General features: G+C 45.9%; 47 protein-coding genes, 8 tRNA genes, 1 rRNA gene, 1 riboswitch and 1 other annotated feature. Of the genes, 46 read left to right on the plus strand and 10 right to left on the minus strand.

Going from position 1 to position 50,626, the window contains the following annotated elements; all coding sequences use genetic code 11:
• Nucleotides 1–6 precede the first annotated feature (6 nt).
• The 9 genes from rrf (at nucleotide 7) to ACOMA8_RS13160 (ending at nucleotide 842) form a co-directional block, all read left to right on the plus strand.
• Nucleotides 7–122: ribosomal RNA gene (gene rrf, locus ACOMA8_RS13120) — 5S ribosomal RNA — on the plus strand.
• A gap of 18 nt (nucleotides 123–140) precedes the next feature.
• Nucleotides 141–213, plus strand: a tRNA-Val gene (locus ACOMA8_RS13125).
• Nucleotides 214–216: 3 nt separating this feature from the next.
• Nucleotides 217–289, plus strand: a tRNA-Lys gene (locus tag ACOMA8_RS13130).
• Nucleotides 290–299: 10 nt separating this feature from the next.
• A tRNA-Leu gene (locus ACOMA8_RS13135) sits at nucleotides 300–383 on the plus strand.
• A 1-nt stretch (nucleotide 384) separates the two neighbouring features.
• Nucleotides 385–457: transfer RNA gene (locus tag ACOMA8_RS13140), tRNA-Thr, on the plus strand.
• A gap of 10 nt (nucleotides 458–467) precedes the next feature.
• Nucleotides 468–539, plus strand: a tRNA-Gly gene (locus ACOMA8_RS13145).
• Nucleotides 540–566: 27 nt separating this feature from the next.
• Nucleotides 567–652 (plus strand) — tRNA-Leu (locus tag ACOMA8_RS13150).
• 14 nt (nucleotides 653–666) lie between these two features.
• A tRNA-Arg gene (locus ACOMA8_RS13155) sits at nucleotides 667–740 on the plus strand.
• Between the two features lie 28 nt (nucleotides 741–768).
• Nucleotides 769–842, plus strand: a tRNA-Pro gene (locus ACOMA8_RS13160).
• A 207-nt stretch (nucleotides 843–1,049) separates the two neighbouring features.
• Here the strand turns inward: ACOMA8_RS13160 and ACOMA8_RS13165 are convergent.
• On the minus strand, nucleotides 1,050–1,415 hold the full coding sequence (locus tag ACOMA8_RS13165; protein WP_421371295.1) for a YccF domain-containing protein: 366 nt from the start codon (nucleotides 1,413–1,415) through the stop codon (nucleotides 1,050–1,052).
• A gap of 683 nt (nucleotides 1,416–2,098) precedes the next feature.
• A riboswitch (TPP riboswitch) is annotated at nucleotides 2,099–2,188 on the plus strand.
• Between the two features lie 341 nt (nucleotides 2,189–2,529).
• Between ACOMA8_RS13165 and tenA the strand changes: the two genes are divergently transcribed.
• The 13 genes from tenA (at nucleotide 2,530) to ACOMA8_RS13230 (ending at nucleotide 14,309) form a co-directional block, all read left to right on the plus strand.
• Nucleotides 2,530–3,222 carry a thiaminase II gene (tenA, locus tag ACOMA8_RS13170; protein WP_421371358.1) on the plus strand — a complete coding sequence of 231 codons (693 nt, stop codon included), beginning with the start codon at nucleotides 2,530–2,532 and terminating at the stop codon, nucleotides 3,220–3,222.
• A gap of 69 nt (nucleotides 3,223–3,291) precedes the next feature.
• Entirely contained in the window at nucleotides 3,292–3,822 is a 531-nt protein-coding gene (gene thiW / locus ACOMA8_RS13175; protein WP_161900439.1) for an energy coupling factor transporter S component ThiW, read from the plus strand.
• Nucleotides 3,809–4,654 (plus strand): hydroxyethylthiazole kinase, encoded by an 846-nt coding sequence (gene thiM, locus ACOMA8_RS13180; protein WP_421371297.1) that lies wholly within the window; start codon nucleotides 3,809–3,811, stop codon nucleotides 4,652–4,654. Before thiW ends, thiM begins: the two co-directional genes overlap by 14 nt.
• Nucleotides 4,651–5,286 (plus strand): thiamine phosphate synthase, encoded by a 636-nt coding sequence (gene thiE / locus ACOMA8_RS13185; protein ID WP_161900441.1) that lies wholly within the window; start codon nucleotides 4,651–4,653, stop codon nucleotides 5,284–5,286. The genes thiM and thiE overlap by 4 nt, the downstream gene beginning before the upstream one ends.
• Nucleotides 5,287–5,478: 192 nt before the next feature.
• Nucleotides 5,479–5,714 (plus strand) — a binding site (T-box leader).
• 380 nt (nucleotides 5,715–6,094) lie between these two features.
• A complete protein-coding gene (gene hisG, locus ACOMA8_RS13190) occupies nucleotides 6,095–7,657 on the plus strand; it encodes an ATP phosphoribosyltransferase (RefSeq protein WP_421371299.1) in 1,563 nt (520 codons plus the stop codon).
• The gene (gene hisD / locus ACOMA8_RS13195) at nucleotides 7,657–8,928 is read left to right on the plus strand and encodes a histidinol dehydrogenase (protein WP_421371360.1); all 1,272 of its coding nucleotides are present in this window, start codon (nucleotides 7,657–7,659) and stop codon (nucleotides 8,926–8,928) included. The genes hisG and hisD overlap by 1 nt, the downstream gene beginning before the upstream one ends.
• 4 nt (nucleotides 8,929–8,932) lie before the next feature.
• Nucleotides 8,933–9,982, plus strand: a complete 1,050-nt coding sequence (locus ACOMA8_RS13200) for a pyridoxal phosphate-dependent aminotransferase (RefSeq protein ID WP_421371301.1) — start codon at nucleotides 8,933–8,935, stop codon at nucleotides 9,980–9,982.
• Nucleotides 9,983–10,056: 74 nt separating this feature from the next.
• Nucleotides 10,057–10,647 carry an imidazoleglycerol-phosphate dehydratase HisB gene (gene hisB / locus ACOMA8_RS13205; protein WP_421371303.1) on the plus strand — a complete coding sequence of 197 codons (591 nt, stop codon included), beginning with the start codon at nucleotides 10,057–10,059 and terminating at the stop codon, nucleotides 10,645–10,647.
• A 51-nt stretch (nucleotides 10,648–10,698) separates the two neighbouring features.
• Complete coding sequence (gene hisH / locus ACOMA8_RS13210) at nucleotides 10,699–11,322, plus strand: imidazole glycerol phosphate synthase subunit HisH (protein WP_161898780.1); 624 nt, start codon at nucleotides 10,699–10,701, stop codon at nucleotides 11,320–11,322.
• Nucleotides 11,319–12,041 (plus strand): 1-(5-phosphoribosyl)-5-[(5-phosphoribosylamino)methylideneamino]imidazole-4-carboxamide isomerase, encoded by a 723-nt coding sequence (hisA, locus tag ACOMA8_RS13215; RefSeq protein WP_421371306.1) that lies wholly within the window; start codon nucleotides 11,319–11,321, stop codon nucleotides 12,039–12,041. Before hisH ends, hisA begins: the two co-directional genes overlap by 4 nt.
• The gene (gene hisF, locus ACOMA8_RS13220) at nucleotides 12,038–12,793 is read left to right on the plus strand and encodes an imidazole glycerol phosphate synthase subunit HisF (protein ID WP_161898778.1); all 756 of its coding nucleotides are present in this window, start codon (nucleotides 12,038–12,040) and stop codon (nucleotides 12,791–12,793) included. The genes hisA and hisF overlap by 4 nt, the downstream gene beginning before the upstream one ends.
• A 34-nt stretch (nucleotides 12,794–12,827) precedes the next feature.
• A complete protein-coding gene (hisIE, locus tag ACOMA8_RS13225) occupies nucleotides 12,828–13,472 on the plus strand; it encodes a bifunctional phosphoribosyl-AMP cyclohydrolase/phosphoribosyl-ATP diphosphatase HisIE (protein ID WP_161898777.1) in 645 nt (214 codons plus the stop codon).
• 9 nt (nucleotides 13,473–13,481) lie between these two features.
• On the plus strand, nucleotides 13,482–14,309 hold the full coding sequence (locus ACOMA8_RS13230) for a histidinol-phosphatase HisJ family protein (RefSeq protein ID WP_421371309.1): 828 nt from the start codon (nucleotides 13,482–13,484) through the stop codon (nucleotides 14,307–14,309).
• A gap of 175 nt (nucleotides 14,310–14,484) precedes the next feature.
• Here ACOMA8_RS13230 and ACOMA8_RS13235 read toward each other — a convergent pair whose 3' ends face one another.
• Entirely contained in the window at nucleotides 14,485–14,895 is a 411-nt protein-coding gene (locus ACOMA8_RS13235; protein WP_161898775.1) for an Ohr family peroxiredoxin, read from the minus strand.
• Nucleotides 14,896–15,171: 276 nt separating this feature from the next.
• Between ACOMA8_RS13235 and ACOMA8_RS13240 the strand changes: the two genes are divergently transcribed.
• Together ACOMA8_RS13240 and ACOMA8_RS13245 are read left to right on the plus strand one after the other, a co-directional pair.
• Entirely contained in the window at nucleotides 15,172–15,396 is a 225-nt protein-coding gene (locus ACOMA8_RS13240; RefSeq protein ID WP_161898774.1) for a DUF1858 domain-containing protein, read from the plus strand.
• 45 nt (nucleotides 15,397–15,441) lie between these two features.
• Nucleotides 15,442–16,791, plus strand: a complete 1,350-nt coding sequence (locus ACOMA8_RS13245) for a DUF438 domain-containing protein (RefSeq protein ID WP_421371312.1) — start codon at nucleotides 15,442–15,444, stop codon at nucleotides 16,789–16,791.
• Nucleotides 16,792–16,902: 111 nt separating this feature from the next.
• Here the strand turns inward: ACOMA8_RS13245 and ACOMA8_RS13250 are convergent, their stop codons facing one another.
• On the minus strand, nucleotides 16,903–19,575 hold the full coding sequence (locus ACOMA8_RS13250) for an HAD-IC family P-type ATPase (protein ID WP_421371314.1): 2,673 nt from the start codon (nucleotides 19,573–19,575) through the stop codon (nucleotides 16,903–16,905).
• A 761-nt stretch (nucleotides 19,576–20,336) separates the two neighbouring features.
• On the opposite strand from ACOMA8_RS13250, the gene ACOMA8_RS13255 reads away from it, so the two are divergent.
• Genes ACOMA8_RS13255 through ACOMA8_RS13280 form a run of 5 tightly spaced genes read left to right on the plus strand, consistent with a single transcriptional unit; the run spans nucleotide 20,337 to nucleotide 25,716 of the window.
• The gene (locus ACOMA8_RS13255; protein WP_161898771.1) at nucleotides 20,337–21,410 is read left to right on the plus strand and encodes an ABC transporter ATP-binding protein; all 1,074 of its coding nucleotides are present in this window, start codon (nucleotides 20,337–20,339) and stop codon (nucleotides 21,408–21,410) included.
• Entirely contained in the window at nucleotides 21,410–22,294 is an 885-nt protein-coding gene (locus tag ACOMA8_RS13260) for a carbohydrate ABC transporter permease (RefSeq protein WP_161898770.1), read from the plus strand. Before ACOMA8_RS13255 ends, ACOMA8_RS13260 begins: the two co-directional genes overlap by 1 nt.
• Nucleotides 22,295–22,297: 3 nt before the next feature.
• A complete protein-coding gene (locus tag ACOMA8_RS13265) occupies nucleotides 22,298–23,116 on the plus strand; it encodes a carbohydrate ABC transporter permease (RefSeq protein ID WP_161898769.1) in 819 nt (272 codons plus the stop codon).
• Nucleotides 23,100–24,392 carry an MBL fold metallo-hydrolase gene (locus tag ACOMA8_RS13275; RefSeq protein ID WP_477181486.1) on the plus strand — a complete coding sequence of 431 codons (1,293 nt, stop codon included), beginning with the start codon at nucleotides 23,100–23,102 and terminating at the stop codon, nucleotides 24,390–24,392. Before ACOMA8_RS13265 ends, ACOMA8_RS13275 begins: the two co-directional genes overlap by 17 nt.
• 25 nt (nucleotides 24,393–24,417) lie before the next feature.
• Nucleotides 24,418–25,716: an extracellular solute-binding protein gene (locus ACOMA8_RS13280; RefSeq protein ID WP_161898767.1), complete on the plus strand. Its 1,299-nt coding sequence runs from the start codon at nucleotides 24,418–24,420 to the stop codon at nucleotides 25,714–25,716.
• A 74-nt stretch (nucleotides 25,717–25,790) separates the two neighbouring features.
• Here the strand turns inward: ACOMA8_RS13280 and ACOMA8_RS13285 are convergent, their stop codons facing one another.
• Nucleotides 25,791–26,111 carry a DMT family transporter gene (locus tag ACOMA8_RS13285; RefSeq protein WP_421371363.1) on the minus strand — a complete coding sequence of 107 codons (321 nt, stop codon included), beginning with the start codon at nucleotides 26,109–26,111 and terminating at the stop codon, nucleotides 25,791–25,793.
• A 418-nt stretch (nucleotides 26,112–26,529) separates the two neighbouring features.
• Here ACOMA8_RS13285 and ACOMA8_RS13290 point away from each other — a divergent pair, with 418 nt between their 5' ends.
• Nucleotides 26,530–28,098 carry a bifunctional metallophosphatase/5'-nucleotidase gene (locus ACOMA8_RS13290; protein ID WP_421371323.1) on the plus strand — a complete coding sequence of 523 codons (1,569 nt, stop codon included), beginning with the start codon at nucleotides 26,530–26,532 and terminating at the stop codon, nucleotides 28,096–28,098.
• A 628-nt stretch (nucleotides 28,099–28,726) separates the two neighbouring features.
• Nucleotides 28,727–28,957: a hypothetical protein gene (locus tag ACOMA8_RS13295; RefSeq protein WP_161898764.1), complete on the plus strand. Its 231-nt coding sequence runs from the start codon at nucleotides 28,727–28,729 to the stop codon at nucleotides 28,955–28,957.
• An 84-nt stretch (nucleotides 28,958–29,041) separates the two neighbouring features.
• On the opposite strand, the gene ACOMA8_RS13300 is transcribed toward ACOMA8_RS13295, so the two are convergent.
• From ACOMA8_RS13300 to ACOMA8_RS13310, 3 genes are all read right to left on the minus strand, one after another.
• Nucleotides 29,042–29,194 carry a hypothetical protein gene (locus ACOMA8_RS13300; RefSeq protein ID WP_161898763.1) on the minus strand — a complete coding sequence of 51 codons (153 nt, stop codon included), beginning with the start codon at nucleotides 29,192–29,194 and terminating at the stop codon, nucleotides 29,042–29,044.
• Between the two features lie 94 nt (nucleotides 29,195–29,288).
• Nucleotides 29,289–29,687: a DUF6075 family protein gene (locus ACOMA8_RS13305; protein WP_421371326.1), complete on the minus strand. Its 399-nt coding sequence runs from the start codon at nucleotides 29,685–29,687 to the stop codon at nucleotides 29,289–29,291.
• A gap of 99 nt (nucleotides 29,688–29,786) precedes the next feature.
• Nucleotides 29,787–31,670, minus strand: coding sequence for an ABC transporter ATP-binding protein (locus tag ACOMA8_RS13310; RefSeq protein WP_421371328.1), 1,884 nt, complete (start codon nucleotides 31,668–31,670; stop codon nucleotides 29,787–29,789).
• Between the two features lie 341 nt (nucleotides 31,671–32,011).
• On the opposite strand from ACOMA8_RS13310, the gene ACOMA8_RS13315 reads away from it, so the two are divergent.
• The 7 genes from ACOMA8_RS13315 (at nucleotide 32,012) to ACOMA8_RS13345 (ending at nucleotide 36,114) form a co-directional block, all read left to right on the plus strand.
• On the plus strand, nucleotides 32,012–32,479 hold the full coding sequence (locus tag ACOMA8_RS13315; RefSeq protein WP_421371330.1) for a MarR family winged helix-turn-helix transcriptional regulator: 468 nt from the start codon (nucleotides 32,012–32,014) through the stop codon (nucleotides 32,477–32,479).
• A gap of 180 nt (nucleotides 32,480–32,659) precedes the next feature.
• A complete protein-coding gene (locus ACOMA8_RS13320) occupies nucleotides 32,660–33,445 on the plus strand; it encodes a sulfite exporter TauE/SafE family protein (protein ID WP_421371332.1) in 786 nt (261 codons plus the stop codon).
• Nucleotides 33,446–33,495: 50 nt separating this feature from the next.
• Nucleotides 33,496–34,206: a PepSY domain-containing protein gene (locus tag ACOMA8_RS13325; RefSeq protein ID WP_421371334.1), complete on the plus strand. Its 711-nt coding sequence runs from the start codon at nucleotides 33,496–33,498 to the stop codon at nucleotides 34,204–34,206.
• Nucleotides 34,207–34,365: 159 nt separating this feature from the next.
• Nucleotides 34,366–34,587, plus strand: a complete 222-nt coding sequence (locus ACOMA8_RS13330; protein WP_161898757.1) for a hypothetical protein — start codon at nucleotides 34,366–34,368, stop codon at nucleotides 34,585–34,587.
• A gap of 1 nt (nucleotide 34,588) precedes the next feature.
• A complete protein-coding gene (locus tag ACOMA8_RS13335) occupies nucleotides 34,589–35,098 on the plus strand; it encodes a GNAT family N-acetyltransferase (RefSeq protein ID WP_161898756.1) in 510 nt (169 codons plus the stop codon).
• 84 nt (nucleotides 35,099–35,182) lie between these two features.
• On the plus strand, nucleotides 35,183–35,773 hold the full coding sequence (locus tag ACOMA8_RS13340) for a TMEM175 family protein (protein ID WP_161898755.1): 591 nt from the start codon (nucleotides 35,183–35,185) through the stop codon (nucleotides 35,771–35,773).
• A gap of 17 nt (nucleotides 35,774–35,790) precedes the next feature.
• A complete protein-coding gene (locus ACOMA8_RS13345; protein ID WP_161898754.1) occupies nucleotides 35,791–36,114 on the plus strand; it encodes a hypothetical protein in 324 nt (107 codons plus the stop codon).
• 256 nt (nucleotides 36,115–36,370) lie between these two features.
• On the opposite strand, the gene ACOMA8_RS13350 is transcribed toward ACOMA8_RS13345, so the two are convergent.
• Together ACOMA8_RS13350 and ACOMA8_RS13355 are read right to left on the minus strand one after the other, a co-directional pair.
• Nucleotides 36,371–36,871: a GNAT family N-acetyltransferase gene (locus ACOMA8_RS13350; protein ID WP_421371337.1), complete on the minus strand. Its 501-nt coding sequence runs from the start codon at nucleotides 36,869–36,871 to the stop codon at nucleotides 36,371–36,373.
• Between the two features lie 132 nt (nucleotides 36,872–37,003).
• A complete protein-coding gene (locus ACOMA8_RS13355) occupies nucleotides 37,004–38,620 on the minus strand; it encodes an FAD-dependent oxidoreductase (protein WP_421371339.1) in 1,617 nt (538 codons plus the stop codon).
• A gap of 342 nt (nucleotides 38,621–38,962) precedes the next feature.
• Between ACOMA8_RS13355 and ACOMA8_RS13360 the strand changes: the two genes are divergently transcribed.
• The 5 genes from ACOMA8_RS13360 to ACOMA8_RS13380 all read left to right on the plus strand — a co-directional run bounded on the left by ACOMA8_RS13360 (nucleotide 38,963) and on the right by ACOMA8_RS13380 (nucleotide 44,049).
• A complete protein-coding gene (locus ACOMA8_RS13360) occupies nucleotides 38,963–39,262 on the plus strand; it encodes a nitrous oxide-stimulated promoter family protein (RefSeq protein ID WP_421371341.1) in 300 nt (99 codons plus the stop codon).
• Complete coding sequence (locus tag ACOMA8_RS13365; RefSeq protein WP_421371343.1) at nucleotides 39,259–39,657, plus strand: YbaN family protein; 399 nt, start codon at nucleotides 39,259–39,261, stop codon at nucleotides 39,655–39,657. Before ACOMA8_RS13360 ends, ACOMA8_RS13365 begins: the two co-directional genes overlap by 4 nt.
• Nucleotides 39,654–41,417, plus strand: a complete 1,764-nt coding sequence (locus tag ACOMA8_RS13370; protein WP_421371345.1) for an ABC transporter ATP-binding protein/permease — start codon at nucleotides 39,654–39,656, stop codon at nucleotides 41,415–41,417. Before ACOMA8_RS13365 ends, ACOMA8_RS13370 begins: the two co-directional genes overlap by 4 nt.
• Complete coding sequence (locus ACOMA8_RS13375; RefSeq protein WP_421371347.1) at nucleotides 41,407–43,062, plus strand: amino acid ABC transporter ATP-binding/permease protein; 1,656 nt, start codon at nucleotides 41,407–41,409, stop codon at nucleotides 43,060–43,062. Before ACOMA8_RS13370 ends, ACOMA8_RS13375 begins: the two co-directional genes overlap by 11 nt.
• Nucleotides 43,063–43,476: 414 nt before the next feature.
• The gene (locus ACOMA8_RS13380; protein ID WP_421371350.1) at nucleotides 43,477–44,049 is read left to right on the plus strand and encodes a TetR/AcrR family transcriptional regulator; all 573 of its coding nucleotides are present in this window, start codon (nucleotides 43,477–43,479) and stop codon (nucleotides 44,047–44,049) included.
• 234 nt (nucleotides 44,050–44,283) lie between these two features.
• Here the strand turns inward: ACOMA8_RS13380 and ACOMA8_RS13385 are convergent, their stop codons facing one another.
• The gene (locus tag ACOMA8_RS13385; RefSeq protein WP_161898747.1) at nucleotides 44,284–45,123 is read right to left on the minus strand and encodes an HAD family hydrolase; all 840 of its coding nucleotides are present in this window, start codon (nucleotides 45,121–45,123) and stop codon (nucleotides 44,284–44,286) included.
• A gap of 376 nt (nucleotides 45,124–45,499) precedes the next feature.
• Here ACOMA8_RS13385 and ACOMA8_RS13390 point away from each other — a divergent pair, with 376 nt between their 5' ends.
• Genes ACOMA8_RS13390 through ACOMA8_RS13400 form a run of 3 tightly spaced genes read left to right on the plus strand, consistent with a single transcriptional unit; the run spans nucleotide 45,500 to nucleotide 50,446 of the window.
• A complete protein-coding gene (locus tag ACOMA8_RS13390; RefSeq protein ID WP_421371352.1) occupies nucleotides 45,500–46,198 on the plus strand; it encodes a TetR/AcrR family transcriptional regulator in 699 nt (232 codons plus the stop codon).
• Nucleotides 46,195–48,585, plus strand: a complete 2,391-nt coding sequence (locus tag ACOMA8_RS13395; RefSeq protein WP_421371354.1) for an ABC transporter ATP-binding protein — start codon at nucleotides 46,195–46,197, stop codon at nucleotides 48,583–48,585. The genes ACOMA8_RS13390 and ACOMA8_RS13395 overlap by 4 nt, the downstream gene beginning before the upstream one ends.
• Nucleotides 48,586–48,598: 13 nt before the next feature.
• Nucleotides 48,599–50,446 carry an ABC transporter ATP-binding protein gene (locus ACOMA8_RS13400; RefSeq protein ID WP_161898744.1) on the plus strand — a complete coding sequence of 616 codons (1,848 nt, stop codon included), beginning with the start codon at nucleotides 48,599–48,601 and terminating at the stop codon, nucleotides 50,444–50,446.
• The last annotated feature ends 180 nt before the right edge of the window (nucleotides 50,447–50,626 follow it).

Here is a 50,626-nt window from a genome sequence, read left to right on the forward strand (position 1 = left end):
GAATAGTGTGGTGGCGATAGCGGGAAGGATACACCTGTACCCATGTCGAACACAGAAGTTAAGCTTCTTAGCGCCGATTGTAGTGCCGGGTTGCCCGGTGTGAGAGTAGGACGTCGCCACGCTGTTTTTTATATCGATATGGGGGTTTAGCTCAGCTGGGAGAGCATCTGCCTTACAAGCAGAGGGTCAGCGGTTCGATCCCGTTAACCCCCATACGAGCCGTTAGCTCAGTTGGTAGAGCATCTGACTTTTAATCAGAGGGTCACAGGTTCGAGCCCTGTACGGCTCATTACAGCGTTGCGGGTGTGGCGGAATTGGCAGACGCACTAGATTTAGGATCTAGCGCCTACGGCGTGGGGGTTCAAGTCCCTTCACCCGCACCAAGCCGGCTTAGCTCAGTTGGTAGAGCATCTGATTTGTAATCAGAGGGTCGAGGGTTCAAATCCTTTAGCCGGCATTGCGTTGATGCGGAAATAGCTCAGTGGTAGAGCACCACCTTGCCAAGGTGGGGGTCGCGGGTTCGAACCCCGTTTTCCGCTTTTTTTAATGCCTAATGCCTCGTTAACGCCGGGGTGGCGGAACTGGCAGACGCACAGGACTTAAAATCCTGCGGTGAGTGATCACCGTACCGGTTCGATTCCGGTCCTCGGCATTAGATTTTATTATGCGCCCATAGCTCAACTGGATAGAGTGTTTGACTACGGATCAAAAGGTTAGGGGTTCGACTCCTCTTGGGCGCGTAGTTTTTTTATTATTTTAATTTAATACCGGGAAGTAGCTCAGCTTGGTAGAGCACTTGGTTTGGGACCAAGGGGTCGCAGGTTCGAATCCTGTCTTCCCGATCAAAGAAGACTGTTATAGTCTTCTTTTTTTGCCAATTTAAGCAGAGTAGTGAATTACGCTGACTTAGTTTGATGAAATCAAGGTTAGTTAGTATTTGAAATTTTTTTATCAATGACAAGCCGACGATCTTCCAATGATTTTTAAGGGAAGGTAGTCGGCTTTTAGGGTCTCATGATGATTCAATATTGTCACAGTTCCCTCATAGGTCAACGTGTTATGATTTGGGCACCAAAGGGCATTAAAGCCAACTTGGCCATTTTCAGAGATTGTTTGGCAAAGGGAATGCCGATAATCGTGAGGGTCAGTAGCAACGCACTAATCAGATGAGAAATTGCCAGCGGGATACCAGAAACAATCAGCCAAATGATATTCAATAACAAACTTGCACCATTTCCTCCATAGACGACTTCCTTACCAAAGGGAGCAAGGCCCAGACCTGCAAATTTGAAGCATTGCATTCCAATAGGGATTCCGATGATTGTTATGCTCCATAGACAGCCAGCTAAAAACCAACTGACAGCATTGATCAATCCGCCGAAAAGCATCCAAATTAGGTTTCCAAGACAACTCATAGATTTTTCCTTTCTTGTCGCAAGATACTTTTAGTATAACAGCTTTTTCAGATTGGCAGCAAAAGAACTGGGATGAATTTTGAATAAAAAAGGATCAGCTAATAACTAAAAACTACTTTTTTAATTGAGAATAGTTCTCAGCGGCTAATTTTTGTGTTATACTAAATCTAACGAGCGGTTCATTACTCCCCAAGTATAAACCTCGTGTGATTGATCTGTCTTTTTTTTGAATATTGGTTGAGAATAATTCTCAATCTGTATCAGTGCTGTCGATTCCCCTCGACAGCACTGTTTTTATAAGTTCAACTGGGCGTACTCTGCCCAAGTTGAACTATACTAGCCGACCTAAGGGAGGGTAGTTTCGAATTTAGAAGCTGGGCGTACTCTGCCCAAGTTGGACTATACTAGCTGACCCAAGGGAGGGTAGTTTCGAATTTAGAAACTAGGCGGATTCTGCCTAAGTTGAACTATACCAGCTGACTACAGGATGTCAGAAGTAATAAACGCTAGCTGAATTGGCTGATTACTATGCTTCTGTTATGCAGCTGACGCAGTCCTGCAAGGAGAATTTAGAAGTGAAGTTCTGCTCCCTAACGGCATTTCAAAAAAATACATATGGTAAAAATCTGGAAAAGGCATGGCCGCGTTTTGAAATATGTGCTACACTGTGGTCACATTCGAATAAGAAACATTTGGGGTGCTATAGAGCTGAGATTATACCCATTGAACCTGAAGCAGTTAGCACTGACGCAGGGAAATGTGCGGATCACAAAATTTTTGCCGTTTTCAGCACCCCATCGGAATTTTTCTGATGGGGTGCTTTGCTGTTTTTTAGCAAACGGTAAAAGTGTAAACACGTGTTGTCTTTTGAAAACGCGTGTTGTTCATCTGGCTGATTCTTGATTATAATTGGTGTTTTCCAGTCTGGCTATTGCCATTTTTTAAGGTAGGATCTGCTTCTTTTCCTAGGCCCCCTTCTTTGTTTCTTGATTTGAAACGCAGTCGGGGGCTTTTTGCTGTTCTTTTGGAGATAAGGCAGGGCAGTTTCCCGACTGCATAGAAGTAGCAGAGTATGACGGTGAATACGGATAACAAGGAGCGTGAAGTTAAAATGATGACATTTACACAAAAAGCACGGGCATATGCTGATCCTTATTGGGAGGGAAGCTTTGAGCATCCTTTTATTTTGGAATTAGCCAAAGGGACACTGGCACCGGAAATTTTCCGCTATTATCTTTTGCAGGATCGGTATTATTTGGAGCATTTCAGTAAGCTTTACCGATTGATTGGGGAAGCGGCTGAAGATAGCGAAGTGAGAGAATTGATGCTCGTAAACAGCCAGCATTTGGCTGAAGGGGAAATGGCAATTCGGGAAGCGTTTTTCAAGGAGCTGGGGATCACTGAAGAAGAAGTCGCTGCGACACCCGTAGCACCTGCTGCCTATAACTATGTCTCTCATATGTATCGACAACTGGCAGCAGGAACGCCGAATACCGCTTTTGCAGGGATGTTGCCTTGTCCATGGTTGTATCAAGAAATCGGTGAGCGCCTGATTGTGATGGGGTCGCCAAATCCGTTGTATCAGCGTTGGATTGCAACCTATGCCGGGGAGGAGGGGCGGGCAGCAGTAGCCAACGAACGGCGGATCTTGGACCGTTTATACGCAGCGGCACCCTCTGACGAACAGGAACAGATGTTGACAGCTTTCTATATTTCCAGCCAGATGGAATATCTGTTTTGGGAGATGGCGATGACTCTTGAAAGCTGGCCTCAGGGAGCAGCAATCGGTGCCATTGAACTGGCGTGAATGCTGTCAGTCAAGCCAAGCAAATTGATTGAGCTTATTATCAGAGAGCTGATGGAAAAGGAGTAGAAAATGACACAAGCAAATAAGATTCAAAAAATCACACTTTTGGCGCTGATGATTGCATTGGATGTGGTCTTGTCGCCAATTATGCGTATCGAAGGGATGGCACCTATGTCCAGTGTAATCAATATCATTGCTGGGGTGCTGCTAGGGCCTTTTTATGCTACGGTAATGGCAGCAATCTGTGGAGTTATCCGCATGACGATGTTGGGGATTCCACCATTGGCATTGACTGGTGCTGTCTTTGGCGCGTTTTTCGCCGGCTGGGGCTATCGGCTGACTGGTGGCCGGATCTGGGGTTCGATGATTGGCGAGGTTATCGGTACCGGTATCATCGGTTCGATTCTCTCTTACCCAGTCATGGTTTGGTTTACCGGCAGTGACCAGGGACTTTATTGGTTTATTTATACTCCTCGCTTTATTGGAGCAACCATCATCGGTTCAGCAATCGCCTTCTTCGTCTTATTTAAACTTAAAGAGACCCGCGTCTTTAAAAGAGTGCAAGCCCTTTTTTTGGTGAGTAATCATGAGTGGGCTTGAAAAAGCGCTGTTGCGGGATGTCGCAGCAGCTTGGCCAATAAAAAATTCGCCTCTCATCCAATGCATTACCAATGAAATCACCTGTGAATCAATGGCAAATGCTTTGTTGTATGTGGATGCCAAACCGGTGATGGCAGATGATATTCGGGAATTTGACGAGTTTTTTGCGCAAAACGATGGACTGTTGCTGAATTTGGGGCATATCACGGATGGCAAAGAACAAGCCTTACAGGCAGCGGCTCGTTATGGGAAAGCCACCGAAACACCAATCGTTGTCGATTTAGTTGGTGTGGCAGCTACACAACTACGGTATGATTTGGCGTGGCAGTTGTGGGAATCTGAGCCGCAAGTTATTAAAGGTAATTTGTCGGAAATGCGCCGTTTTTGTGGCTTGGCTAGTCGGGCCCGAGGTGTTGACGGTAGTATCGAGGATCAGGAAGTAGCGGCGTTACGGGAATTGGCGGCTGCTATGCAAAAAGTCTGTCAGCGTCGTCCATTGATATTGTTGGCCACTGGACCGGTAGATTTGGTTGTGACTGAAAAACGCCGATTGCAGCTGACTAATGGGGTAGTCCAGTTGGACCGCTTCACAGGGACTGGTGATATTGTCGGCAGCTTGATTGCGGCTTTATTGGGGGCAGGAAATGCACCGTTAGTCGCAACTGTTGCAGCAGTTAGTTATTTCAATTTATGCGGAGAAGCAGCGGCCCAAGTGACAGTAGCAAAGGGGTTAGGATTGGCTGCTTTTCGCCAAGAAACGCTAGATCGCTTGTCGTTGCTCATGTCAGATGAGCAATGGTGGCACGACATTCGCGGAGAGGAGCTTACATGATGGATTATCGCTTATATCTGGTAACAGGACGTTATGATTATTCCGACGAAAAATTTTTGAACATAATTAAAGAGGCCTGTCTAAATGGGGTGACTGTTGTTCAACTGCGGGAAAAAGAAGTTAGCACGCGGCGGTTTTACCAGTTGGCACTGGCGGTTAAAACCATCTGTGATCGTTACGAGGTCCCTTTGATTATCAATGATCGGCTGGATGTCTGTTTAGCAGTGGATGCGGCGGGACTTCATATCGGTGATGACGAATTACCGGTGGCCCTTTGCCGGCAATTGCTGGGGCCAGGAAAAATTTTGGGTGTTTCTGCCAAGACAGTAGACCGGGCACAAGAAGCCCAAAAAGAAGGCGCCGATTATTTGGGGGTGGGTGCGATTTATCCGACGACCACGAAAGTCGTAACCAAGCCGACATCTATGGAAGACCTACAGGACATCCTGCAAAAAACTACCCTCCCAGTAGTCGCTATTGGTGGTATCAACGAAGAACGGATCGCCGACTTTACTCAGGTGCCGATTAGCGGAATCTGTATGGTCTCCGAAATCATGCAAGCTGTGGATGTCCCAAGCAAAGTTCGCTGCCTTCGAGAGAAGATAGACCAGCTGACTGCATTGAGAAAATGAGGATTTTTGGTAAAGGTTTTCATGATTGTTTTCATCCTGTATACTTAGAAGTAACCAAATGGATGAAAAATAATGAAGCGAGATGAATTACGGCGGCTTAACGAATATTTATACAAAATAGCGAAAATTTTGAGAGATAGTTATTGACTTTTCAGACAATTCGCCGTAAACTTTACAACAACATCGATTATTAATCAGACTACGACAAGAAGAGTAGCGGCTGATGGGATTCAAAGAGAGCCTTTGGGTGGTGGAAAAAGGCAGTCCGGCAGCAGTGAAACACATCTTGGAGTCGATCTTCTGAAGTGTTCAGTAGGAAGATCCGGGTTGGCCCGATATCGCCGCGGTCATTGTTTGATGACTTGCTGAGACACGTTTTGTGAAAAGCGTGTGAAAAAAGGTGGAACCACGTTACCGACGTCCTTTGGTGAATTACCAAAGGGCGTTTTTTGCTATTTTCATGGAGATTAAGGTAACTTTTTGGATTGTCTGTTTTCGGGAAAGCACCGAAAACGCAGAGTTTTGGTTAAGGAGCAGGTGAAGTAGTAGACCCATTGCCATGAAAATATATTTTCAAGGAGATTAAGGCTACTTTTTGGATTGTCTGTTTTCGGGAAAGCGCCGAAAACTCAGAGTTTTGGTTAAGGAGCAGGTGAAGTAGTAGACCCATTGCCATGAAAATATATTTTCAAAAGGAGATCAGTACTGTTTTTTGGGGATTGTCTGTTTTCGGGAAAGCGCCGAAAACTAGGCAAAGAAAATCGGGAATGAACAAGAGGTCAGCATAGATTGTTGAGGAGGCTGTGAGATGGAATTAAAAGAAAATATCCTGCGAAAAGAAGAGAAGATTGCGCTGCGGCTGCGGGAATTGTTTGAGGAAAAAGGATATGGCTTTTTCCGATTGGCGAGTTTTGAAGAATACCATTTCTATTTGGAGCAAAAGAATTTTCTCTCTGGGGATGATGTCATCAAGTTTACCGGCAATGATGGGCGTTTGTTGGCCTTGAATCCAGATGTGACGCTTTCCATCGTGAAAAATACACCTTCGGGAGCCGCTCGTAAAGTGTATTACAACGAAAATGTCTATCGTCACAGCCGCAAAGATGACGAATACCGTCAGATCAATCAAGTTGGCATCGAGGTCATTGGAAAAGTGGTGCGAAAAACCGAGATTGAAGTGATTCTGTTAGCCTTGGAATCATTGGCTGAGATTGGGCAGGGGAAATTGGAACTGTCACATAGTGGTCTTATTGCGGCAATTTTGGATCTGTTTTCCGATCATCGCCGAGGGGCTGTCTTCAACCGTATCAAAAATAAAAACTTTCCGGAATTGGCGCAGTTGGCCGATGCTGATGGTGTACCTGAAGACCGGCGGGAACAGCTGATGGCATTGATGAAGCTTTCTGGTGATCTGTTTACCGAGTTGCCAAAAGCTGTGGCGGCGGCTAAAGGTTGGCCACAAGCCAGCAGTGCATTGCAGGAATTGGTGGCTGTGGCAGATGCTTTGGAAGAGGCATCCCGACCGGAAACTGTGCAGCTGCTGTTTGATCTTTCAACGGTTAACGACACCAATTATTATAGTGGCCTGATTTTCCAAGGCTTTATCGAAAATATTCCTCAAGCCTTGTTGTTTGGCGGACGCTACGATGGGTTGTTTGCAGCACTGGGCAAGACTCAGCAAGCGATTGGGTTTGGCATTCATCTGGACATGCTGGATCAAAATCGCGCCGATCAGGTGGGGATGCAGACGACTATGTTGAATGTGGCCTTGCCGAAGGGACGAATGGGGCAGTCGGTATATGAAATGTTCCGGGATGCTGGTTTGGTCACGGCCAATCTTTTGGATGATAGCCGCAAATTGGTCTTTGAAGATTGTGAAAACAATATTCGTTTCTTTTTGGTGAAACCTTCTGATGTGGCAAGCTATGTGGAGCATGGGGCAGCCGATATCGGGATTGTCGGTCGCGATATTTTATTGGAAACGGAAGCAGACGTTATCGACTTGCTGCGGTTTGGCTTGGGAATCTGCCGCATTGCCGTCGCTGGGCCCAAAGACTTTGTGATTGATCCTACGCGACCGTTAAAAGTGGCAACCAAGTATACCAACATTACTCGTAAATACTTTGGCGAACGTAGCCAACCGATTGAAACCATTTATCTAAACGGCTCCATTGAACTGGCGCCAATCGTTGGCTTGTCAGATGTCATTGTGGATATCGTGGAGACCGGCACGACACTGAAAGAAAATGATCTGGCGGTGCTGGAAGAAATTGATGAATCCAGTGCCCACCTGATTGTCAACCGTTCCTCTTGGCGCTTTAAAAAAGACGCTATCATCGACATTGTAAAGAAAGTGAGTGACGAAGCATGATCGAAATTTTTTCTATCAAAGACCAAACAATTGCTGAACTGACCCAAACGGACGCCGCTGAAACGGGCGATTACGCAGCGGTAGTACAAGAAATCATCGACACTGTTCGTCGTGACGGGGATGAGGCGTTGATTGACTACTCCGCAAAATTCGATGGGGCAACAGTTACGGCTCTGAAGGTTTCCGAAGCCGAGATTGCCGCTGCTTTGGAGCAAGTGGCACCTGATTTTTTGCGCGTCTTGGAGACGGCGAAAGCAAACATTGCCGAATTTCACGAAAAGCAGGTCACTCAAGGCTTTATGATGACCCGTAACGGCGCAGTGATGGGGCAGCGAGTAATTCCCTTAGCAAAGGTAGGAATCTACGTGCCAGGGGGAACTGCCGCTTATCCATCGACGGTGTTAATGAACGCGATTCCGGCAAAAATCGCCGGCGTGAAAAAAATCGTGCTGGTGACACCGCCTTTGAAAGACGGGTCTGTAAATCCGGCAATTTTGGCCGCTGCCAAAGTGGCAGGTGTTGATGAAATCTATCGCGTCGGTGGTGCCCAAGCCGTGGCAGCCCTCGCCTATGGGACAGAATCGGTGCCGAAAGTCGACAAGATTGTCGGTCCCGGCAACATTTACGTAGCAGCCGCCAAACGTTTGGTTTACGGCAAAGTGGATATTGATATGATTGCTGGGCCTAGTGATGTACTGATTGTGGCAGATAGCAGCGCCAATCCAGTAACTCTGGCAGCAGATATGCTCGCTCAAGCAGAACACGATGTGAACGCCCAAGCCATTTTGGTAACTACCGATGCGGCGATTGCCGAAAAAACCGCGGCGGAAGTTCAACGACAGACGGAGTTGTTGCCCCGTAAAGAAATCATCCGCCAGTCTTTGGATAACAACGGCAAGATTATTTTGGTAGATACGTTAGAACAGGCGTTAGCAGCAGCCAATGAAATTGCACCGGAGCATTTGGAACTCTGTGTGGCAGAACCGTTTGCTTGGTTGGACAAAGTGGAAAATGCAGGATCGGTCTTTTTGGGACACAACACTCCGGAAGTTCTGGGAGATTATCTGGCGGGACCCAATCATACGTTGCCAACCGAAGGAACTGCTCGTTTTTATTCACCTTTGTCTGTCGACGATTTTGTAAAACATTCCCAGTATTTGTATTACGGTAAAGCGGCGATGCAAGCAGCCGCTGACGATGTGATCTTGTTTGCGGAGACGGAAGGACTGGGAGGCCACGCCAACTCTATCCGCTTACGAAAGGGGGAGTGAGCGGATGAAATTTCTTGACCCTCGGATCACCCAGTTGGCCCCTTATGTTCCCGGTGAACAACCGCAAACCAACGATTTTATCAAACTAAATACCAATGAAAGTGCCTACCCGCCAGCACCAGGAGTAGTGGAAGCAGTCGAGGCTGCTGCCGGCAGACTGCAGTTGTATTCAGATCCTACCTGCCGCGACTTGTTAAGAGAGTTGGCAGATTATCTGGCTGTGCCGGCAACGAATTTGTTTGTTGGCAATGGCAGCGATGAAGTATTGGCCTTTTGTTTTCAAGGACTGATGGGTCAAGGTGTTGCGTATCCTGACATCACCTATGGCTTTTATCCAGTGTTCGCTCAGCTCTATGGATTGAAGGCACAAGTGATACCGCTGAGGGAAGATTTAAGTATTGAGTTGGCAGATTATGCTGACTTTAAAGGGACAATTGTTTTTGCCAATCCCAATGCGCCCACGAGTTTAGGACTGCCTGCTGCGGCCATCTTGGTACTGGTAGAAGCTGATCCAGAGCGGTTGGTGATTGTCGATGAAGCCTATGTGGAATTTGGCGGCCAAAGCATGATGCCTTATGTTAAGGAACATGCCAATCTCTTGGTAGTGGGCACTTTTTCAAAATCTTGGCAGTTAGCCGGTGCCAGACTAGGTTATGCAGTGGGGCAACCCGCATTAATTAACGAGCTAAATCGGATCAAGTTCAGTTTTAATCCTTATAGTGTCAATGCTATGACGCTGGCTGGCGGAATTGCTGCTTTGAAAGCTCGGGAGTATCACCAAGAGTGCTTGGCAAAAACCATTGCTACCCGAGAATGGACGGCGCAAGCTCTTGAAAATTTAGGCTTTACAGTATTGCCCTCTGAAACGAATTTTCTTTTTGTTAAGCACCCTATAGTTTCCGGAAAAGTGCTTTATCCGGCGCTAAAAGAACGCAATATTCTTGTACGCTGGTTCGATAAACCCCGTATCCAAGACTACCTGCGGATTACCATCGGCACACCGGAACAGATGGCGCAACTGCTAGCAACTTTGCAAGAGCTCGTAAACGAATAGGCTCAGAAAGTCGTGGTAGACACTGAAATCAGACCAACGACACATTAAAAGCCCCGATTTGAAAGGAGAGCATCATGAGAACAGCAACGATTACGCGAGATACATCGGAAACAAAAATCACTTGTACATTGAATATCGACGGTACCGGTCAACAAAAGATCAAAACCAAAATTGGTTTTTTGGATCACATGCTGGAATTATTTGCCCGTCATGGCCGTTTTGATTTGGAATTGGAATCTGACGGGGATGTTTGGGTGGATGGGCACCATACTGCCGAAGACATCGCCATCGTTTTGGGACGAGCTTTTTCTGAAGCGCTGGGAGATCGCCGCGGCATCCTTCGTTACGGCAGTATGATTTTACCGATGGACGAAACGCTGGTGATTGCCGCATTGGACATCAGTGGTCGTGGGATTGCCTGCTTGAACTTAGACATCCCTGCACAACGAATCGGGGATTTTGATACCGAGTTGGTTGAAGAGTTTTTCGTGGCTTTTGCGCGGGAGTTAGGAGCAGCGATCCATCTCCAACAACTGGCGGGAAAAAACAGTCACCATATTGTTGAAGCCTGTTTTAAAGGATTTGGGCGGGCGTTAGCCGATGCGACAGCCATCAATTTGGCCGCACCAGATGAAATTCCATCTACGAAGGGCACGATTTTATAAAAAACAGCTACCGTTTATAAGATGCGGAAGCTTTGACGAGGGGGAGCACAAATGATTGCTATCGTAGACTATGGTGTCGGGAATCTTTTCAGCCTGGCTAGTTCTTTGAAGATGTTAGGAATTCCAAGTGAAGTCACCGGGGATCCGGAAAAGTTAAAGGCTGCCGATGGGGTAATCCTGCCGGGAGTGGGGGCTTTTGGCGATGCTATCACTAAATTGAAAGAAAGCGGCTTGGATCAGACAGTCAAAGAACTAGCCGCCGAGGGTAAACCTCTTTTAGGGATTTGTCTGGGGATGCAGCTGTTGTTTGATTCCAGTGAAGAGTTTGGACACCATGAAGGTCTGGGACTCGTTTCCGGTCGCGTGGTTTCGATGGCGGAAGCCTTTGACAAAAAAGGAATTGATCTGAAGGTTCCACACATTGGCTGGAACCCAATCACGATTAAAAAAGATAGTCCTTTGTTGCGGTATATCAAGGAGCAAGATCAGTTTTATTATGTGCACAGTTTTTATGCGACGGATTGTGATGCCCATCTGGTTGCAGAAAGTGACTATGGAATTGCAGTGACGGGCATCGTGCAAAACGGCAATGTCTACGGTACCCAGTTTCACCCGGAAAAAAGCGGCCAGCGGGGGTTGGCACTACTCAAAGCATTTGCGGAGGTGACAGCATGATTATTTTACCGGCTATCGACTTATTGGATCGCAAAGTAGTCCGGCTTTATCAAGGAGATTATGAACAACAGCAAGTGTTCGGGGACGACCCGGTAGTATTTGCCGAAGAATTCCAGAAAAAGGGTGCGACTCATCTGCATTTGGTGGATTTGAATGGCGCCAAGGAAGGAACCAAAGTCCAGTTTGACATCGTGCGAAAAATCGTAGCGAAAACCGATCTGTTTGTGGAACTGGGGGGCGGTATCCGCAGTGAGCAGGACATTATTGATGTGCTGGATGCCGGGGTCAAGCGGGCGATTTTAGGAACGATTGCGCAAAAAGACCCGGCTTTTACCCGAGAAATGCTGAAGAAATACGGAGAGCAGATTGCCGTGGGGGTAGATGCCCGTGATGGTATGGTGGCAGTTGCCGGCTGGTTGGAAACTACGACGACGCGGGCCGATGAGTTTTGCCGACAATTAGGCGAATGGGGGTGCAAAACGATCATCTTCACCGATATCTCAAAAGACGGTACCGGAAAAGGGATTGATGTCGATTTGTACAAACAACTGAACAGTCTGGGCTTGAATATTGTTGCTTCCGGCGGAGTTTCGACGTTGGCAAATATCAAGGATCTGGCACAGGCTGATACGTATGGCGCGATTGTTGGAAAAGCGTTATATAGCGGCACGCTGAAATTGGAAGATTGCCTGGAAGCAGCAAAGGGGGCCAATGTATGATTTCAAAACGAATCATCCCTTGTCTGGATGTACGGGACGGTCGCGTGGTTAAGGGGGTCAACTTTGCAGGTGTCAAAGATGTGGCCGATCCAGTGGCAATGGCGAAAAAATACAACGAAGCTGGAGCAGACGAGCTAGTATTTTACGACATCACGGCCTCTCATGAAGCTCGAGGGATTTTTACTGATATTTTGCAAGATGTCGCTTCTCAAGTGTTCATTCCGCTAACTGTTGGTGGCGGGATTAATACGGTGGCAGACTTTGACCGGGTATTGAAATGCGGGGCCGACAAAGTCAGCGTCAATTCCGGTGCGGTGCGAGATCCGCAATTAATCAAAGCCGGCGCCGAACGCTACGGCTCTCAGTGTGTGGTCCTGTCAGTGGATATCAAAAAAGTTGGTGCAAGCTGGCATGTGTTTACCAAAGGTGGTCGGGAAGATACGGGTATGGATGCCTTGGAGTGGATCAAAAAAGGCGAAGCGCTAGGTGCCGGAGAATTGGTCATCAACAGTATGGATACCGATGGCGTTAAAAACGGGTTTGATCTGCCGCTCTTGAATGCTGTGTCAGCCATCACTGAACTGCCGATTGTGGCTTCTGGTGGTGCCGGCAAACTGGCGGATTTCAAGGAACTTTTTGAGAATCCGAAAATTGATGCGGGACTGGCGGCTTCCATCTTTCACTATGATGAAATCCCAATTCCAGAATTGAAGGCTTACATGCAAGCACAAGGTATTCCCACCCGGATCTGAAATCTGTGAGAAAGCAATGAAAGGAGCACCATTTATGAATATCGAAGAACTGAAATTCGACAGCCAGGGATTGATTCCTTGTGTGGTACAGGATTTTTATACAAACGAGGTCCTGACGGTGGCTTATATGAACAAAGAGAGTCTAAGTGCTACCTTGAAAGACCGCCAAATGACCTTTTACTCTCGTAGTCGCCAAGAACTTTGGCGTAAAGGAGCAACTAGCGGCAATACTCAGGAGCTGGTGGAACTTAAAGCGGATTGCGACAAGGACGCGTTGGTGGCCAAGGTCATAAAAGCTGGTCCTGCTTGCCACACTGGCGCAGAGTCCTGCTTTTTCAATGAGGTCTTTAAAGCGACAGACAAACAGGAATTTTCTGTACAAGACCTCTACGAACTAATCTTGGGTCGTAAATTGAATCCGCAGGAAAAAAGTTATACCAGTTACCTGTTTTCAAAAGGCAACGAGAAGATTCTGAAGAAAATTGGGGAAGAATCTACGGAAGTCGTCATCGGTGCAATGAAAGAAAGCAAAGAAGAAACTACTTACGAGATTGCTGATTTGATCTATCACCTGTTGGTTTTGATGGCCAACAACGAAATTTTGCCGGCAGAAGTCATGGCGGAATTATCCAAACGCCAAGTCGTCGACAAAAAAGTCAAACAAGAAACCATGAAGTGAGGTGACAGGATGTTTTATTCCAATGTCCATACCCATTCCACTTGGTGTGACGGGAAAAATACGTTGGCAGAGATGGCGCAGGCGGCTTTGGCAGCCAAGATGACAGACTTGGGTTTTACCTCTCATTCTTATGCGCCTTTTGACCCCGGGTGTATTGGTGTGACGGATGAAGCCGGTTATCAGCAGGCTGTCCGCCAGTTAGCAGAAGAACTCTCAGGAAAGCTCACCATAGCATGCGGATTGGAATGGGACTATTTCAGTCCGGCACCTGCAGGCGGTTACGACTATTTCATTGGCTCTGTTCATTATTTTACTCCTAGAGCAGGGGTCTATCGCAGTGTCGATGAAAGTCCGGAAACATTTCAGTGGACACTGGATAACTGGTTTGGCGGTGACTTTTTGAAAATGGCGGAAGATTATTATCAAGTGGTCCTCCGACATGTTACTGAGAATCGACCACTGATTGTGGGGCATTTTGATTTGATTACGAAGTTCGATGACACGCTGCATTACCTGACGCCGGAAAATCGCCGGCAATACCAGGAACTGTCTTTACAGGCGCTAGCTGAAATCACCAAGCAACTGGCGGTTTGGGAGGGGATGGTGGAAGTCAACACCGGCGGCATGAGTCGTGGCTGGCTTAAGCGGCCCTATCCAGACACCTATTTGCTGAAGGATTTGCAACAACGGCACACACCGGTAATCATCACCAGTGACAGTCACCAGACCGAGACCATTGCCTATCATTTCAAAGAAACTGCCGCACTCCTGCAAGAAGTTGGTTTTACGTCAGCAATGCAGCTAAAAGAGGGCCGCTTTCAAGACATCCCTTTGTGAGGTATGGACTGCGACCGGGAAAGCAAAAACGATAAAAAGACGAGTCACTTCCACTGTTTTTAATGGAAGCGGCCCGTCTTTTTATTGTGGCTCATGTTTAATCTTGTTTGCTTTAGCAGCTGGTGACAGAAAGATTGTCACCAGCTCATTGTTTAAATTTTAGTTGTCACTGGGATTATTCTGCGTCAAAGGTGATTTCGACATTGCCTTTGATTGCTTTAGTGTAAGGGCAAATACCTTCAGTTTCTTCCATGTATTTTTTGGTTTCTTCTTTTGAAAGCCCGTCAATATGACCGATGAGTTGGACAGCCAAGTGCAAGGTCGTGAAGTCGGGTAAATCTCCCAAAAGACTAACTTCTGCCCGGACGGTACGCTCTTTGTCTCCCAAACCGTCACGTTCCAATGGGAAGCTCATGGCACCGTTGAAACAAGCAGCTAAACCAGATGCAAAAAGCTCTTCAGGATTGGTATAGCCTTCTTTTTTTGTGCCACTGGTTTTGACATTCAAGTAGCCGGTAACAGATTCGCTTTCACCTTCGCGACCGCCGCGGTTGACAACAGTTGACAGAGACATTTTCTTTGACATAGATGATCCATCCTTTCGTTTTGCGGCAGAAGGCGAAAAAACGCCGTTTGCCGGTTCTGCTTATTCACTACATATCCACAGTATCACGAAGTTGGGTTTTACCCCAACCAACTTGCTTACAAAAAGATCGCTTTAAATATAGGGAATCCCCTAGTGAAGTTTTGCGCAAAAAAGCGCTACAATAAAATGAATGAGAATTATTCTCACAGATTGGCATAAGTGCGCATCGTAGTCAGAGTAAACTGCGCAGGAACGTTGCCGTTGGGAGGAATTGTGATGAAACGATTGGAACTGTCCCGCTCCCTGTATGATTTGGTAAAGGAATTTCCAGAGGTAAAGGAAATCATGGCAGGATTGGGCTTTGCTGATATCGGAAAACCGGGAATGCTGCAAACGGCGGGACGTTACATGACCATCCCAAAAGGTGCCCGTTTGAAAAAAATCCCTATGACTGAAATAACGGCCGCTTTTGAAGCCGCCGGGTTTGAATTGATCGAGTAATTGTGTGCCAGCTGCGGCTAAAGTAAAAGAAAAGGCGGGATGGGAATGGAACGTACGAAACAACAGCGACAAGAGCGGATCGTGGAGATCTTGTCTTTATTGCATGAAGGCGGTAATTTTGAAGAAGCCAAGCGTCTGTTTACCGAAGAATTCGACGGAGTGGATGTAACCGAGATCACTTCGGCGGAAAAAGCACTGATTCAAAGTGGCTTGCCGGCATCAGAAATTCAGCGGTTATGCAACATCCACGCGGCTGTTTTCAAAGGTGCTATTAATGAAATTCACCGCTCGAACTATGAACACGAGCAGCCAGGTCATCCAGTCCACACCTTGAAGTTGGAAAATCAAGTGCTACAATCGCTTTTGACAGATGAAATCGACGGCTTGATGGCTAAGATCCAAAAAGGTGATTGGTCGGTTAAAGAGCGATTGATGGCGGCATTGACGGACTTGGGGCAATTGGATAAACACTATGCCCGTAAGGAGACGTTGATCTTTTCTTACATGGAAAAATACGGCATTACGGCACCTCCTCAAGTCATGTGGGGGGTGGATGACGATATTCGCGACCAGCTGAAGGCGCTGAAAAGCTATTTGGAAAATGTGCGAGCGGCTTACAATCCTTTGTCTGAAAAATGGGCGGCTTTAAAAGAAGAAATTGAAGAGATGATCTTTAAAGAAGAAGAGATCATGGTTCCTATGACATTGGACGTTTTTAGTCTAAAGGATTGGGAAAAAATCGCAGAAGACAGCTTGGATATTGGCTTTGCATTTATTCCTGAACCATTGAAATGGAAAGCTTCTGATGACGCATTGGCCAAAGAAGCTGAACGGGAACCGGCACGATTGGCAGCAATCCAACAAGCCCGAGAGACCACAGATGGCATTGCTGCCGGCTTGACAGAAGGTGGAGTCTCAGAAGCAGTCTACGCCGAGGAGCACTACGACTGGCAGGAACAAACCTCTGCTGATACGGTGGTTTTCCCTACTGGTATCTTGAAATTGGAACAACTGCTGGCGATTTTCCAAACATTACCTGTGGATTTAACCTTTGTCGACAAAGATGAGCGCGTTCGTTTCTTCTCAGAAGGGAAAAAGCGGGTCTTTCCTCGCACGAAGTCTATTATTGGTCGAGAAGTCGTCAACTGCCATCCTCCGAAAAGTATGCACATCGTACAGAAAATCTTGGATGATTTCCGGAGCGGTGCCCGAGAAACCGCTGATTTTTGGATCGACATCATGGATCGCAAAATCTATATTCGCTATTTTGCGTTGCAAGATGAGGCCGGAGAATACATGGGCTGCTTAGAAGTTACGCAAGACATCACTGAGATTCAAAATATTCAAGGCCAGAACCGGTTGTTGGATCAGGAAAAAGGCGAACCAACTAACTAATAGCTGAATTTTAAGAACCCCGGACCATACTTACAGGTCTCGGGGTTCTTTTATTCCTATGAAACAGCTAAACAGATAACCAAAAAGGTGTTTGTTTAGGCTGTTTTGGTTTTATCTGGACAGTTCGACGGCACCCTTTATCCGGCTGCGAACCAACTTATCCAACTCAGTAACCGCTAATGTCAATAGTCCTGCCAGCAGAGCAATGCCCCATTCCAACAGGCTCATGTCGGTGGTATGAAAAGCTTGTTGCATCAAGGGCAGATAAGTCAGTAAAAGCTGCAACAGCAACATGATTCCGATGATGACGAAGGCCATTTTGTTGCTGAAGAAGGCTTTTGAGAAGGCAAAATCCTTGGTGCGGATGTTGAACAGGTAACAGATCTTACTCATGACGATGATATTTACCAGCATCGTACTGGCAGTCGTAGTATCTACCCCGCGACCCAATAGCCATTCATACGCCGTCAAACCGATTACCGCCAGCAAGACTGAGACATACGCCATTTGGATGATGTCGTGGCGATCCATCAAGGCAGTCCCGGTCTTTTTCGGTGGGCGATTCATGATACCTGCTTCTGCCGGTTCGAAGATGAAGGCAAATTGAATCGTGATGGCGGATACCATGTTGATCCAAAGCAGCTGAGTAGCAGCTAGTGGCATCTCTTTTTGCATCAGAATGGTGAAAGCAATGATTAATCCTTCCGCAAAAGATGTTGGCAGCAAGAATAAAATACTCTTCTTGATATTGTCGTAGATTCGTCGTCCTTCTCTGATTGCTGCGGCCATCGTAGCAAAGTTGTCATCGGCTAGAATCATATCTGCTGAGTCCTTGGCTACGTCGGTTCCTTTAATCCCCATAGCCACACCGATATCCGCCCGTTTCAGAGCGGGGGCATCGTTGACCCCGTCGCCGGTCATGGCAGTCACTTTAGCATCTGCTTGCAAGGCTTCAATGATCTCCAACTTGTTTTTTGGTGTGGTGCGGGCAAACACTTGGTGGGTTGCGGCGGCGCTGACTTTTTCCTGTTTTCCCAAAGTGTCCCATTGCGGGCCGGTGATGACTTGAATTCGCGGAGCCAACCCCAATTTTTCAGCGATGGTCTGAGCGGTCAGAGGGTGATCACCGGTAATCATTTTAACGGCCACGCCTGCTCGCCGCATTTCTTTAAGGGCACTGACGACTTCTTCTCGAGGTGGGTCGATAATCCCGGCAACGCCGAGAAAATTGATTCCTTGGCGTAGAAGTTCCGGCGTGATGGCAGTTATTTCTGTGGGGAGGTCTCGATAGCCGACTGCCACCACGCGTTTGCCTTGGGTGCTGAGTTGGGTGATTCTTTGTTCCCACGCTGCGGTGGCAAAATCAGGGTTAGAAGCTGTCGCCAGCGGCAGCAGTTTATCCGGTGAGCCTTTCATGAACAAACGTGTCTGCCCTTCAGTCGTGCGAACCAATTTAGCCATAAAACGGTATTCTGAATCGAAGGGCAGAAAATCCAATTCCTGGTTTTTCGGTCGTTGGGGGAAAGGAATCAGTTTGTAATACAATGTCAGAAATGAACCGTCTGTTGGTTCACCGTTGATTTGCCAAACACCGTTTTCGTAGGAAAGTTCAGTATCATTGGCTTCGTAAGCGGCTTCGACAAATAATGCCAGTTGGGCATCATGATGGGGAGTGTCGTCAGTCTTTTCCCTGCGCAATTCTCCTTCAGGGGCATAGCCGTTGCCCGTGACTTGGTAGCAGGTTTCGGCTAAATAAACATCGGTAACGGTCATTTCATTTTTGGTCAATGTACCGGTTTTATCGGTAGCAATCACGTCTACTGAGCCCAGCGTTTCGACAGCTGGCAGACTTTTGACGATGGTGTGCTTGGTTTTGGCCATGTCGCTGACCCCCATTGCCAAAATGACCGAAGTCGTGGCTGGCAAACCCTCAGGTATCGAACCGACAATCATGGTGACGACTGCCAGTGAAAGAGCCGAGACAGCATAGGTTCCGCCCAGCAATCCCAAGATAAAAAGCAGAATCGCCGCAGCTAATACAACATAAGACACCCCTTTGCCCAGATTATCAATCTGCTGCATCAGTGGAGAGCGCCGCTGAGTAACATTGGCGACTTCGGTGGAGATTTTCCCGATTTCAGTGTTTGCGGCGGTGGCGCTGACCACCCCCAGCCCCGACCCGTTGGTCACAGATGTGGAGGCAAAAGCCAGATTGGTGCGCTCCGCCAAGGGAGGATCACCAAAAAGTGGAGCCGTACTTTTTTCAACGGAGTCTGCTTCACCAGTCAGGGAAGCTTCTTCAATCCGCAGATTATCGACCGCCACGAGTCTTAAATCTGCGGGAACTTGATCTCCCGCCTCCAAAAAGACGACGTCGCCGGTAACTAAGTCCTCAGCGGGAATGTCGCACCGGGTGCCATCGCGGTAGACGGTGGCAATCGGTGTCAGCAGATTTTTGATCTGTTCTAAAGCGTCCGAGGCATTGGCTTCTTGGTAGTAACCGATAAAGGCATTGATGATGATCACCAAGGCAATGATCGCCGCATCTCCATAGTGGCCCATCAATAAGGTCAGAAAGGCAGCAATCATCAGAATATAGATAATCATATTGTGAAATTGGCGCAGGAACAGTTGCCATTTTGGTATTCGTTTGCTTTCCAAACGATTGGGACCCTCCTGCGCCAAGCGCCTGGCAGCTTCTTCGCTACTCAGGCCCTCCTCGAAATCCTCGTGACCGAATGTCTCTTGCAGTTCCTGTAAATTTTGCTGAATCAAATTTTTCATGTCATTTCCTCTTTCTTTCAAATTTAGCGAGTCTTAAGTAAAACACTGCCCGTCATGAAAAGCGTGGCTAGGCACCTTTTTCGGTATGCGAAAAAAGCACCTCACTTCACCGGCAACCGGGGCTGTGACGCACTGAAAGAAAGCTATTCCTTTTGGAAATAAGCAAGTTTATAGAAAAATTTTTTTGGCGACGTCTCCTCGGCGTCTTCGTCCATAAGGTCTTTCCACCTCCATATGATCAAAATCTGCAACATTGAGAGCAACAACTCGTAAAAAACAATCGTCATTTCTCCGTGACTCTAAAATAGCACAGAAAAACTTAAATCGTCAAATTGTTTTATTTAAATTGCTTTTTATGAAATAATAGCGAGTGAGAATACCTGGTTAGAAAGGTAAAAATAACTTAAACGAAAGGATGGGTTCTTTTTTCGGGGCTATTTTTCTGAGATAAAAGAAAGCAAAAATATTTTTCCTTGGGGCAAGCAAAAAGGGCAGTAATCATTCGATTTTACTTCGTTTTTTGCTTTTTTTTGACGGATAAAGCAGTCTGTGTTAACTGTTTCACTATCATAACGAATGATTTATAATCGCTGGGGGCATACGAAGCCTGCTCTGTTGGGAACTGTCATTTTTTTGGAAAGTATTCCTTGCAAAATGATGAGAGTTATAGGAAATGCCTCTCATTAAACTTTATAAATTATAACAAGATAAAAATGATAAAATAGGCTCGTATGCTAAAAAATGGTAATGGAGGATTTCTAATGATTGAAGTTATCAATCTGAAAAAAGTGTTCGATAACGGGTTCGAGGCACTGAAGTCGGTGAACTTCACCATCGAAAAAGGCGACCTCGTCTGTCTGCTTGGCCCTTCCGGTTGTGGGAAGTCCACGATCTTGAATATGATCGCTGGTTTGTTGACACCGACATCTGGAGACATCAAATTTTCTGGTAATTCTGTGGTCAAGACAGAACCAAAAGACCGTAATATCGGTTTTGTGTTCCAAAACTATGCGCTGTATCCTCATATGACGACGTTTGAAAATGTCATGTTTCCTCTGACTGTTGGTAAAAATAAAAAGACCAAAGAAGAAGCACAAGCAATCGCCGAAAAATATATGAAGCTTACCAACATTGAAGAATTGCGAGACAAAAAGCCCGGGACGCTTTCTGGTGGGCAACAACAGCGTGTCGCGATCACTCGTGCGCTGGTACAAAATCCAGAAGTATTGCTTTTGGATGAACCACTGAGTAACTTGGATGCTCGTCTGCGGCTGAAGATTCGTGAAGAAATCCGTCGTCTGGTAAAAGAGGTCGGAATCACGACCATCTTTGTTACCCACGACCAAGAAGAAGCACTTTCCATCAGTGACAAAATCATCTTGATGAATGAAGGGGTTGTCCAACAAGACGACGATCCGCAAAACTTGTACTTGGAACCAGCTAACCTGTTTGTTGCACAATTTATCGGAAATCCTATCATCAATATTCTGCCGGTAGAAGTTCGTGACGGCCAAATGCACTATGAAGCCTTCAGTGTTCCTGTCGACCGCTTTGTGGCAGAACGTTTCAAAGAAAACATGCCAGATGGCAACTATGTGTTGGGTATCCGCCCAGAAGATGTACTGCCAGTGGCCGGTGAAGGGGCGTTTGGCGCGACTGTTCACGGGGTAGAATTGATCGGGCGCGAACGAATCTTGAACTTTGAGATTGGTAGCCATCACTTGAAATCTATCGTCAGCATCGAAAATGAGATCCAAGAAGGAGCCGAGCTGACCTTTGACTTTGCCTATCAAAAGGCCTTTATCTTTAAAGAAGACGGGACTAGGATCTACTGATGTTCAAGAAGAACAACTACAACCCGGAAAACCAACCCAAAGCTTGGCTCTTCCTTCTGCCATCTTTGGTGATCATTTTGGTATTTTCCATCTATCCATTGATTCGTTCCTTTGCGATGAGTTTCCAAAAAGGCTCGCTGATCAATATGCGACCGGCGGGGCTGGAAAACTATGAAAAGATTTTAAGCGATCCAGTGTTTTGGCGGGCGTTGAAAAACACGGCATGGTATGCCTTTTTGACGGTGCCAATTGCATTGATTCTCGGTTTGGGAATTGCTTGGATCATCTTTGAAAAAGTGAAACACAAGAGCTTTTTTGAAACGATTTTCTTCATGCCTTATGTTACCAGTACGATTGCAATCGGGATTGTCTTCCGCTATTTCTTCAACGGTGACTACGGGATTATCAACTACGGGTTGAGTTTCTTTGGTATCAAAGGACTCAACTGGTTGGACAGTGTCGATCTTTCAATGCCGACACTGATTATCTTCGGAATCTGGAGCTCACTGGCCTTCAATATCATCATCTTGTTGGGAGGTCTGCGCAATATCGACGAAGAGCACTATAAGATTGCCAAGATGTTTGGTGCAACAGACGGCGAGATTTTCCGCCGCATCACCTTGCCGCAATTGATTCCGACGATGACTTTCTTATTGACGGTCAATATCATCGGTGCCTTCAAAGTGTACACCCAAGTGTATGCCTTGTTTGCCGGTCAACCTGGGATCGCCAAAAGTGCGGTTACCGCGGTGTACTACATTTACGACAAGTTCCATATCGCAGGACGTCCGGGCGTGGCTATGGCCGCAACAGTGGTCTTGTTCCTAGTGATTCTGGCTTGTACCTTTATCCAACGAAAAATCATCAAGAAAGTGGGGGAATAAGTCGTGAAACGAGTCGTAAATATCATCTGTATGATCTTTTTGATCGTGATGGCCATCATCACTGTTTTCCCATTCATCTATATGATCTTGGGGGGCTTGATGACCCGCTCGGAAGTGACCAGCATTCCGCCGACCATCATCCCGAAAAGCTTCCAGTTTTCAAACTTTATTGATGTCTTTGACAAAGCGCCTTTTGTCCGTTACTTCTTCAATACCGTGTTCGTCTCAGCAGTGACGACGATTGCGACATTGATTACAGCGGTGTTGGCTTCTTTTGCACTGACTAGTTTGGAATTCAAATTCAAAAAAGTGGTAATCGCGATTATGGTTTCTTTATTGATGGTGCCTTATGAGTCCATCATCTTTACAAACTTCAATACCGTCGCAAAGCTAGGCCTGTTAAACACCTATGCCGCGTTGATTATTCCTTTTTTGACCAGTATCTTCTATATCTATTATCTGAACAGCTATCTAAACGGGATTTCCCTGTCTTATTACAAAGCGGCTAAAATCGACGGCGCCAGTGATTTGGAATATATCCGGCGCATTTTGATCCCGATGATCAAACCAGCGCTGGTGACGGTAGGAATCTTGACCTTTATCTCTAGTTGGAATTCCTTCTTGTGGCCATTGTTGGTAACCAATGACAAAGACCACCGTCTATTGAACAACGGATTGTCTGCTTTCACCACTGAAAGCGGCAGTGACGTGCACCTGCAGTTGGCCGCAGCCACACTGACAGTCATTCCAATCTTGATCATCTACTTCGTGTTCCGCAAAGAAATCATCCGAGGGGTGGCAAAAAATGGAATCAAAGGCTAAAACTACCGTCACTTTTCACAGCGGTATCCTCACAATCGGCGGCACGGTCATCGAAGTCCGCTACGGGGATGCCCACATCTTTTTTGACTTTGGCACGGAATATCGTCCCGAACTGGGCTTAAAAGACGATCAGCTGTCTACGCTGTTGGACAATCGTTTGATCCCAGAGCTCAAAGATATTTATGATCCGCGCTTAGGTTATGAATACCAAGGACCAGCTGTGGCAGATTTTCAGCACACTGCTGTCTTCTTGTCTCACGCACATTTGGATCATTCTAAAATGATCAATTACTTGGATCCGGCGATTCCTCTGTATACATTGAAGGAAACCGATGCAATCTTGCGCTCCTTGAACCGCAATGGGGATTTCTTGATTCCTTCGCCGTTTGAAGCAGCCAACTTTACGCGGAACATGATTGGGCTAAACGCTGGTGATGTCGTTGAAATCGGTGAAATCACTGTGACGATTCTGCCGGTGGATCACGATGCTTATGGGGCGGCGGCACTGTTAATCCGCACCCCGGACAAGTTTCTGGTGTACACCGGTGATTTGCGTCTGCACGGCTATGATCGAAAGCTGACCCTTGATTTTTGTGAAAGAGCAAAAGGCTGTGATCTTTTGATGATGGAAGGCGTCAGTATCTCTTTTGACGACCGTCCGGAAGATCCTACTGAAACGATCAAGATTGTCAGCGAAGCAGACTTGGTACAGCAGTTGGTTCGTTTGGAAAACGAGAATCCGCAGCGGCAATTAACCTTCAATGGCTACCCGGCTAACGTGAAGCGTTTTGCTAAAATCGTTGAGTTGTCGCCACGAACAGTAGTATTGGAAGCCAACATGGCGGCTTTGTTACAAGAAGTTTTAGGGATCAATGCCAACTATTATTACGCAGATCCGACCCACCGGATTGAGGCATTGGCTGACGAATTAGAAATTCCACTGGCCGTCTTGTTAACAGACGATCACCAGTATTTGTGGCAGATAGTCGACGGTTTTGAAAACCTGCAGGCAGGCGGTATGTATTTCCATATCGACGCCCAGCCGTTGGGAGATTTTGACCCCGCCTATCAAGTCTTTTTGGATCTTTTGGCAAGCCTGGATGTGGAATTTGTACGATTGGCTTGCTCGGGTCATGCGTTTCCTGCTGATTTAGCAAAGATTATCGACATGATCCAACCGAAAACTTTGGTTCCAATCCATACTTTGAAACCGGAAAAACTGGTGAATCCGTATGGCGAAAGGATTCTTCCCACTCGTGGGGAGACAATCTCATAAAAACTTTTTTAAAGGAGAGTCAAAAATGAAGTTCAAAAAAATGGGTACTGTGATGTTGGCTGCAGCAGCGATGGTTGCATTAGCAGCTTGCGGCAACTCAGGCAATGACAGCAAAGGCAGCGATTCAAAAGGCGACGACAGCAAAATCGTCACTGAAATCACCAAGGATACTGAGATCACTTTCTGGCACGCAATGAACGGTGCACAAGAAGAAGCGTTGACAAAAATCACCGACGACTTCATGAAAGCAAATCCAAAGATCAAAGTTACTCTGCAAAACCAAGGTCAATACTCTGATATGCAAGCGAAAATCAACTCAACACTGCAATCACCAAAAGATCTGCCAACCATCACTCAAGCTTATCCAGGCTGGTTGTGGAATGCAGCGCAAGAAGACATGCTGGTAGACTTGAAACCATTCATGGACGACAAGACCATCGGCTGGGGCGAACAAGAAGCTATCCGCGAACCACTGTTGAAAGGTGCGGAAATTGACGGCAAGCAATACGGTATTCCATTCAACAAATCAACAGAAGCATTGGTTTACAATGCAGATATGCTGAAAAAATACGGCGTTGAAGTACCAACAACTATGGAAGAATTTGCTCAAGCATGTAAAGACATTTACGAAAAATCCAACCATGAAGTTGTCGGTGGTGGTTTTGACTCTCTGAACAACTACTACACGATCGGTATGGAAAACCAAGGCGTAGAATTCACCAAAGACCTTGATTTTGCTAGTGATGAATCCAAAGCAGTTATCGACTACTATTTGGAAGGCATCAAAGACGGTTCAATGCGTATCGCAGGCTCTGACAAATACTTGTCTGGCCCATTTGCCAATGAAAAAGTTGCTATGTTCGTTGGTTCAATCGCTGGTGAAGGCTATGTGAAGAGCGATACAGAAGGTAAATTCGAATATGGCGTAGCACCTCGTCCTGACAAGAAAAATATCCAACAAGGGACAGACGTTTACATGTTCTCAGAAGCAACTCCAGAGCAACAAACAGCAGCTTACCTGTTGTTGAAATATATGGCACAACCTGAAGTACAATTGTACTGGGCTGAAATGACTGGTTATATGCCAATCGTTGAATCAGTATTGGAATCTGATGAATACAAATCTTCTACAGAAACTAAAGTACCAGCTATCTTGGAAGAAGCAACAAAAGACTTGTTCGCATTGCCTGTAACTGAAAATGCAGACCCTGCTTACAACCAAGTTCGTACAATCATGGAAAACATCTTGTCTAATCCTGACGGCAAGACAGACGACTTGATCAAACAAGGCGTTTCTGAATTGGCAGACGCTTGGAACCAATAAGAGCCATTAAAAACAGCCAACACGCATTTTGCTTGTTGGCTGTTTTTTTGCGCTTAATGCAAACGACTGCTTGCTTAATGTCCGCCAGTTACTTTGATGCCTATGATACCTACCAGCAACAAACCGACAAACAGCCAAGTGACAGGTGCCAGTTTGTCATGGAAGAAAATGACACCAATAATAATTGAGCCAACTGCGCCGATACCCGTCCAAATTGGGTAAGAGAGGCTCATGGGGAGTGTTTTGATCGCTCTGGAGAGAAAGTAAAAGCTGGCAATCATGCCCAGTACACAATAAAGACTGTAATTCAGCTTACTGAAACCATTGCTTTGTTTCATCATCGTTGACCAGAAAACCTCCAAACCTCCTGCTAAAATCAAATCTAACCATGCCATCATCGATCATCCTTTCTTTCAGAGCCACGCCTATTTTAGGTGGCTTTTTTGAAATCCGCCTGTTGCTTTGCGGCGAAGGGAGCTGGCTTTTTCCATTCGAGACAAAATAAAAAAGAGGTAATCCATTCCTACTATGACCTGACGGAATGGATGGCCTCTTTGCGCTGCCCGGCAGCAGCGTGCATTGATTATTGATTTCCATGCTATTCTAGCACGTGGGATTTAAAAGTCAACTTGCGAGATTTTTGAAGAGAAAAACAGATAGGAAATTTGTGAGGGACAGTGTTTTTCTGTCGATTCACTTTTGAAATCGGTTCTTTTTTGTTAAGATGGCAGAGTGAGGAGAAGTGTCGCAACGGCTGCAAAACAGTCAGTTTGACGACAATAGCTCCAATTTGACGAAGAAGGACTGTTTTACATGAAATTGACGATATTGGCTACCAGTGATATGCACGGGTATGTCCTGCCGACGAACTATGCAGAGCCGGGACTGGATCTGCCTTTTGGCGCGGCAAAAGCGGCGACGAAAATGAAAGAACTGGTAGCAGCCAGCGGAACTGATCCGGTGATCAAAATCGAAAATGGGGATTTTATCCAGGGGTCGCCTTTGAGCTATTATGTGGCAAAACAGGCACAGCATACGGCGGCGGATCTAACGCAAGTCGTCAATCAGATGGGCTATGATGTGGGGATTTTGGGCAATCACGAGTTCAACTACGGCATGGATTATCTGCAACAAGCCATCGCAAGTTACAATCATCCGATCTTGGCAGCAAATGTCTTAGGTGCAAATGGCCGGCCTTTTTTTGGCCAGCCTTATGTGATATTAGAAAAAGGCGGTCTCAAAGTAGCGATTTTAGGTGTTGTAACCCAGTACATCCCTCATTGGGAACAGCCCGGAACAATCAAAGGTTTGCAGTTTAAAGGATTGGTAGAGACAGCCAAGCAATACGTACCGAAGCTGCGGGAATTGGCAGACGTCGTGGTGGTTGCGTATCATGGCGGCTTTGAGCGGGATTTAAAAACCGGTGAAGCGACTGAATTATTGACTGGAGAAAATGAAGGCTACCAGCTGCTTCAAGAAGTAAAAGGGATCGATGCGCTGGTAACTGGTCATCAACACCGGGAAATTGCGGCGGAAATCAACGGCGTGCCAGTGATCCAACCGGGACATCGAGGGGCATTTGTTGGCGAGATTCAGCTAGAGCTTGAACGAGATGCAAGTGGTGATGTACGCGTGATTGGTTCTACCGCCGCGATTCATAGCGTTACTGATTCAAAACCTGATGCAAAAATCATGGCTGCCGTGGAGCAGTTGAACCAGGATTTGGAAGTCTGGTTGGATCAACCGGTGGGAAAAGTCGAAGGAGATATGCGCATCACAGATCCCATGATGGCCCGCTTCCACGAACATCCGTATGTAGAATTCATCAATAAGGTCCAATTGTCAGCCAGTCAAGCCAAAGTATCCGGTACGGCGCTGTTCAACAACGAAGGCCGCGGCTTTGGGGAAACCATCACCATGCGAGACATCATCACCAATTATATTTATCCCAATACACTGGCAGTCTCTGAAATCAGTGGTAGCGATCTGCGGGCAGCTTTGGAACAAACGGCTGATTATCTTCAGTTGGCAGAAGGTGGCAAGCTGATCTTCAATCCGCGCTTTATCAAACCAAAACCGCAGTACTACAATTATGATATGTACGAAGGGGTCGACTACACCTTGGATTTGACTCGGCCTAAAGGAGAGCGAGTGACTCGGCTACAGTTTGAAGGTCACGATGTTACCGCTGACGAAAAGTTGGAAGTCGTAGTCAATCAGTACCGGGCAGTAGGCGGTGGCAATTATGCCATGTTCACACCGGAAAAAATCATTCGGGAAGTCCAAATCGACATGACCGAACTGATTGCCGACTATTTGCGGGAGCATCCAGTGCTCCAAGCGACCGTCAATAATAATTTTTTGGTGCTGCCGGAACAATGAGTATGAATTAGATAAACCTTGGGAATGTGACCTAAGTAATATCCGAGTGCTAAAGAGCAGATGTTTAACCCAAATGAATAAAAAATATGCGGATGGGAAAGATTTGTGACCAGCTTGATGTCTTAGTCCGAAGAGAAAACATACCCATACGTGTAAAGCGAAGTGAATTAGTCAGCTTTTGAAATTTTAGCAATGAAAAGCCGACGATCTTCCAATGACTTTAATGGAAGATCGTCGGCTTTTGCTTGCAACTCACGTTTGGTATTGTTCGGTTCGTAGGACGGTGACTCAACTTATGTCACATTCCCCTTTCCGGTGCTATGGTGCAAGGGAAAAATAATGGCAAGCTGAACAGACCATTCTAGTGCTGCAAACTAAAAAGCTGTGAATCAGCTGATAAGGCCACTACAAGAACTGCTCTTAGTAGTCGCCAGTTAGTCATTAAAAAACGGTCAAGAAACAACGTGAAAATTTCTGAAAATTGCGGATGATAAAGAATGAGTAAAACTAGCGTAAGATTTCTCTTACCTGACTGGCTTTTTAAGAACAATGTGGGTATACTTCCCTCCATGGAGTGAAACAACGGCTGGGAAAATGATCCGAGCCTTGGTGAAAGGAAGTGTAGACGTTGGATTGGCAGACGCTTTTTGCCCTGGTGGCAGAAAACTGCAACAAAGAGGTTCCGATTGAAGTCGATCATGAACTTTGTTATGTCTATCGAACGAAGAAAAAAGGGTTACCCTTCAGTAAAACGGTTACTGTCTGTCAAAAGACAGCATTCGCCCGCAATGAACTGACAGAGATCATCGATTTTCTGGACAGCCACGGGTATCGTGCGAAGATTACGCAGCAAGCATAAAAAAACGCCGAAGCTCATGCTATTGATGAGCTTCGGTGTTTTTTTGCTCTTAATAATGAGAAGTGTTCACAGCCTGTGGACAGATCAGCTAGCTCGGGAGGTTCGCAGTTGGCTGATGAGTAGATCACCGGCATATAACGCTACAGACAATAACAACAACAGCACAAAAGGCCCGCCAATATAAAGGCTTAAAAAGGCGGCAAAAGCTACCAAATTACCAAGCATTTTTTTAACCATGTTACGTCCTCTCTTTTCTTATAAACCGTACGTATGAATTTGCCAAATAAAGCACCTGACTTTTAAATGTGCAGGAGTATCTGATAGACAGTAATCAGTTGAAATCTTCCACTGGATCATATTGATAAGTAACAAATTCCATCTTATTAAAGCGGACATGCAGCGCATTGACTGCCAGTTCATAATCTTCCTCTGACAAGTTGCCTAAAAGTGTGACCGGATCGTCTTTGCCGTGATCAACGGTGTTGTCAAAAAGAGTTAGCGTCAGTGTCAGCAAGTTAGCCCCGCTATCAGTTGCGGAGAAAATTTCATTGGAAAGAGTGATTTTTAGGCGCTGATTGTCAAAGTCGATGATTGCATCAGCTTGTTGATATAGCGGGTCTGAGCCAGCTATCAGAAAAAATAAAGCCATCAATTCAGGGGATACGGTATCGGTCTGCCAACGTTTCAAAAGTTCCAAGTATCTTTGACTGTGAAGCTTATTTTTGAACATAGTGCTAACCTCCTGTCGTTTATTCCATTATAGCTCAGGCTATGAGGAAGCGGTAACAGGAGGCATCGGCACCACAATTTTTTTCAAAAAATGAGAGGGTCAGGCAGCACAATCCGCTGCATTTGGCTGGGAAATAGTGTCAGCATCGACCAACTCATTGGTAAGGGAGGCGGTGATTTCAGTCTGAGCAAGTTTAAATTGGGTCTGGTAGAGTTTGTGGTAAAGACCGGCTTGTGCCAATAATTCCTCGTGGCTGCCTTGTTCGACGATTGTCCCTTGATCCATAACGAGAATCTGATCGGCATTGGCAATCGTAGACAGACGGTGGGCGATAACGATGGCGGTGCGACCTTTCATCAGCTGATCCATGGCTTTTTGGACATAGTGTTCCGACAATGCATCCAAGGCAGCCGTCGCTTCATCTAAAATCAGAATCTGAGGATCTTTCAAGATAACTCGAGCAATGGCTAACCGTTGCTTTTCACCGCCGGAAAGCTTCACGCCCCGGTTGCCGACTGGCGTATCGTAGCCTTTCGGAAGTGTCACAATAAACTCGTGGATATAAGCCGCTTTGGCAGCCGCAACCAGTTCGTCATCGGTGGCCTCCGGTTTGGCATAAAGGAGATTTTCCCGGATGGTACTGTTGAAAAGAAAAGCTTCCTGGCTAACCATGCCAATCTTACGACGTAGTGTATCAAGAGGGAGCTGCGCGATATCGTTGCCGTCAATGGTGATGCGCCCGGCAGTTGGCGTATAGAGGCGGGGCAATAGGTTAGTGAGAGTTGACTTGCCGGCCCCAGATGGTCCCACGATGGCTGTCATCTGACCAGCAGGAAGAGTCAAGTCGATTCCTTGTAAAGCCGCACTTTGACCATAGCTAAAGTCGACTTCTTCAAAACGAATCTGGCCTTCTGAAATAGAGTCAGCCGCACTTGCAGGTGTCTTTATCTCACTGTCAAGAGGCCAGGTGGTCTCTGGTGTCAGATCCAGATACTCGAAGATCCGGTCAAATAGTGCAAAAGAGCGCATGAAATCTACTTGAATATTGGAAAGTTGCGTCACGGGATTATACATCCGGCCCAACAACGTGGCAAAAGTCAAAATGCCGCCAATGGTAATCTGATCTTTAGTCAGTAAGAAACCACCAACTAAATAAACCAGCATCGGGCCAATCGTTGTGAAGACGGACATTGCCATTCGAAACCAGCGGCCTGCCAGTGTTTCTTTGACCTGCAAGTGAGTGACTTCACTGTTCACTGTGACAAATTCATCGTAGGCTTTTTGTTCATTGGTAAAAAGCTTCATCAACAGGCTGCCGCCAGTACTGAGACTTTCTTGTACATGGGAGTTGAGCGTGCTCAGTTGTTTTTGGCTTTGAGAAGTGATCTGCCAGCGAAGCTTACCGACTTTTCGGGTCGGCAGAATAAACAGCGGGATAGTAGCGACACTGATCAATGCTAAGATTGGATTGAGGCCAAAGAGAGCCACTAAGCTAGTCGCTAAGACAAAAACGCTGGTGAGGGCATTGACGACAGTGGACTGGAAGACTTGTTGGATGCCGTCCACGTCACTGGTGAGACGAGTCAGGACTTCCCCTTCCTTCAGTCCGGCAAAAAAACTTTGCGGCATGTGTGTGAGCTTGCCGTAGATTTCATTTTTGATATTGAAGGTGATCTGCTTGGCAATCCAGGTGCTGAGGTAGCCCTGTGCTACTCCTAATAAATTGAGTAAAATCGTAGCCGACATGGATAAGCCGATGAAGATTGCCAGTAAACTCAGATCTTTTTGCGGCAGAGCCACATCAATGATTTTTTGCATCAGTAACGGAGGGACCAGTCCTAAAGCAGAGCTGGTGAGAATCAGTGCAATGACTGCGAAAAACCGCAGCGGATAAGGAGAGAAATAGCTTAAAATCCGAGTAACAAACGGCCAGGTCAATTTGGGCATTTTTTCAGGTTGTTGATCAAAACGCATACGAGCCATGGCGATTCCTCCTTTTATTCTTAAAGTGAGTGACTATCATTATTGTGAAGGACTATCCTGTAATAGACACCGATACGAAGTGTTTACTTTTGAATCGATTTTTAGGTGTCCGCAGAAAACGGTCCAATCAGCAGGGAATTCTCACTAGCAGCTGATTGTTGGTCCAACGCCCCATTTAGTTAGGTACCTATCTATTATAACTTGTTTGCTTGCTGTTGTAAATAGGAAGGTACCTAACTAATTGACCGGATTAAGGAAATCTTATACACTGGAAATAAATAGCAGATTTTGCTGATAATGGTCAGTTTAACTGAAAAAGAGACCAAAGGAGCGAAAATAAAATGGCAGAAGCAGAAGGAAGCAATCAGAAATTGTTAGACGCATTTTGGCAAATTAACCGACAAATCCGTAGAAGTATGGCTCAGTCAGAAGAAGCAGCTGGGGAAAAGAGAGCACAAGATAAACTTGCGCCGGGGCAAGAACGACTATTACGGCTGTTGCTGCGCCACGATGGAATCAGTCAAAAAGAACTGGCGGAACGTATGAGAATTCGACCGGCGTCATTAAGTGAAGTCCTCACCAAGTTGGAACAAAAACAACTAGTTACCAAAGAACAGGATCCTGATGATCGCAGACGCAATCGCTATCAGCTGACAGAAGTTGGTAAAAAAGCTGCTGAAGAGCTGCAAAAAGAGCGCCAAGATCAAGGGGCAGCCTTTTTTGATATTTTGAGTTTATCGGAAAGACAAGAGTTGGCTCAATTATTAGCCAAGCTAAATCAGGAAAAAGTCGATGAACGGTACTTGTAAAGTGGACAGTGAAGAAAAGCAGCTTGCGAATTCTTTGTTATAAAAGGTGTCGACTAGCTACTCAAAGCAGGTGTGGTAGACGAGCTTTGCGGAGAGCCTTGTTGAAAACAGCTGATGGTCTAGATTTCCAATACTGGGTCTCGTATAATAAGGGTAGAAAATAACATGAAGAGGTAAAAAATGATTGGATTTCTTTACGCTTTTATCATCATCTTAGCAAACACAATCGGCGCGATTTCAGGGATGGGCGGTGGCGTGATCATCAAGCCGGTCTTCGATGCCATCGGAGCCGACTCGGTGCCGGCTATCACCTTTTATTCGACAGTGGCAGTGTTTACCATGTCGATTGTATCTACGCTGCGGCAGCGGAAAAATATGACGATTGATTACAAGAAAGCTGGTTTGATTTCCATTGGTGCTGTTTCTGGCGGAATTTTAGGAAATTTGGCATTTGAAGGCCTGTTAAAACTTGTAGCAGCAGAAGAGACGGTACAGCTGACCCAGATTGTAATTACGGTTTTAACGATTGCTTTTGCCTGGCTGGTTTCTGATGGACGGCGAAATCTCGATTTAAAAAAGACTCCGTGGTATATCGTGGCTGGTGGGATTCTAGGATTTTTGGCTAGTTTTTTAGGAATCGGTGGCGGCCCAATCAATGTGGCACTGCTGATGCTGTGTTTTGGCATGGAAATCAAAGCTGCGACAGTTTATTCGATTATTACGATCTTTTGTTCCCAACTGGCGAAAATAGTGACGATAGCTGCTACCCTCGGGTTTGAACGGTATGATTTGACGATGCTGTTTTATATCATTCCGGCGGCGATTGTCGGTGGGTTTATGGGGGCTACTTTTAGTGGAATCCTCTCGGCAAAAAAAGTACGGATTATTTATCAGGTAGTACTGATTTTCGTATTGGCGATAAATATTTTTAATGGCATTGGAGTCTTTTTAGGCTGGCAAAAGTAAGTCTGATTTGGCAATTGCTCAGAAACAGGAAATAAGAAAGGGAGGCAACTATGAAGAGAACACTGATTTTAATACTGGGAGCAACGATTCTTTTGGGGGCAGCCGGCTGTTCAGACAATAAGACTACCGGCAGCAGTCAGTCTGACAGCGCAGCAGCTTCCACTACAGAAGGTGTGACAGTAGCGACGAGTAGTGCTGCTACTGATCAGGAAGACACTACTGCCTCTGTTGCGTCATCATCGGCAAGCTCAGATTCGTCTCAGATGACTTCAAAAGATACGGCTGTTTCAGAGGTGCTGGATCAAAAAGTCGATTATACGCAAGCTGTCGCTAAGTTTAGAAAACTATACCCCGCTGCAGCAATCCACGAGTTAGAGTGGGAAGCACAAGGCTTGTATCAAGGACAAAAAACCAAGCGCTTCAAGATTGAAGGGGAAGATGCCAAGGGTGAATACGAAGTGACTATTGATGCTGTGGCAGATACAGTTCACCATCAATCAGATTTAGAGGATGACGGCGATAACGACGATTGGCAAGAAGACCAATTGCCGATAGATGAGGTCATTACTATGGAAGCTGCAGCTGAAGTAGCTGATAAGTACGGGGCAGAGGGTTATTCTCTGGTGAAAATCGAACTAGATGAAGATGACGGGTATGTGATTTGGAGTGTTAAATTCAACAAAGACCGTCACTGGCAGGATGTCAAAATTGATGCCAAGACCGGAGAATACCTGCGAACTGTCGCCGACGATCACGATTAAATCTGACCTATCCGCAAATCAGAGGTACCGGGGGCCACACTACAAGCAGGCTCCCGGTATTTTTGTGGAATAAACAGTTTCTTGACCAACGGACTTACAAAAAGTAAAAAAAGCAGTTTTCAAAGGTTTTTTGTTATACTCTAGGAGGGGGTGGAAGTCATGAATAAAAAGCGCAAACGCCGCTTGATGAAGGTGGATAACCGCGTATTATTGCCGTTATCAGAAGAGTTCGTTGCAGAAAACGGGCTGGCGGAAGATTCCATCCTGGAAGTGGACGAAGAACTTCTGGCTAAGGCAATCAAACAATTGACTCAAGAAGACATTTTGAATGATGTCTTGCGGCGTGTAATGGATGAGGATTCGACAGAGGAGGAAAGATAGAATGGAAATTAGACAAGCCACAAAGGCAGATTATCCAGCAATCTATGACTTGGTTCAGCAAGCCTTCAAAACGGCTCAGGTGTCAGACGGCACGGAGCAGGAGTTTGTCGAAGAGCTGCGAAAGGGGTCAGGTTTCTTACCGGAATTGGAATTTGTTGCAGAAGACAAAGGGAAGCTGATCGGTCATGTGATGCTGACCAAACGAGGAATTGAAACGACTGAAGGCGAGCATGGCGTCTTATTGCTGGCACCGTTGTCAGTGGCTTTTGATTATCGCAATCAGGGAATCGGCGGCAAACTCATGCAGGCGGCTTTTGACAAGGCGCTGACACTAGAGCATTCAGCAGTTTTTCTTGTAGGCAATCCTGATTATTATAAGCGCTACGGGTTCCAATCGGCGGCTGATCTGGGGATCGCCAATGGTTCTGAGATTCCTGATGAGTTTATTTTGGGAATCCAACTGGTGCCGGATGCGTTAAAAGAAGTAACCGGAACATTATATATCGAATAAATCGCAAAGCTCAAGCAGCGGCTGTGACAACAAAGTAGCCGCTCGATTCATAAAAAGACAGAGAGAAAGGATAGTGAACCGGCTATGCCGAAGACACGAATTGAAGCATTTACCGATGCAGTGATTGCCATTGTGATGACATTATTAGTTTTAGAATTGAGAGAGCCAGCCAATGATACTTGGCAAGCTTTTGAAGGAACTGGCCACCAGTTTTTTATCTATTTAATCAGCTTTGTTTCGTTGGCGGTCTATTGGAACAACCATCATCACCTGTTTAATATCGTAAAAAAAGTCGATGGTTGGGTTTTGTGGGCCAATAATCTGTTTATTTTAATGATGAGTTTGTTTCCCTTTGCTACCGACTGGGTGGTAGACTATCCTACCTCATTGGCGCCTCAGATTTTGTATGGCGGAGTGATCTTTGGTGCTGATTTGGGCTATTTGCTTCTGGGAGTGGCGCTCGTACGCTGCAATGGTAAAAATTCGGCAATTGGACGGCTCTTCCAAAACTACCGGAAAATGAAAATTACATTGTTCATGAATGTGCTGGCATTGCTCTGTGGTTGGTTAATCCATCCAGTCGCTGTACTGGTAGTAAACGGCTTGATGCTTTTGATGTGGTTTATTCCGGAAAAACAAATTGAGCAATTCATCCATCGTGGGGAGCACGAGTAAAAGCGAGGGGAAAGCAGATGTTCAACCAACAATTTGACGCACTGAAGTTGACTGTCATCGAGTTGCCGGTGGAGATTGAAGCCGGAATTCCAGTGTATCGGGGCTTTATTCGGGAATTGCCTTTTTTGGCAGCAGAAGCTCACTCGGTGCAAGCTTTGTATCGGAACTTACTGGAAGTCTATCAGGAATACGCCGAAGAACAGCTGGCAACGCAAATCGAGGAAGAAAATGAAGAAGATGCTATGACCTCGTCTTTGTTGTCCTATGAAGACTTGCTGAAATATTACGACGGTGAAAGCTTTGATGGATTTGAACACGGGAATGACGATAGTAAGCCATGAGGGTCAGTTATACTGGCCAGTTAAGAGAAATTTTTTTCGATAATGTGCAAGCAACTCATCAAGCTCTAGAATAAATTCAAATGACCAGTCGCGTCTGCGGAAAAATGCAGATGCGACTGGTCATTTTGATACGATAAATTTATAAAGCTTTGCTAAAAAGAAGAATTCCCTGCAAAAATCACGCCATTCAAATAGTGAGTTCACGAAATTGTATGTTACCTGCAGATCACCAAATCAAGTAGAGAATTTGTTTGGATTAAAGGAAGTGTTCTTCGCTAGTAAGAGGCGATAATCTTAGTTGCATTTTATGCACCTTTAAGTCTTTTTCATAAGCGACGGTGTCAAAAATAGTGAAGCCTAATAGCTGCCAAAAAACAAGAGCAGCTCTATTTTCAGTCAGTACAGCCAATTCAATTTCTTTATAGCCGGCAACAATCGAGCGGTTAATGAGCGCTCTTACGATCTGTTTGCCAAACCCTTGACCATGTTCTTTTACTAATAGTAGTCCTAGATAAACGCTGTCAGCTGTTTTGTAACCGGTCAAATAGTCTAAAATTGCTACCGCCTGTTGCTGACAGTAAATCACTTCTAAGTGCTTATTTTCTGGCAAAATGTTGGTGGGCCGTTGCTGTAAATCAGCAAGGAGTGATTCTTCGTCGAAAATCGTTTTTGATAATGCCAGGTAAGGTCTATTTGCGTTAAAAATTGTGAGCACATCAGCATTTAGCAATGGATTATAGGGTAAATAATCTAACATCGGAGCCCCCTTCTATCTGCCCATGAAACAAAGGCGTATCTTTTCCATGGGAATCAGCACAATGCCTCAGTAATTTCTTCGTGGCAGCATCCATAGGGCCGGCTACTGTCACGAGTGCTATGGCGAAGTGACTTATTCTTCAATCAACAGCGCTTTGATGCCGAAGCCGGCTAAGATTCGAGCGGCAGTGTAGGTGTTGAGGCCCTTGCGGAAAGTCAGATAAACTGGACGGTCACGAGGAATCTCATTGATTCGGTCTCGCAGGTCATTCAATGGAATGTTGGCGGTCGCTTCGATGCTGCCGCTTTTTGGCTTGTCTGATTCACGAACATCCAGGAAGTACGCATTTTGCAAATCATCTGCTGGAATATCGGCAAGGGCAATTGTTTCGGCAACTTTGGTGAATTGGTTGATCCCCACATAACCGGCGATATTCAATACGTCACGGGAAGATGCGTATGGCGGTGAGTAAGGAAATTCCAAATCTGGTAAGTCGAAAATCGTCAGACCACCAGTGATCGCAACAGAGAGCTCACCGATACGTTTATCGACACCTTGTTCGCCCACAGCTTGGCCTCCCAGAATTTTACCTGTAGCAGCGTCAAAGATCAGTTTCAAGTTCAGCCGTTTGGCACCAGGATAGAAATACGCGTGATCAAAAGGCGTGATGAACACGGTCTTGTAGTCGGTGATACCGGCTGCTTGCAGCATGTGTTCGGTTAAGCCAGTGTAGCTAGCTGTGTAGTCAAAAATCTTGCCGACACCAGTCCCGAGATATCCCCGGTAGTGGAGGCTGTCATCACCATTGACGATGTCTGCCAGTAGGTGGCCTTGCCGATTTGCCGCGCTGGAAAGCATGCTCGGTGTAGGTAAGCCAGTCACGATACTGGTGGTTTCGATGACATCGCCAATCGCATAGATGTCCGGCAGGTTGGTACGCAGTTGATCGTCTACTGGAATCTGGCCGTTTTCATTGAGCTTGATGCCGGCTGCCGCTGCTACTTCATTGTTGGGGGTGACACCAGTTGCAAAAAGAATCATATCCGTGTTCACTGTAGTGCCATCTGTCAGCTGCAGCAAATGACCTTTTTCGGAAATCTCAGAAACTGTCGCATTCAGATGGACAGCAACCCCTTTTGCCAACAAGTGGTCATAAATCAGGTCGGCAATTTCAGCATCGTAAGGAAAAGCCACTTGAGGCAGCTGTTCAATCAAAGTGACTGCCAGACCGCGTTCCTGCATGTTTTCTGCCATTTCTAAACCAGCAACCCCAGCACCTAGAATTGTAACTGTTTTAGGATCGTGGCTGTTTAGATAGTCCATAATCGCATCTGCGTTTGTGACATTTCGCAAAACAAAGCCGTTTTCAGCTGCCTCAGCGCCGAGAATTTCCGGCAGTGTTGGCCGCGCGCCGGTAGCTAAGACCAACTTGTCGTAAGCTTCAGTGCGCAAAGTGTTGTCGGTAAGATTTTTGACAGTAACTGTTTTGGCCTCAGGATCAATAGCGGTCACTTCATGACGAGTGAAGACGTCAATGTTGTTTTTTTCCTTTAACTGCGCCGGAGTCCGTTCAATCAGGCTGGCCCGATCCGTAATTACGCCGCCGAGATAGTATGGCAAGGCACAACTGGCGTAGGAAATATCCGCCCCTCTTTCAAACAAAGTGATTTCATGTTTTTCATTTAACCGGCGCAACCGTGTAGCAAATGAAGGTCCTCCGGCAACACCGCCGATAACGATAATTTTCATAACAGACAGCTCCTCTTGTATTGGGTCTATAGATCGTTCAACTTGGATTCTCAACAAGAAAACACAAGTTGTTTTTCTGCCTCGATAGTAACGCGAAGTCTAGGAGGTGGCAAAGAAAACGTCTCGCGTAAAAGGGATTGAAAAAAAGTGGCAGCTTCAGCTGAGATTGGCGGCAGATTAGGGGATTTTTATGTGGGGAATGTTCCTTTTTAATTGAGAGTCATTCTCATTTGAGCTGAGGTCTGTTATACTAAAAAATGTGAGGCGATGAGGATAAAACCGCTTACGGAATTAGTGATGGCTGACGAACAGAAACTGATTACGAGCGGATCCGGTTGAATTATGTTAAGCACAGAAACCGGGATCACTCAAGCAAAGCTGGTAAGTTATGTTGAAAAACATCTAAGTCGCTGCCGTTTCGGTAAAGACAAACCGACATGTAAAAAATGTCCGGTTGAGGGTTATCGACCAGATTATCGAGAAAAAAAGCGAAAAATTTTGAGTTGTTCAGGCCCCCGCATATTGTACCACCGGTCATTTCCCAGTCTGAGGCATTTGCTGCGAGGGTGTAAACCGGTGCCGACAGAATGTGGGAATGTTTTGAAAGCGACTGCAACAATCAAGGAGGCATATAGGAATTGAAATTACTGTACATTATTTTGGGGGCAATCACTCTGGCACTAGGGACACTGGGAATCTTTCTGCCATTTCTACCGACGACCGTTTTTTATCTGCTGACGGGCTTTTTCTGGCTCCGTAGCTCAGAGAAACTGCATCAGCGTTTTGTCAACTCAGCGACGTATAAACAATATGTGGAGGAGCCGTTGGTAAAGAAAAAAATTACCAATAAAGGCATGGTGCGGATGTTTACAATGATGGCAGTCGTCTTTGCACTGCCGGGAATTCTGGTGGATAATACGCCGATGCGGATCTGTCTGGTGCTGGTCTATGTCGCCCATGTTATCGGGCTGACTTGGTACCTGAGGATTAAAAAAGGCAAAGTGACCATTGAGAAAGTAGGCGGGATACAAGAATGATCGACAAACGTTTATTTGAATTTACTGACAAGAAGCCGCTGATTTTGTTAGTGGCTTTCCGTTTGGGGCAGTTAGGCTTGTCTATCGGGATGTGGTTATTGCTTGCCTGGAGCGTTTCAGGCTTAATGACCGGTAATCTGCCGCAACAAGGACCGTGGTTTTTGGCCGGTGGTATTTTAATGGGGGTAGCGGGAAAGGCCCTTCTGCATTATTTGATGGAACAGCAGTTGTTTGACTCTTCGGCACGTTTGCGCCTCAGTTTACGCCAGCAAGTAATGGAAAAAGCCTTTCGTTTGGGAGATAGCGAAGACCAATTGGCGCCGTCTGTTTTATCTCAGTTAGCCGTAGACGGCATCGAACAAATCGAAATCTATTATGCTAGATTTTTACCACAACTGTTTTATTGTCTTTTGGCGTCACTGATAATCTTTTTCACCTTGCTGCAATTTGCTTGGCAGCCGGCTGTTGTCTTATTGATAGGAATTCCGTTGATTCCGATTGTCATCATGGCAGTCATGAAAATCGCCAAAAAAATTCTCAGCAAATACTGGGGGGATTATACGAATCTCGGCACGCGTTTTTATGAAAACTTGCAGGGCTTTCGAGTACTGAAAGCTTTTGATTATGATGAAATCAAAGAAAAAGAAATGGTCAAAGAAGCAGAAGGATTCCGCAAGATTACCATGAGTCTATTGTCGATGCAGTTGAATTCCATTACAATCATGGATCTGATCAGCTACGGTGGTGCCGGACTGGGAATTGGTTTTGCGCTTAAAGCCTACGCTGCAAGACAGACGGATTTACTGGGCTTATTGGTCTTTTTATTGCTGAGTGCAGAAGTCTTTATTCCCATGCGACAGCTGGGTTCCCTTTTTCACGTCGCGATGAACGGAATCAGTGGAGTCAGCCGTCTTTTTAACTATCTGGAACTTCCCGAGCAGGTGTATGGCGACGAAACGTTGGCCGAGCCTTTGACAGAGATTCGCGGAGTGGGACTGCAGTTTTCTTATGATGGACAGCAGCCAGCTGTATCCGCTATTGATCTAACCTTAACAAAGGGTAGCTTTACAGCTTTTGTTGGCGGCTCCGGCAGTGGGAAAAGTACGCTGGGGCGACTTTTGGCCGGACGCTTTGGAAATTGGCAAGGAGAATTGCTGTGGAACGGCCGCGAGCTGACCGCCTTCACGAGGGCGACGTTGCGGGATAAAGCAGTCATTATTGATAGCCATACGTATTTGTATCCTACGACAATCAAAGAAAATCTGCTCTTGGGCCTCTCGGAAGCTGGTCGTACCGAGCTTTCTGCTAATCCAATTGAGCTGGAAGCGCGTTTGTGGCAAGCTTTGGAACAAGTTTCCCTGGCAGCTGAGGTGAAAAAAATGCCCCAACAGTTGGAAACGCCATTGACCGAAAACGGCGGCAACCTTTCCGGGGGACAGCGGCAAAGACTGTTGGTCGCTCAAGGGCTGCTGCGGGAGGCTGATTTTTATCTATTTGATGAAATCACTTCCGGAGTGGATGCTGTCAGTGAGGAACAACTGCTGTTGACCATCCGCCAGTTGGCTAAAGACAAAGTGGTGCTCTTTATTTCCCATCGTCTTTACAATGTGCTGGCTGCAGATCGGGTGTTTGTCTTGAATAACGGATTGTTGCAAGAACAAGGGACGCCGACACAGCTGCAAGAAGCGGCTGGGTTCTTCAAGGATTATTTTGCACAGGAACAAGCCGTGTTGGGAGGTGCAGCGACATATGAAAAGTGAAGGGAAATTATTAAGCTGGCTGCTGCATTTTGTGGCACCACTGAAAGGCCGGATGCTGTTGGCCGTTCTATTAGGCATCATCAGCAATCTGTCGGTAGTGGCAATTCCTGTGATTGGCTTTTATCAAGGCTGGCAGTTGTTCAATCATCAGCCGGTTTCCTTGACCGCAACGATCTGGGTCTTACTTGCTTTGGGGATTTTACGAGGAGTCACGCGATATGGTGAACAGTATTGCAATCACGATATTGCTTTTCGATTACTGGCGTTGTTGCGCCAGCAAATTTTTCACCAACTGCGAAAATTAGGGCCGGCTCGACTAGTCAGCATCAAAAGCGGCGATTTTATTACCGCAGTGACTTCAGATGTGGAAGCACTGGAAGTCTTTTTCGCCCACACAGTCTCACCGTTTTTTATCTTTATCGGGACAACCGTAGCTACTGTGGGATTTCTGGGAAGTCAGGCCTGGCAGCTGGAGCTGCTCTTGTTAGTGGCGCTGTGTATGGTTGGCTTGGTGATTCCGCTGTGGGGGTATCGTCGCTATCAAGCCGTTGCGGATCAACAGCACGCGTTCTTTACTGAGTTGAATCAGCAGGTGACTGAAAGCATTCAGAGCCTGGCGACGATTCAGCAGTTTGATTTGGGAGCCGAGCGGTTGGAAAAATTAACTACAGCCGGCGAGCAGCTCAATGATTCCTATCGTAAAAAATTGCGTCAGGGAACTCAGCTGGCAGTATCCGGAGAAACGGTCATGATGGCCACAGCAGTCTTGATGTTCTTATTGGGTGTAGCGCTGAATTTGGCGCCACAAATTATCGGACTCAGCGTGATTTTGACCCTCAGCAGCTTTGGGCCGGCGTTTTCTATGAATGGCTTGGGAGCAGCTTTACTGACGACCTTCGCCAGTGGTCGTCGGCTTTACGATTTATTCCAGGAAGAACCGCAAGTGGTCTTTCCAACACAAGAGCCAGTGACTGGGGCAACTACTTTTACAGAAGTTGCTTTTCAACAAGTGACTTTCCGGTATCCCGATGGCGCAAAGCCGATTTTGTCAAATATTGATTTGACCTTGAGCCCGGGACAAACGGTGGGAATCAGCGGGCCTTCAGGAATCGGGAAGAGTACACTGATCAAATTACTGATGCGCTATTGGGATCCTGAGAGGGGCAACTTGCTTTTGAATCAGCGTTCGCTGCGGCGTTTTACGGAAAGTTCTCTGCATCAGACAGAAGGATTTTTCGAACAAACCACCTTCTTGTTTGAAGATACCGTCGCCAATAATATCCGCTTGGGTAAAGCTGCCGCAACTATGGCAGAAATTCAAGCAGCCGCACAAAAGGCCGCAATCCATGAGTGGATTAGCCATTTGCCCCAGGGCTACGATACTCCAATCGGCGGTTTGGCTCGCAGCTTGTCTGATGGAGAGCGTCAACGCATCGGCTTGGCCCGGCTCTTTTTACATGATGCGCCGCTGTTGTTGTTGGATGAGCCGACTAGCAATCTAGATTATTTAAATGAACTGGCAATTTTGGAGACAATCCAGAATTTTGAAGACAAAGCCATTCTACTTGTTTCCCATCGTGACACCACATTGGCAGCTGCCGATGATATCTTCACACTGGAACAAGGCCGTCTGCAGCTTCGTTGAAGGGTTACAGAAAACAGAAACAAAGAAATTTTGACACAAAAAGATCAGTCTTCCTGTAAAAGAATAGCGATCCGCACTGATTTCGATAAGAAGTATCGAAATCAACGGCGCTCTTCTTTTACGTGGGAGGCTTTTTTTTTAGCTGTTAAAGGACTGTAAAAAGTCAGAGTACCATGCGTTTTGCGATACTGAGAATTTCTTATTGGTAGCAACCTTTGCAGAGCGTATAATTTTAGACAGCAGCTGTTTCAACTGGCTCGTGTCTTGAAGAAAGTCGATGTTGAATGGCGGGAAAATGAGGGCAGCCTCAAAGTAAAAACGAAAACGCGATTATTTTGTGGGTGCCCAGTGCAAAATGCTGAAATGACTGGAAGGAACCCCGCAACAGTAAATAAAAGCAAGGAGGGCGCCTGTATGAGACGGATCACCTATACACGCCGCATGATCTTGGAAAAGACCAAACGCTTTATTATTCAAAACGGCTTTGAAAAGCTGACTGTCCGTAATTTGGCGTTCTATATGAATATGAGTACACAGCCGATTTATAAGCAGTTTGGCTCTATTCAGGGCTTGCAAGATGCTTTGGTGAAAGACTTTTTTCAAAGATTGGCAAACGGCATCAGTCTGGAAAATCTTGAACCAGAGCAGCTATTTGAAGAATATGCCTACTACTTTGTCCACTGGGTCCGTAAAGATTATCACTGGTTTTCGCAATTGTTTCTCTCGGAAAACCGCAATGAGGAAACAACTAAAAAGCTCAGACAAACCTCTTGTCGTCATTTTCAAAAACTGTGGGAACGCGGGTCAGCTTCACTGCCGGAAACTACGCTGCGCTTGGAGCAGCTCCATGATAATTACCTGTATGTGCTGATTGGCGCTGCCGTGATGACAGGAGCCCGGGTGGATAAAGCGCAGTTTTGTACAGCTTTGCGGCCCTTGATTGCAACAGCCTTTCAAGGAGAATTGCTTCAGTTGGAAAGTGTCTGAACTATCTAGGATAGAGAAGCTATGAAATCTGAAAGATTAGAAACAAAAAGAGAAGGTGCTGTGGCAATCCTTCTGTCAAAGTTCGCAGCCGGGACAGGACCCTGAGTATATGAAAGCCAGCGTTTAAAATTTTAACACTAAAAAGCCAAGTCACCTCCACAGTTTAATGGAAGTGACTTGGCTTTTCATTGCAGCTCACTTTTGACAGTATTCGCTTTGGAAAACGGGACAGGATTAGTTGGTCTCCTGGTCTCGCTGTTGATGGTTCAGATCCACCAGCTTGTTGACTAGCGCCATTTTTTGTAAGATTGTCTGACAAATTTCATCAATCTGGCTGCCGACAGAATAATCCGCAGGCGCGATAAAATCGACACGTCGATTGGTGAGGAGGCTTGTGACCCGCTCTTTTTCAGTGTAGACAGCGATGGACTGACCACCATTGACTTTCACCAGTTTCATACAAGGAACATCCGTCATCCCGTCTCCGATATAGATCATATTGCGAAAAGGAATGCGGCGATTACGGTCTTCAACAAATTCATTTAACTGTTCGTCATCGTTCATCGGTAAAACCCCTTTGTTGATGCGAAACAGAAATTGGGTTTTATTGGTGTAATTGACCGTGAGGGCGGGCCAGTCGGCAGCACCCGTCTCATCATAGTGGAACTCGCAGGCGTAGATTTTTTTGAACTCGCTATGAATCGCCGTGCCTTCGATGATCTCAGTCAAGCCACTGGAAATGATGTAGTGTTCGATTTCCAAGCCTAAGCTGGCTCCCAGCTCGTTCATCCGGGAAAACCACGTATCGACACCGGCAAAGAGTTGGACATCTTTACCCAGCTCAACGAAATCTTTGCGCCGGATGGGAAGACCCTCAGCTTTGGCAGATTTAATCATGTAATACATATAGGAAATAATCCGATCCATTTTCTCATTTTCGGCGACTTTGGCCACCTCTTTCCAAAATGACGGGGCATCTACACCCAACTCGGGAATAAAGGAATATTCCTGCATATCTTTGGTACACAATGTCCGGTCAAAATCATACATAAAAGCGACAATCGGTTTTTTCATCAGTCAGCACATCCTTTGTTTAGCAATTGATAATATTCCGCAGTTCAAGACGCGGTGAATCTGTTGTGTTTCAGCGTTACCATTATACCCATAAAATAGGTAGGAAATGAAGCTGCAGGACTGAAACCGACGGGATAACAGGGAAAAGTTGGCCTAGAAGGAAGCAACTGTGGAAAAGCACCGAACTTTAAATAAATTAAATAATAACTGTTTTGCCGAATTATGAAAATATTCGAAAATAGAGAGTTACTATTCTTTTAATAAATATGATCCAAATGCTTGCAATCCATGAAAATAAGCGTATACTGACACAGTGTCACATGACGCGGCGTCATTTTCATAAAATGACAATCATGCAAAGTTGGGAGGAACCGATATGCCTAAGGAAACTTTTTTTCATTTGACAGATGAAAAGAAGAGCCGGATCATGAGCGCTGCCAAAAAAGAATTTTCCCGTGTTCCTTTGAGTGAAGCCTCAATTGCCAGGATCATCAAAGATGCGGAAATTCCCCGGGGGAGTTTCTACCAGTATTTTGAAGACAAAGAAGACTTGTACTTCTATTATTTTCAAAGTATGCGGCGAAATTCGCAGCAGGAATTGCAACAAGCGATGCAAGAAGCGGCCGGCGACTTATTTAAAGGGATTGAGATCTACTTTTACAAGTTGGTAAAAGAAGTGCTTCATGGCGACAATGCGGCGTTTTATAAGAACTTGTTCATGAATATGGACTATCGTTCGTTTCATAAAGTTGCCCCCCACATGAATCGAAACGGTCATCACCACGACCACCATCATGGCCCGCTTTCGCAAAAAGATGCGCAGGCATTTTACGAAACGATTGATCTTTCCCGATTGAAAGTTGCTAATCAGGAAGAGCTGGCACTGCTGCTCAAGATGCTAATGCATTTGGTTTTCTCGACAATCGCAGAAGATTACCGCCGCTTGATGGGAACAACAGAGCAAGACACTGGCAAGGCCATTCATGATTTCGATTTGAAATTGAGTTGGCTGAAAAACGGCGCTTTAAAAGAGCCCGACGAAAAATCTAATGAGCAAGGAAGGTATGAGCCGTGAAATTATTCAAATACCTGGGAAAATACTGGTATGCCATCGTAGCAGCACTGATCCTTTTGGGGATCCAGGCTCGCAGCGACTTGACGCTGCCGAGCATTACGTCGGATATCGTTGACGTCGGGATCCAACAAGGCGGGCTGGAACAAGTTGCCCCGGATTCTATCCGCGAATCCACTCTCTCGGCCATCGAATTGTTCATGACCGATGAAGAAAAAGATACAATCAAAGACAACTACAAAAAGACTACTGAAAAAGTCGATGGTAAAGAAGTCGCAGTCTACGAACTGCACTTGCAAAAAGGCATGACCAAAGAGAAGTTATCGAAAATCTTTGAATTGCCGATGACTATGCTGGCAACGTCTCAAACAAAAGATGCCAAAGAAGCTTCTGCCAGCAAAGAGATTCTTGACACCTATCAAAAGATGGGAACGGATGGCAAAAAAGCCCAAGAACTTGGCAACGAAGCCAAAGAATTAGGCGAACAAGCCAAAACAGCCGGTGCCGATGCCCAAACTGCAGCAGCAGCCGGTGACATGGCAACAGCCCAAGCCAAAGGTGCTGAAGCCCAAGAATTAGGGGAACAAGCCCAAGCAAAAGGCAATGAAGCTCAAACATTGGCTGATCAAATTCAAAAAACCAATGACGAAATGCCGGCTAAAGTCGCCGCTGCCCGTAAAGAAACGACGGACAGTCTTGGGGACATGGGGACTGACTCCATGAAAACAGTAGGTATCCAATTGACTTTGGCTGAATACAAAGCATTGGACAAAGATACCAAACAGATTCAAACCGATTACATGATTAAAAAAGGTGCGGAAATGTTGAAACTGACCTTGATCTCTGCTGTTGCAGCGATTTTGGTAGGGTTGATTGCTGCATTGGTTTCTTCTGCAGTGGGTCGTAACCTGCGGCTGGGACAATTCGATCAAATCTTGAAATTCTCAAATTCCGAGATGGAAAAATTCTCACCAGCTTCTCTGATTACCCGCAGTACCAACGATATTCAACAGATCCAAATGGGTCTGGTGATGACCATCCGGATGGTGCTGTACGCGCCAATCTTAGGGTTTGGTGGGGTTTACGAAGTTTACAAGACGGGGACTGGTATGGGCTGGATCGTAGGCCTGGCAGTTGCGATGGTTTTGGCATTGGTCTTGACCTTGCTGGCCTTTACAATGCCGAAATTCAAGAGCTTGCAAAAACTGGTAGACCGGGTCAACTTGGTCTCCCGCGAAATCATCACGGGGCTGCCGGTTATTCGGGCCTTCTCTCGTGAAAAATACGAAGAAAAACGCTTTGATGGTGCAAACACTGATTTGATGAAAACCCAGTTGTTTGTCAACCGGGCGATGTCCATCATGATGCCAATCATGATGCTGTTAATGAACGGTATCTCTGTGTTAATCGTCTGGATTGGCGGTCACAACATGGAAGCCGGTCAGCTGCAAGTCGGGGATATGATGGCTTTCATCACTTACACGATGCAGATTGTTATGGCGTTCATGATGTTGTCTATGGTTTCAATCATCTTACCACGGGCGAACGTTTCCGCTAACCGGGTAGACGAAGTATTGAAAACCAAACCGACTATCACTGATCCAAAAGATCCGCAAGACGATCATGACTTTGAAGGAAAAGTTACTTTTGAAGGTGTGACTTTCCGTTATCCAGATGCTGATGAAGATGTCTTGCATCACATCAACTTCACCGCTAAACCGGGAGAAACGACGGCTTTGATCGGATCTACCGGTTCTGGTAAATCGACAGTAGTCAATTTGATTCCACGATTGTTTGACGTGACGACTGGGCGCATCACCATTGATGGCGTTGATATCCGTCAGATGAGCCTGCACAAACTGCATGAACTCATCGGATTTGTGCCGCAAAAAGGCGTACTCTTCTCCGGAGATATCACATCCAACATCAAGTTTGGGAACGTTGATGGCATTTCAGATGAACAGATGAAAAAAGCAGCAGAAATCGCGCAAGCCGAAGAATTCATCAAGTCAAATGAAGACGGCTATGATCGTGCTATTTCTCAAGGCGGGACCAACGTTTCCGGTGGTCAAAAGCAACGTTTGTCAATCGCTCGGGCACTGGCTAAAGATCCGAAGATTTTGATCTTCGACGATTCACTGTCTGCTTTGGATAACAAAACAGATGTAGCGCTGCGTCGGGCACTAGCAGAAAATGTCAAAGAAATCACCCAAATCATCGTGGCTCAAAAGATTTCAACAATCCTCCACGCCGATAACATCATCGTCTTGAATGAAGGTCGGATCGTGGCGCAAGGGACTCACGAAGAGTTAATGGCGACTTCACCAGTTTATCAAGAAATAGCTTCTTCCCAGTTGAGCAATGCCGAATTAGGTCTGGAAGCAGAATAGGGGGGCGCAGAAAATGGCAGAAAATACACAAAAACAACCACGTGGCGGCCGCGGACCAATGGGCGGCGGCATGGGTGGCGGCGAAAAAGCCAAAGATTTCAAAGGAACCATTAAAAAGTTAGTTTCTTACATGGCCAATTATAAAATCGCCGTCTTGTTCGTTATGATCTTTGCGGCAGCATCGACTGTCTTCAATATCTGGGGACCAAAGATTTTGTCCAAAGCCATCACTGAACTTTTCACCGGCCTGATGAAGAAGTATGAAGGCACCGGCGGAATCAATTTTGATAAGATCGGTCAAACGCTGGTATTCTTGCTGGCGTTGTACCTGATTGCTTCTTTGTTCGGAGTGATGCAAGGTTGGATCATGTCCACAGTCACTCAAAAGATTACCTATCGGATGCGAAAAGAAATTTCCGAAAAGATCAACCGGATGCCGATGAACTATTTTGAAAGTCGGACCACCGGTGAAGTCTTGTCACGAATTACCAATGATGTGGACACGCTGGGACAATCGTTGAACCAGTCTGTGACACAGTTGATCACCTCCACGTTTACCATTGTAGGGGTTATCGTGATGATGCTGTCGATTTCCGTACAAATGACAGGTATCTCCGTTTTGATCGTACCCATTTCCTTAGTTTTGATCCTGTTCGTTGTGAAGTTCTCACAAAAACACTTCGCTACTCAACAAAAATTCTTGGGGATTATCAATGGTCAAGTAGAAGAAACTGTTGGCGGGTACAATATCGTTCATTTGTTCAATGACGAAGAAAATGCATTGAATACATTTAAAGAACAAAATGAAGTTCTGTATAAATCTGCTTGGAAATCACAATTTCTCTCAGGTTTGATGCAACCAATCATGAACTTTGTCGGTAACTTGGGTTATGTGGCAGTTGCGATTATCGGTGGGATCATGGCCTTCAACGGGACAATTACCGTCGGGGACATTCAAGCCTTTATCCAATATGTCCGCAACCTGACACAACCAATCGCACAGTTGGCACAAGTTTCCAACATGCTGCAATCCATGGCAGCCGCAGCTGAACGTGTCTTTGAATTCCTCGGTGAAGAAGAAGAAGCCCAAACCGTTGAAAATCCGGTTAAACTGGATCATGTAGAGGGCATGGTAGACTTTGAACACGTTCACTTTGGATACTCTCCAGACAAAATCATCATCAATGACTTCAGCTCTCATGTGGATCCGGGTCAAATGGTGGCAATCGTCGGCCCTACCGGAGCGGGTAAAACCACGATGGTGAAACTGTTGATGCGTTTTTACGATGTCAATTCCGGTGCCATCAAAATTGATGGACACGATATCAGAGACTTTAACCGCGCCGATTTGCGTAAAAATATCGGGATGGTACTGCAAGACACTTGGCTGTTCAAAGGCACCATCATGGACAACTTGCGTTACGGGAATTTGGATGCCACAGACGAAGAAGTCTATGAAGCCGCCAAAGCTGCCCACGTCCATCACTTTATCAAGAGCTTGCCTGGCGGTTACAACATGGAACTGAACGAAGAGTCCTCCAATATTTCCCAAGGTCAAAAGCAGTTGTTGACCATTGCCCGGGCAATTTTGGCAGACAAACCGATCTTGATCCTGGATGAAGCTACCTCTTCTGTCGATACCCGTACAGAGGTCTTGATCCAACAAGCCATGAATAACTTAATGGCTGGCCGCACATCCTTTGTTATCGCTCACCGTTTGTCGACAATCAAAGATGCTGACAAGATCTTGTACATGCAAGACGGAGATATCAAAGAACAAGGAACCCACGAAGAATTGCTGGCTCAAAACGGTTACTATGCCGCTTTGTACAATTCTCAATTTGAAGAATTAGCTGGCTGATTTAAAAAAAGCAGTGACATCGTCTTGTTATAGACGGTGTCGCTGCTTTTTTTGGTTCTACAATATTTAGTGTTGGTGGAAAATCTCCGATTTTCTTCCAACACTTTTTTTGTATGCAAAGTATAGAAAAAGAGATACCCAAATTGATAGAATGAAGTCGACTAAAACACACTCACCAAG

Source organism: Enterococcus infantis (genome assembly GCF_049166715.1).
Lineage (GTDB): Bacteria > Bacillota > Bacilli > Lactobacillales > Enterococcaceae > Enterococcus_C > Enterococcus_C leclercqii.

Excerpts from the sequence above, each read along its gene's own strand:
- ACOMA8_RS13240 (WP_161898774.1), top strand. The coding sequence starts at position 15,172 with ATGAAACGATTGGAACTGTCCCGCTCCCTGTATGATTTGGTAAAGGAA.
- hisB (WP_421371303.1), top strand. The coding sequence starts at position 10,057 with ATGAGAACAGCAACGATTACGCGAGATACATCGGAAACAAAAATCACT.
- ACOMA8_RS13400 (WP_161898744.1), top strand. The coding sequence starts at position 48,599 with ATGGCAGAAAATACACAAAAACAACCACGTGGCGGCCGCGGACCAATG.
- thiE (WP_161900441.1), top strand. The coding sequence starts at position 4,651 with ATGATGGATTATCGCTTATATCTGGTAACAGGACGTTATGATTATTCC.
- ACOMA8_RS13325 (WP_421371334.1), top strand. The coding sequence starts at position 33,496 with ATGAAGAGAACACTGATTTTAATACTGGGAGCAACGATTCTTTTGGGG.
- ACOMA8_RS13380 (WP_421371350.1), top strand. The coding sequence starts at position 43,477 with ATGAGACGGATCACCTATACACGCCGCATGATCTTGGAAAAGACCAAA.
- thiM (WP_421371297.1), top strand. The coding sequence starts at position 3,809 with ATGAGTGGGCTTGAAAAAGCGCTGTTGCGGGATGTCGCAGCAGCTTGG.
- ACOMA8_RS13355 (WP_421371339.1), bottom strand. The coding sequence starts at position 38,620 with ATGAAAATTATCGTTATCGGCGGTGTTGCCGGAGGACCTTCATTTGCT.
- ACOMA8_RS13330 (WP_161898757.1), top strand. The coding sequence starts at position 34,366 with ATGAATAAAAAGCGCAAACGCCGCTTGATGAAGGTGGATAACCGCGTA.
- ACOMA8_RS13335 (WP_161898756.1), top strand. The coding sequence starts at position 34,589 with ATGGAAATTAGACAAGCCACAAAGGCAGATTATCCAGCAATCTATGAC.
- ACOMA8_RS13320 (WP_421371332.1), top strand. The coding sequence starts at position 32,660 with ATGATTGGATTTCTTTACGCTTTTATCATCATCTTAGCAAACACAATC.
- ACOMA8_RS13315 (WP_421371330.1), top strand. The coding sequence starts at position 32,012 with ATGGCAGAAGCAGAAGGAAGCAATCAGAAATTGTTAGACGCATTTTGG.
- ACOMA8_RS13165 (WP_421371295.1), bottom strand. The coding sequence starts at position 1,415 with ATGAGTTGTCTTGGAAACCTAATTTGGATGCTTTTCGGCGGATTGATC.
- thiW (WP_161900439.1), top strand. The coding sequence starts at position 3,292 with ATGACACAAGCAAATAAGATTCAAAAAATCACACTTTTGGCGCTGATG.
- ACOMA8_RS13255 (WP_161898771.1), top strand. The coding sequence starts at position 20,337 with ATGATTGAAGTTATCAATCTGAAAAAAGTGTTCGATAACGGGTTCGAG.
- ACOMA8_RS13290 (WP_421371323.1), top strand. The coding sequence starts at position 26,530 with ATGAAATTGACGATATTGGCTACCAGTGATATGCACGGGTATGTCCTG.
- hisIE (WP_161898777.1), top strand. The coding sequence starts at position 12,828 with ATGAATATCGAAGAACTGAAATTCGACAGCCAGGGATTGATTCCTTGT.
- ACOMA8_RS13390 (WP_421371352.1), top strand. The coding sequence starts at position 45,500 with ATGCCTAAGGAAACTTTTTTTCATTTGACAGATGAAAAGAAGAGCCGG.
- ACOMA8_RS13305 (WP_421371326.1), bottom strand. The coding sequence starts at position 29,687 with ATGTTCAAAAATAAGCTTCACAGTCAAAGATACTTGGAACTTTTGAAA.
- ACOMA8_RS13385 (WP_161898747.1), bottom strand. The coding sequence starts at position 45,123 with ATGAAAAAACCGATTGTCGCTTTTATGTATGATTTTGACCGGACATTG.
- ACOMA8_RS13285 (WP_421371363.1), bottom strand. The coding sequence starts at position 26,111 with ATGGCATGGTTAGATTTGATTTTAGCAGGAGGTTTGGAGGTTTTCTGG.
- ACOMA8_RS13310 (WP_421371328.1), bottom strand. The coding sequence starts at position 31,670 with ATGGCTCGTATGCGTTTTGATCAACAACCTGAAAAAATGCCCAAATTG.
- ACOMA8_RS13340 (WP_161898755.1), top strand. The coding sequence starts at position 35,183 with ATGCCGAAGACACGAATTGAAGCATTTACCGATGCAGTGATTGCCATT.
- ACOMA8_RS13200 (WP_421371301.1), top strand. The coding sequence starts at position 8,933 with ATGAAATTTCTTGACCCTCGGATCACCCAGTTGGCCCCTTATGTTCCC.
- ACOMA8_RS13250 (WP_421371314.1), bottom strand. The coding sequence starts at position 19,575 with ATGAAAAATTTGATTCAGCAAAATTTACAGGAACTGCAAGAGACATTC.
- hisG (WP_421371299.1), top strand. The coding sequence starts at position 6,095 with ATGGAATTAAAAGAAAATATCCTGCGAAAAGAAGAGAAGATTGCGCTG.
- ACOMA8_RS13245 (WP_421371312.1), top strand. The coding sequence starts at position 15,442 with ATGGAACGTACGAAACAACAGCGACAAGAGCGGATCGTGGAGATCTTG.
- ACOMA8_RS13275 (WP_477181486.1), top strand. The coding sequence starts at position 23,100 with ATGGAATCAAAGGCTAAAACTACCGTCACTTTTCACAGCGGTATCCTC.
- hisH (WP_161898780.1), top strand. The coding sequence starts at position 10,699 with ATGATTGCTATCGTAGACTATGGTGTCGGGAATCTTTTCAGCCTGGCT.
- ACOMA8_RS13260 (WP_161898770.1), top strand. The coding sequence starts at position 21,410 with ATGTTCAAGAAGAACAACTACAACCCGGAAAACCAACCCAAAGCTTGG.
- ACOMA8_RS13350 (WP_421371337.1), bottom strand. The coding sequence starts at position 36,871 with ATGTTAGATTATTTACCCTATAATCCATTGCTAAATGCTGATGTGCTC.
- tenA (WP_421371358.1), top strand. The coding sequence starts at position 2,530 with ATGACATTTACACAAAAAGCACGGGCATATGCTGATCCTTATTGGGAG.
- ACOMA8_RS13360 (WP_421371341.1), top strand. The coding sequence starts at position 38,963 with ATGTTAAGCACAGAAACCGGGATCACTCAAGCAAAGCTGGTAAGTTAT.
- ACOMA8_RS13370 (WP_421371345.1), top strand. The coding sequence starts at position 39,654 with ATGATCGACAAACGTTTATTTGAATTTACTGACAAGAAGCCGCTGATT.
- ACOMA8_RS13230 (WP_421371309.1), top strand. The coding sequence starts at position 13,482 with ATGTTTTATTCCAATGTCCATACCCATTCCACTTGGTGTGACGGGAAA.
- hisA (WP_421371306.1), top strand. The coding sequence starts at position 11,319 with ATGATTATTTTACCGGCTATCGACTTATTGGATCGCAAAGTAGTCCGG.
- ACOMA8_RS13300 (WP_161898763.1), bottom strand. The coding sequence starts at position 29,194 with ATGGTTAAAAAAATGCTTGGTAATTTGGTAGCTTTTGCCGCCTTTTTA.
- hisF (WP_161898778.1), top strand. The coding sequence starts at position 12,038 with ATGATTTCAAAACGAATCATCCCTTGTCTGGATGTACGGGACGGTCGC.
- ACOMA8_RS13235 (WP_161898775.1), bottom strand. The coding sequence starts at position 14,895 with ATGTCAAAGAAAATGTCTCTGTCAACTGTTGTCAACCGCGGCGGTCGC.
- ACOMA8_RS13280 (WP_161898767.1), top strand. The coding sequence starts at position 24,418 with ATGAAGTTCAAAAAAATGGGTACTGTGATGTTGGCTGCAGCAGCGATG.
- ACOMA8_RS13345 (WP_161898754.1), top strand. The coding sequence starts at position 35,791 with ATGTTCAACCAACAATTTGACGCACTGAAGTTGACTGTCATCGAGTTG.
- ACOMA8_RS13375 (WP_421371347.1), top strand. The coding sequence starts at position 41,407 with ATGAAAAGTGAAGGGAAATTATTAAGCTGGCTGCTGCATTTTGTGGCA.